The organism is Paenibacillus assamensis DSM 18201, assembly GCF_000422445.1.
GTDB lineage: Bacteria > Bacillota > Bacilli > Paenibacillales > Paenibacillaceae > Paenibacillus_B > Paenibacillus_B assamensis.
In genome coordinates this window covers 288,358-346,028 of sequence record NZ_KE383837.1, presented here as the reverse complement: position 1 = coordinate 346,028, position 57,671 = coordinate 288,358, and the positions used below count along the sequence as shown (strand labels likewise).

The following is a 57,671-nucleotide window of genomic DNA, read 5'->3' as shown; positions in this document are numbered from 1 at the left end:
AAGCGTTAGAGACATTATCTTTAATTAATACTGCATTACTTGAAAATAGTTCACGTTTCAACATTGAGATGATAAGAAAAACGAATGAGATGTATTACCAAATAATTAATAAATAAATCTTCATTAAGAGAGGATTGGTTGACGTGAAAAAGATAATGTCTAAATTGCCGATTCTTTTTAATATTGTTGTTGCATCCATCGTTATCGTTCCTGTAATTATAGCTTATACTTCTCCGTGGATTGGACCAAAGTAAATGTAGTATGTATGGTTTATCATTAAAAATATTAGTTTGAAACCTAAGTAGACACTGAAATTAGTGTCTACTTTTTTTGTTTTTGTTGCTAGTGATTTGCATTTAGTGAAATATCTAACAACAAAAGATATATTCTGTTTAGGGGAACTTGATTTATGGTGGACGGGCAATAGGGGAACCTCGTCCACCGTTATTACTCTGCAAGGACTGATGAGAATGCTTGAAGAGATCGAATTCTTACGGTTCCGAATGAACGAAGCCTATAAAAAAGGCTTAGAATTGACCGATGGTAGGATGGTTGAAATGAGTCAAGACTTAGATAAGTTATTGTTAAAGTATCAAAGGGAGAGTCTTCACAATGAAGTTAAGCATGAAGTATTTACGTAAAGATGCATTCGCGGAAGAATATAAACTTCTTGTACGTAAGTTGGTGGGAGAAGAGATTAATGACGTAGACACAACTAATAAAGCCCATTATTACACTAGGTGCGGCTGCATTTACAAAAAGTCTTATTACAAGCGTTTTGAATTTGAAAGAACATTTATTGATGTATTTGCTTGTTCTTGCGGTACTTGGACAGTCAATCAAATGAAATGTTGGTAGTAGATAAGTGTTTATATTTTGCATTTATGGAATGTGAAAAATTATTTTAAGGCTTATGAAAGGGGTGAGGCTAAATTTAAAATTGTATAGTTGTGTGCTTGTAAAATCTAACATCAGATTGAAAATTAATGATGATTGGAGGGTTTGCATGAAACTTAAAAAACTGTTAGTATCGCTTTAACAATCACTGTATGTATCACGTTATTTATTCCATCTTCGTTATCAACTGCACAAGAAGCAGAATACACTTACTCAAATGATAGTATCTCATTTCAGATTTTATCAAACTCTTTCAGTGAAACTCTTACTTCAAAAGTATCTTTTTCTACATCCTACTCCAACTGAATTTCTTACATTTTATATCACCAACATTGTTAACCATCATACTTAATGCTAATTCAAATGAATCGCAAGCACACTTTAAAGTCAAGGGAAAAGTTTGCGGAAATGCAACTCTAAAGCAAATAATGTCAGTTATTTCAAAGGATTACGAAATCAGCATTACTGGTCGAACAGTACGTTAGCTCTAATTAATATCGCCTTATTTTTGAAGTTAAATTTATATAATCGGAGGTAGAATATGAAGAATGTTTTCTTAAAAAAATCCTTGGCTACACTTCTCTTACTGTCTGTTGTATTACCGGCTACTGTATCTGCTACTCCAAATGAAATACGCGAGAACCGCCAATTAACTGAAAGATTTAATGCGACTATTCAATATGAAAAAGACCTGCCTCAATCTACTGAAAATAACAACAATTTGCCTAGCAAAAATAATAGCACATTATATGTGAATCCATTTGCTTCACTAGCCGTAGGTGAAAGTAAAGTTTCAAATGGTGTAGGAGCTGTAGTTGGTGCAGGAACTACAAAAGGTAAGTGGATTACAACTGTTACCTCAGCAACTGCTTCTTTATGGTATATAATGGTCTTTCAACAGCCGGTGTTAGTTTCTTCTGGAAATAAGGATATTTCAATAGGTTTTGGAACTGCAATTTCACATGTCAGCGACTTTCGCCCAAGTATTGGACGTCATGAGACAGTAACTATTCACACTGCAACTCATGATGGTGTTTTATATGAACAGAGAACGGCTGCTGCGGTATTTTACAATGGAAGACCTATTTAACTAGCACAATCAAAATAGAACATATGAATGGTGGTTCTATCATCCATATGTTCTATTTAAAAATAATTCAGAGGTATAATCGATGTCACTCAATAAGAGAAATACAATTATACTTGTATTAATCTCAATTGGATTAATTACAAGTATTATAATTCTAAATTTCAATACTATAAATCAGTATGATAACAAAATTATTTCTGTTTCAGAAGGAAAAGTACTGAAAAACCAACATGTTCTATTATCAAAGGCAGAAAAGGTGGTTCATAATCCAAAGATGTTCACATACTCTCATAAATTTCAAATAGATAAGAGCCTAGAAAAGAAAATAAATTTGCCCGGTGGAGATGCATACTCTTACTACGTAAATAATAAGGAAAGCAATATAATTAAGGGTGAGTTTATTGTTGATACGAGATTAGATGGAGGGGCAATTAACCTAATATTTCTTCAAGGGAACAAAACAGCTCTAGTGAGAACGCCTTCGGACAGTAATTGGTATTCTTCCGTCTCTATCAATTATAAAGATAAAGCCACAACAATTATTCCCTTAGAGTTAATGTGGGATAGTACAGGTGATGAGGATCTAACTGTAATACCCATTAGCTCAAATAAACATTATGACGGATCATATTTAGCTATATCAAGATTTGTGGTGTTAAATCCTAATGTACCTTATGATGAAAATAGTACTTTAAGCGATTTAGAAATAGAAGAGAGTCTTTTAAATGATAAAAAGATTAATGTTTATCCTTTCCCAAAATTTTATGACGAGAAGAAGCAAGAATTAGAGATTCAAAATGAAAACGGCCAATTTTTCATTAAGAGCTTACCTCACAAGTTATCACTAGGGGCAATATCTTATAATACTAAAATTGATATCGTGATTATAGATAAGAATGGAAAAATTGAAGAAACATTAAGAGATATTAATATTGTAAAAGGAAATACAACAGACATTAATCTAAGTGACTCTCTTTTGACTAAAATTAATGATTCAAATAATAAATACTATGCACTAATAACTAACAACAGAAATCGAAATATTTTGTATGATATGAATGGAATTAATAAACTTAATCAGCCATTCCCAACCTCATTTAACTTGATAATAGAGTTTTATAAGGTGAAATAAAATATTATAAATAGCTTTTATCGAAGGATAGTTTCGCCGTGAAAGGTAGGACATTAATGTAAAAGATATAAAAGGGAAGATGCTCGTTCATTGTATTGTGATTTTCAGACGGGTTGGATAGATTTGTTATGGCACAAGGAAATAAATATTGGACGTGACGTGTAGAAGATCGAAAGTTTAGATGCGTTAGAAATAAAGCCTGTTCTTGATTGGACTAAAGTATTTCCTGTTAAGTGGACAGAATAAAACATAAAAATCGTTTATTTTCCTCAGTGCTGTTCTGGTCAAGACCCCTTGTAGTGGACATTGAAAAAAAACACCTAGGCTATAAGCTGGCGTCGATACTCTATCGGCGACAGCTTATTTAGTTTACGTTGTGGTCGTCGTCGGTTATAAAATCGAATATATTTTTCGATTCTGCTTTGTGCCTCTGTAAGATTTCGGATATGATAAGGATAGAGTGCTTCCGTTTTGAGATGCGAGAAGAAACTCTCCATGGAGGCGTTGTCTAGACAATTGCCCCGACGAGACATGCTGATTTGGGCGCCAACCTTCGGCAGCATGTCGTGGTATGCATGAGACGTGTACTGGAATCCCTGGTCGCTATGTACGACTAGTCCGGTCACGTCTTTTCGTTTGGCTATGGCCTTGGCGAATGTCTTCAAAACCAGCTCATTGTCGTTACGTTCACTAAGTTGGTAAGCCACAATTTCATTGTTGAATAAGTCTTTTACAGCCGAAAGATATAGCCAGCGTTCGCCTACTCGGTATTGGGTCACGTCTGTCACCCATTTTTGGTTTGGTTTTTCTGCCTTAAAATCTCGCTTCAGTAAATTTTCAGCCACACGTTCTGCGACTTGGTAGGTCATATTAAATCGACGTTTCCGACGAATACTTGCTTGAAGACCGAGCTTTTGCATGAGGCGGAGTACCTTCTTGTGATTCATCCATACCCCTTCATCCTGCCACAAAAACAATTGGAGCTGTCGATAGCCGTATTTTCCTTCATAACGCTTGTATACGATACGGATTAGTCGCTTGGCATCAGCATCCCGGTCGTAATTTTTTCGCTTCAAATAAGCGTAGTAACCACTTCTTGAAACACCAAGGAGTTGGCACAGCTGAGTTACTTGTCCTAATTTCGCCGCTTTTTCGATGAGTTTGAAGCGCTCTTCTTTACCTCCTGCATCCAGATTTCCAAACACTTTTTTAGCATCGCATTCTCCCGTTTCAACTGCTGAACATATCGTTCCTGATCTAAATATTCCTTTCGCCTTCCGCGTTGATCTAATAGACCAAACTCACCTTGTTCACGGTATTTACGCATCCAACGCTTTATTCGATCTTTATCTTGTATACCTAAGTGAGCATTAATCTGCCGATACGTCCATTTTTCCTCTACATGCAGACGGACAGCCTTTATCTTTAGCTCCTCTGAATATGTCTTAAACTTTTGACCTTTCATTGCCATTAAAAATGCACCCCCTAGAATTCATCGGTTAAACCAAGGGGTTTTTCCAATGTCAATTCTAAGGGGTGCACATCATTCCGAGCTGAGGCTTTTTTCATTATACAGATCACATGGTTTTGAAATCTGGTATATATAAGCGTCCTCATTGTTATCGAATTGATGATCGGGGCGCTTTTTTATGGTTGTGCTTTATTGAAAGAATGTTGCATGTTATTTCAAAATCTCATTATTATGGGCAAACGCCCAGACCAAATCTAGGCAGGAGCATAGAATGACGGTATGAAATCAACAAAGACAATTGCCTAGGAGGAAAACAAATGTCTCAATCTAACATACCGAATATTACCCCGCAAATTACGTTAACTCGGGAAGATGCGGTTAACTTATTGCTCTCATCCATAGCCCTTGAAGAGCTCGGGCTTAGTCATATTATTAATGCTGAGGGAGAGAAGCTTCAATATATTCTTGGTACACTACCGGGAGTTACTGCACCTATTACAACAATCAGTGATATTCTTAATGTCAATGATAGTGTGCGGGAGACACTCCGTGAAGTTTCAAAGAAAAACTTTTTATTGGACAGTAAGCTTAGCAGTGTGTTGAATACACCGATTTCGGTTGGTCCAACAGGCCCTCCGGGACCGACAGGTCCGTCAGGTGGTCCTCCGGGACCAACGGGTCCAGCAGGAGCAACTGGCCCGGCGGGGCCGACAGGAGCTCAAGGGGTGGCAGGTCCAGCTGGGGCACAGGGTCCGACTGGCCCGCAAGGTCCTGCGGGTCCAGCAGGTGCAGTCGGTCCGCAAGGTCCAGCCGGTCCGGCGGGAGCACAAGGCCCAGCGGGTCCAGCAGGCCCGCAGGGTGACCCAGGTCCAGCCGGTCCGCAAGGGGTAGCGGGCCCAGCCGGTCCGCAAGGGGTAGCAGGCCCAGCAGGCCCGCAGGGTGATCCAGGCCCAGCAGGTCCGCAAGGTGCTCCAGGCCCAGCGGGAGCGCAAGGCGCACCGGGCCCAGCAGGAGCAACCGGCCCAGCGGGTCCAGCCGGAGCGCAAGGCCCAGCAGGCCCAGCAGGAGCAACCGGCCCAGCGGGTCCAGCCGGAGCGCAAGGCCCAGCAGGCCCAGCAGGAGCAACCGGCCCGGCAGGCCCAACTGGAGCAACTGGCCCAACAGGTGCAACAGGTATAGGTGTAACAGGGCCAACAGGAGCAACAGGTCCGGTTTTAACGTCCGTCATCGCACGAGCATCTAGAGCGGAAGAACAAGCGGTAGGAGCAGCACCTGTGTTAGCGGTATGGACAGGATTCGATTCAGATTCAGCGGAGATATCAGCTACACCACCAACGACCAATATTACATTCCAACCAGGAATTTATTGGGTAACATATGAAATTGCAATTGATAATCTTGTTGCGGCGGTACACATGTTTACTGCACAAGCGTTATTGAATGGCGTTCAAGCACCGCTTTCTTTTTATTCAACCGATATTGCACCTACGTTCACGGCGTTCGTTTCAAAAACGTTCACTCTCATTGTAACGCCAGGGGCAGGAGTATTGCAGATTCAAATGAATGGAGATGCAGGTTCAAGCTTTAACGCTCAACTTAACTTACACACATTTAAGTTAGCAGATCTTTAAAATGAAACAATATGTACTAGGCGTTCACGAATGATGTGAACGTCTTTTCTGATCCAATACTATTAGTCAGCAAGAGTAGACATTTCAGTAGTTCAACCACCAACGGAGATTATTACGGTTTCACCTGTACTTGATGGAAGTATACAAAAAAAACATTATTGAGCAGGCATATACCCAATCAATATTACATTATGCCCAATACTATAGTGTGAGAAATAAACAAGACGGTTGGTAGGGGAGGTTATTTAATGTCTCAATCGAATATTCCTAATATTACGCCACAAATAACAGTCACACGAGAAGATGCGGTAACACTTTTGCTCTCATCCATAGCGATGGAGGAATTAGGGTTAAGTCATATCATAAATGCAGAAGGTGAAAAGCTCCAATATATCCTAGGAACATTACCTGGTGTATCAGCGCCAACGGTATCTCTAACGGACATACTTGATGTAAATGAGAGTGTGCGCGATACGCTTCGTGAAATTACGAAGAAAAACTTTATTCTCGACAGCAAACTAAACAACATACTCAGCACACCAATAGCGATTGGCCCAACGGGTCCTGCCGGACCCACCGGACCATCTGGTGGTCCACCAGGCCCAACGGGGGCAACAGGCCCAGCAGGTCCAACGGGTCCAACAGGAGCGCAAGGTGTAGCAGGTCCAGCCGGTGCCCAAGGGCCGATCGGTCCACAAGGCCCAGCGGGTCCGGCAGGTCCAGCAGGCACACAAGGTCCAGCAGGTCCAGCGGGAGCGCAAGGTCCAGCAGGTCCGGCAGGTCCGCAAGGCGCAGCAGGTCCAGCAGGTCCACAAGGTGAGCCTGGTGTGCAAGGTGCGCAAGGCCCAGCGGGCCCAGCAGGTCCGGCAGGCCCAGCAGGCGCAGTCGGTCCACAAGGTCCAGCAGGCCCAGCCGGTCCGCAGGGTGTGGCAGGCCCAGCGGGAGCAACCGGTGCACAAGGTCCAGCAGGAGCAGCGGGCCCAGATGGGCCAATCGGTCCAACAGGAGCGACCGGAGCGACTGGCGGCACTGGTCCAGCAGGCCCGACAGGTGCGACGGGGCCAACTGGAACCATTGGATCTGTACCGTTTATAGATCTTCAAAATGGTGCACCACAAAATGTGGGGGCTGCTGCGGAATTAATAACTTTTACAACCTCTCTCACCAACAACCCGGCTGTTTTTGGATTTGTCGCCCCTAGTACGAACTGGACTATAAACCAGACGGGAAATTATTATATCAACTTCGAAATGGTAGCTGATAGTCTTGTAACAACGACTGAAAGAGTTACGGCGACTATACTAGGAGACGGTAATCCGATTTCTGGAATATTTATCGATGTTGCATCTGGGTTAGCGCAAGAGCTAACTCGGACCATAATCGTCCCTGTAACAGTCGTTCCAGCTACGATCCAATTGCAAGTGCAGGGAAGTGCCGGCTCCAGTTTCAATATTACTGCCGCAATGGTATCTTATAGAATTGGCGACCTTTAATGATAATAGCTATTTCCCAAAAGTAAATGATTAAGAGTGCTTGTAGAAAATAAGGAAATGGTGAGTCAACGTGAATTCTGTTGCTCTACTGCTTCCTTATTTTTTGTGTATGAAGCAAGTTATAATAGGATTTAGCTTTGACGGTATGCTTTATATGCAAGGAGGTAGGAACGGTCGATTGTGCTGTGTTTGCAGTAATGGTGCTTTCTTACTTCTTAAAAGGTGTAGGTTGAAGTAATGACGTTTTCTATAGTAATATATTCCACAATTCAAACATTTATAATTCTTGGTAAAGAGGAGTGTCTTTAACGATGACAAACATTATGCGTTAACGTATCGCTGTTAGGGTCGAATATCGAGCCCGTTCACCTCCATTTTTAGTAGTTGAATCTCATATGTACTCAAAATATCGATATGAAACTAATGGAGGGATGGAAGATGAGTAAACCGGTGATGAGTGTTGCATTAGTATGTGGGCCTGACAGTGATATGGAGGCAAATGCCATCCGAGCAACATTGGAATCATTTGATGCTCGTGTTATTACCTATTGGATTGGCAGACCATCTGACTTGATGGATATTTTGTCAGGCAAAGATCTTTATCCAGATGTGGATGTCATTATATTTAGTTTCCATGGGGATGAGGGCAAATTTGTGATGCCAGAGCTGGACGAATCTGTGTATGAAGAGTATGAACCAAGAGATGACTTTGGTCCTGATGAAGTAGCTCGATTTGTTAATTTGCCAGGCAAAGTTGTACTTGCAAACGGATGTTCACTGGGCGATCCGAAGTTGGCACAGGCTTTTTTGAACGGTGGTTGCCAAACGTATATCGGACCGGATGATTATCCATATGGAAGTTCTGCGCTTATGTTCGTTGTACGATACTTCTACGAGGTTTTGCATAACAAGAAGAGTGTGCAAGAAGCCTTTGCTATAACAACGGCGATGGACGAAGAGTTGGAGATGTATCGCATTTATGAGCGAGAGCCTGTTGTTCGATAACACCGTTTTTTCTGAAGACGTGGTTGATTTACGTAATAAGAAGGATAGAAAGAGAAGCTAATTTTATCCAAACTTTTATGCGGTATTTTCTAATAAGATGATATGATGTAAGAAGATACATAACCCGTTCGGATATCCGAGCGGGTTATTGTATACGTAATCATCGGAGGAGGAGACAGCAAGTGGGGAAACGTAAAATAACTTCTGAGGATTTGTATCAATTCAAATGGGTGAACAGCCCTGCCGTCTGTCCAGTCAGCAATCGTATTGCGTATGTATCGAAACAAGTTAACGATGACAAAAGTGGATATGATACCTCCATTCGAATCGTATCGAGTAACGGGGAGCAGGATCGTGCTTGGACCCAAGGCCCAAAAGATACATCTCCTGCATGGTCGCAGAATGGAACTTCATTTGCTTTTATCCGCAAAGATGGCGAGCATAATCAAGTATGGATGATGGATAGTTTCGGCGGTGAAGCTTATGCGGTTACAAAGGCTGAAACAGGCGTTATAAGCTTTGCTTTATCTCCTGATGGGCAGTATATCCTTTATTTGTCCAAAGTAGGCATCACTACGGCGTCTACACTAGATGGAGAAGAGGTTCGCAAGCCAGGCAAGCAAGCTCTTGTCATCGACAGACTCATGTATAAGTCGGATGGGGCAGGGCTGTGGGATGGCAAGCAAACACATTTGTTTGTACATGACTGTGCAGCAGGTGAAGCCACGGCGTTAACAAATGGGAATTTTGATGTCACAAGCTTTGCGTGGGCTCCAGATAGCCTAACAATTGTGTACACGGCAAAGGACTTGCAAGATGAGACTGTTAATCCTGATCTAGTACGGACGAATGATCTGTTCGTTGTTGAACGTACGGATGCTGAATCTCGTAGATTAACAGATTCTAGCCTTTCAATTAGCAAACCGGTCTTTTCGCATGATGGTCGGACAATCGCCTTCCATGCTTCCGATTTCTCACATGGATTTGCATCGCTCCAGCGCTTATATACAGTAACTTATCCAGAAGGCGTTCTTGCTTGTCATTCTCAATACTTGGATTGGCAGCTTGGCAACAATGCAATTACAGATATGAAGACTGGCGAATTTGAAGGCCCAATATTCAGTAAAGATGACCTATCGATCTATACGCTTGCGACAATCGAAGGAAGTGTACATATCATTAAGTTTGGTCTGGATGGTACACATGAGCTATTGACTGAGGGACCGCAAGAAATTATTCAGTTTGAATTGACAGCGGACGAATCAAGTATCGTCATGGTAAAGGCTGATTTCATGCAGCCTGGCGCATTGTTCTCACATAACCTAGATTCAAACACGACTATCCAATTGACTCATCATAATGAATCATTTTTAGATGAGTTGGAATTAAGCAAGCCAGAAATATTCTGGTTCGAGACATCTGACGGCTGGAAGGTTCAAGGCTGGATGGTTCCACCTATAGGTATGGAAAAAGGACGAAAGTACCCGACCATTTTAGAAATTCACGGTGGTCCACATGGCATGTACGCCAGCTCCTTTATGCATGAGTTCCAACTGCTAGCTGCACAAGGCTATGCTGTTATTTATACGAATCCGCGTGGTGGGCATGGCTATGGGCAGAGGTTTGTCAATGCATGCCGTGGTGACTACGGTGGTCGAGACTATCAAGATCTAATGGAAGCCGTCGATTATGCCATCGCGAACTTCGATTATACTGATGGTCAACGGTTGGGTGTGACGGGCGGAAGCTATGGCGGTTTTATGACGAACTGGATTGTCAGTCATACGGATCGTTTCGTAGCAGCTGTAACTCAGCGTTCCATAAGCAATTGGATTTCATTTTATGGTGTAAGTGATATTGGGTATTACTTTACAGAAGATCAAATCGACGGCAACGCATGGGCGGATATGGAGAAGCTGTGGAAGCACTCCCCGCTTGCTTATGTGGAACAGATCAACACGCCTCTATTAATATTGCATGGGGAACAAGATTTGCGCTGTCCAATCGAACAAGCGGAGCAATTGTTTATTGCATTGAAACGTCAAGGCAAAGAAACACAGTTCGTCCGTTTCCCAGATGCCAATCATAACTTGTCTCGCAGCGGGCACCCGGAACTGCGTGTGGAACGGTTAGATCGCATCGTCGGCTGGATGAATCAATTTATCCCTGGTGGGGCTGTGTAAATTCGAGTGTATCTACAACCATGTTGATGAGGAACACCATGTGCCTTGTTGGACTTGGTGTTCTTTTTACTAAATGACATTTGCGAGTAAGTGAGTAGATGATAAGAATATAATAGTGCGCTGGAGTAAGGGATGAAACGAGGTGGGAGAAGATGAACGTATTGAATAATAAGAGTAAGCAGAATTCTAGTGCTGACCCTGTACCTACAAAGAACGACATGTACAATAGTTACGCTCATAAACGGGGTATTATTTTCGACATGGACAATACACTGCTGCAATCGAAGATTAATTTCCAAGCTATGAAAGAAGAGACGTATGCGTTCCTTGTGGAACAATGCGTTCTACCTGAAGGACTTCCTTTGCAGCAATACACGACTTCTACCATTATAGAAGAAGCAATAGCAACCAATCGGATGACAGCAGGGCTGCTGCAAGCGATGTGGGAAATACCAGTTAAGCATGAGGTAGAAGGGATGCAGGGGGCAGTGCTGGAGCCAGGGGTAACAGAACTGCTAGACAAATTACATGGAAGCTATCACTTAGCTGTAGTTACGAACAATTCTGAGAAAGCTGCGAATGCAGCTTTGCGAGATAACGGTATCATTCACTATTTTGATCATGTAGCTGGAAGGGAACACATGCAATCCCTAAAGCCTTCTCCAGACGGATTTATATATATTCTTAATCGTTATCCAACTACTTCGGGTCGTGATTGGCTATCCATAGGGGACTCTTGGATTGATGGGAAAGCCTCCGAAAGAGCAGGGATCGAATTCATCGCTTACCAAGCAGACATCGAGACGATGAAAAATGCAGAAGTATTTCCGAGGAAATATTTTAGTCATATGAGTGAGTTAATGGAGCTGCTGACCTAAGTATTTTTATAGGAGAATTATTGTAGGTCATCAAGATAGAGGTGATAGAATGAAAATATGGAGATTGCTAAACGACGAAAAATCCAGAGTTATAGTAAGCAAAGATGAACAAAATGAAGATTTAATAGAATCTATTTTAGATGGCGAAAGAATCGATGGTTCTTGGGAATACATGGAGTTTGTTGTTGGTAGAAAAAAATCATACAAGGATTTCCCGAGATTTTTACCCGGTGTTCCTGTATTTCCTATGAAAACATTGAACATTTTACTTCCGTTGATTGAAGACTATGTTCAATTATTGCCCGGGGAGATCGAGGGAGAGGAAGTGCGGGTAGTTAATGTTCTAAGCGTGATAGAATGTGCAGATTATAAGTCAGAACAAGATGGTTTTCAAATGGTTCTATTATATCTAGCTAAAGATAAGATTTTAAACAGAGGTCCTATTTTCAAGCTAGCTGAAACACTAGAAGTGATTGTAACGGATGAATTCCGTAATTTAGTTCTAGAAAGCAAACTAAAGGGTTTTGAGTTTGAAGAAGTGTGGGATTTAGAAAGTGAGAGTTCAGAATAATTATTCACACTAATATATTGTAGGTAATTAAGCAAGTCATGGGATCTACTAGAATGAATCACAAATGCAGCTACATAGCCACAAAGATCGTGAAAAATCGCGCTGTATGGCAGTAAGCAATGAGAGGCCTCTTTGCTATTAAATTATATATACTATTGATTAATCAACAGGCGTGGTGTTGATGTTTAAAATACATAAAGTGCCCCTAATCAGCTAACTGGTTAGGGGCATTAGTTTATTAAGCAGGCAGTAATGGGTTATTCTTTACCGAGATTAGTTATGCTAATGTACCTGAAGGGCCAAAGAACTCATAATGGATACGTTCAGCTGTAACACCAAGCTGCTGTAATTGTGCATGGATCGATTTCATAAATGGAACAGGTCCGCAGAAGTAGAAATCTGCTTCTGTAAGCTGGTCTGTGGATAGCACAGAACTGAGCCAATCGGCATTGATGTAGCCTTCATGATCGCAGTCTGTACCAACCGTTCCTTCTTCGTAGCAAGTTAAAACATGAAGGTGAGCATGTTCTTCCGCTAATTTATCTACTTCATTTCGTAAAGCATGCTGCTGACGGTTCTTCGTTGCATGGATATAAATCGTATCTCGTGCTGGCTCTTGCTCAGCAAGTGTATGCAGCATACTAACCATTGGTGTTAATCCTACGCCGCCGCTGATAAGAACAACAGGATTGTTCTTATCTTGATTCAAGATGAAATCACCAGCAGGTGGAGTTAGCTCTAATGTATCTCCTACGTGGACAGCATCATGCAAGTAACAGGAAACAATTCCTCCAGGGTGATTATCGCCACAACCTTCGCGCTTGACAGTAATTCGATATAAATCACCGCATGGAGCTAGCGACAAACTGTAGTGGCGATGATGTGTATTTACCGAACCTTCTGGTTTCACACGAACCGTAATGTATTGTCCTGGTGCAAAGGTTGGGATAGGGCCGTTATCCTGTGGTTGTAAATAGAAGGAAGTAATGAATTCCGTTTCTTGAACTTTGCGCATAACCATGAAGGGACGATAGTCGCTCCAACCGCCTTGCTGCTGTTCTGCTTCCTTGTACATATCATCTTCTACTTGGATGAATACATTGGCGATAACACTATAAGCCTCACCCCAAGCCGCGAGGATTTCGTCTGTAGATGCGTCTCCGAGCACGTCTTTTATGGCCATCAGCAAATGTTTTCCTACGATAGGATAGTGCTCTGGCTTCACATTGAGCGCCCGGTGCTTGTGGGCAATTTGCTTAACGACAGGAAGCAAGGTTTCAAGTTTATCGATATTTGCAGCAGCTGCGTATACTACATTAGCGAGTGCTGTTGGCTGACGGTGCTGACTTTGGTTCGCATGATTGAAAATATTAAGCAGTTCAGGATGATTTTCGAACATGATGGTGTAAAAACGCTTTGTAATGGCAGTACCGTGCTCACCGAGCACGGGGACTGTAGATTTAACAATTTCAATCGTACGGGAAGATAACATAGTGGTGTCCTCCATCCATTTTCAAAAATAATTAGATTTGTAGTTTAGATGTCGATCATTAATGGTAAGTACTTAATAAGCTTGGTAGTCTCACATTTTCTTCACACGTTTATTTTAAATTTTTCTAAACTGTCACAGTGTGATTGAACGCACAAGGAATGTGATAGGTTAATGAACATCTTATGGACAAGTCGTTCCATTGATTGAAATTTAAGTCAATAGTGTCCCTTTAGTAGCATTTAAGAGCAAAACCAAGAGGAAGCAGAACTTGTGTGGTGATCTTCTTCATTTCTAACGGTTCATTCCGTTATACAGCGAACGGCGCCGATATTTAAGGAATGAGGGTGCTTTGGAGTGTCTGAATTATATGGTATAATATACGTAAGTGAGAGAACAATCTCTAACTCAAACCAAACAAAAGAAAGGATCAGGATACCAATGCGTCCCCGAAGGATGATGCCCCAAAGGACAATCTGGAAACGTTATGATCTTTCCTACATCTAGCTTCCCTTCGCAGAGTAAAGTTGCCACGACGGTATGACAGACTGCGAAAAAGGAAGCGAGAACTATGATGATTCGAAGGATGAAGTCCTCATCTCTTGCCCTCGCTGTCTGTCGAAGACAATGACAACAGAAGCGAGAGGGTACAATGATGAGGAGAAACGAACAATTACGTAAGATTGCATGGATGTTGCTAGGATCCGTATTACTAGCATTTAGTTATTATCACATTAACTTTCAGAACAATTTGGCTGAAGGTGGATTTGTAGGGTTGGCGTTGCTAGGCAAATATGCATTTGACTGGTCACCAGCGGTTACAGTACTTGTATTAGATATTCCGATTTTTATCGCGGCATGGTTTTTGAAAGGCCGTACCTTTATTATGAACACAGCGATTGCTGCAGGAGCGTTTTCGCTCACGTACTATTTGTGCGAGCAGTTTTCCCCGCTCGTGCTTGACTTCGGCCCTAATCTGTTCTGGGCAGCTGTCGTATCTGGTATATTAACTGGATTCGGGGCAGGACTGGTGCTGCGCTTTGGCGGAGCTACTGGCGGTGACGACATTATGGCTTTATTCGTAAGCCGTGTCGCCAAGTTAAGTGTAGGTACTGTATTTATTATATTTGACTTAGTCGTATTACTAATATCCTTGATGTATTTGCCACTGATGGATGTGTTGTACACGATTCTTGCGGTCGGCATTGCTGGTCAAGTTATTACATGGACGGTACAAGGTGGAATTACGGTACATCGTCCAGTAGTAGAGAAAGTTCAGTCTAAGGCTGCAGCTGTATCTGCTTCACCTACAGCAATACGTCACTCGTGATGAATAACATAAAGATCATAACGAAAATGAAGAAGAACCGTCTAGTTTTTTTCAATATCATTGAAGGAGACTGGGCGGTTTTTGTGCATACATACATGAATAGTAGGAGCTGAATTACATATGAGACGCATTCTAGTTATGGGTGGGACAAGGTTTTTTGGTAAAAGGCTCGTACAGCGGTTATTGGAAAATGGAGATCAAGTTACGATTGCTACGCGTGGAATGACGACAGATTCGTTCGGAGATCAGGTTCAGCGTATAATCTTGGATCGCGCAGATCGTCAATCTGTCCAAGCTGCTGCTCATACAGGTGAATGGGACATCGTCTACGATAACATCTGTTATTCCCCTGAGACGGCACAGTATGCAGTAGAGGCATTTGAGGGACGTGTCGGTCACTATGTATTTACTTCAACTTTATCGGTATACAATCCATCCGGTAAGCTGCATGTCGAGGCTGATTTTGATCCATACGGTGTAGATTTAAATGAACCGATAGGTGAGGGACAGCTTTCTTATCAAAAAGGGAAGCAGTTATGTGAAGCTGTGTTTCATCAAAAAGCTGCATTTCCTGTTGCTTCTGTAAGGTTTCCAATCGTGCTTGGGCCGGATGATTATACGAAACGGCTGGAATATCATCTTGAGCGAGTGAGCAACGAAACGCCTATCTATATGCCAAATGTGAATGCTCATATGAACTATATTCAATCGAGTGAAGCTGCGTCATTTTTAGAATGGGCAGGCACTCAGTTATGGAAAGGTCCGATCAATGCTTGTTCCAATGGAACGTTACAGTTAGCAGAGGTTATGAACATTGTAGAGCAGGCAGTTGGGAAAAAAGCAATTATGATGAATGCTGGATCTGACGAGGATCGTTCTCCATTTGGCGTACCAGATAGCTGGTTAATGGATAATAGCGCTGCTCGTCAAGCTGGATTTGTGTTTGATGAAGTTCAGGATTGGCTGCCGCCATTGGCGAAAGAGCTTGCTGCCAGGTTGTAAGTGTTGGATACAGCTAACTGAATTTAGGAAGTAACTGAATTAGAAAGTGAATTTCTTTATAGAGAGAGTCGAGGCGTAGGGACAGCGTTTGTTCCTGAACTCGGCTTTTTTAGTTATATTTATTCAGCAAGTAAGCACAGTGGTTAGTGGTAATTTTTAACGACGTGTCTAAGATAGGACAAATATGCAGTTATTTTTTCTATAAATACGCAAATTAGAGGAAAGATCCGCAAAAGTGCATTTATTTTTACATCTATAGCCTCTTTAAGGGGATTTTCGTTGAAATGAACTGCACATTTGTCCAAATTAACTACTTAATTGAGAATTTTAATAAAATAGATGCATTTTTGTCCAGCACACCTTTTCACATTGTTTAAAGTAGAGTATTTCTGGGGCTGCTGCCGTTGTTTGCTAATCGTCTTTAATCAGCCTAGTAGTACATCTAATTTATATTCCGAATAACAAGCAAGCTTATTTTTTGATAGAATGTGAATAATGTGTGAAAAAAGTATGGATTATTTGTGAATGATTGCGTTATACTATACATATACAGTTCCAACACGCACTCGGCAACATCATTCCTTTTTCTTTCATCTACAGGCCGCTGCTGCTCATACCTCATGTCAGTCGAACGATCATACTTGCAATTATGCGTGGATGATTACGGAACTGAGATCCCTCTCATTACAGCTTCAAATGTCTATTCTATATTTTCGCTTCCTATATTTATGGTGAAATGTAAATAAGCGTCCATTCAAGTTGAAAGCGTTACCAGGCATGTCCCATTTTGTGCATGGTCAATCCAGAACAGGTTTGAACTGGTTTCTTAATGATGGATATGGATAAATCGTATGTTTGATGGATAGACAGAAGACTGGGATAAAGGGAAGACCATAATTATAAATATGGATACCGGGAGGTAATGATGATGAAACGAAAAATGTTATGGTTGTTTGTCATTGTGTTTATAGCTGCTGGAGGATTTTTTCAGTATTTTATGTGGACCGATCAATTACAAGCTGCTGCACAGCAAACGGCTGAAGTTGCTCAAGCAGCACAATTGCAAGCTGTTGCAAATGGACCTGATTTCTCATGGCAGGATGGAACAACGATTACGTTAGGCAGAAAAATTCAATTTTTGATGTATTCAACTGGTTATGTTTTTGCTTGTGGCATTTTGTTAGTGATGATGCGGAGAATGCCTCGTTCCTAACAGGCATACGAAGGTGTATTTACGTAAATGTTTATGAGCACCCAATTACTATAGGACTATATTACTTCGCAGCCTATTCCGACAGCAACTCGCAGTAAGCTGAATGTAATTTAACAATTATTCCTTATTTTTTGTTCAAGAATGCATGTTCGCTTCACTTGCTGCATATGTTTGTACCATTACATGGTCGAGCGTTCGCGCAAGGAGGGGTGAAGATGGAAGCGGTTATCAAAGTATTATTGGATAAATTGCCGCCTTGGGGATATCATTTATTTGCTGTCGTATTGGCAGTGGGATTGTTGTTTTATTTTGTCCGTACCATGTACATTAATAAGAAATTTAGTGAAATGATTACGGATGTATTGAAGCGGGATGAACGATTGCAAGGCTATCAAGAGAAGATGGAACAAGTTCAAACGGATAAGCTGAATAGCGAGCAGGCTGCTCAGCAGACGATTTCCGCTTTGCGTAATATGAAACCTTTTCTTGAAACGTTGAACGATCTGCGCTCGACCCAGGATGACTATAGCGTGCTGACAGATACAGCATTCTTAATGCAAAGGATGCTCGACATGATTGCAATCGATATGAAGCGTAAGCCTGGTGGACATCATCGATGCGGCATATGGTTATATGCGGATCAGAAGTTGACACTTCGGTTTGCCTCAGCTGGATTCCCGAAACATTATGTCGGTGAACGGCAGCTGCATGTTGATCGTTCGGTTGCTGGTCGCAGCTACCGTAAGCAAGGCATTATCCAATGTGCTGATGTCACGAGGGACGAGGATTGGGAGCGCAATACGGATTCCAAAAGTCCATATCAAACCTTACTGTGCCTTCCGCTTGGTTCATATGGGGTTATGACCGTGGATGGGATAGAACCATTTAGTGAGGCAAGCCGATTGATTGGCGAACTTTATGCCGAGATTGCTACAGGTGTACTCGCTGAACATGTGCAGGCCTATCAACGTTGGTCAGATCAGATGAATCGGAGCATTCATGATGGAATGTCCTTGTCGGAAGAAGAAGCGGGGCAGAACTTAGGTATTTGACTCTAAATTGCAGTAGTATAGATACTTTCCCTGACGCTCTAATGATAATTTCTTACCCGTATTTCATTCAAATACCGTCTTTTCCAGCAGGTCTTGGTGTTGAGCCATAGACCTGCTTTTATGTATTTCTTGAAAGCGAACAGTTGTTTGTTTGTCGGACTGCTGGTATGATAGGAACATTAAAAATGAGGAAAATTATACATATGAAATGAGGTGGATAGTAAGTGTGGACAAACCGCAATGTATGGATTGTACTGGCAGGGGAATTTATTGCGAGTTTAGGCTTGTGGATGTCGATTATCGCCAACTTGGAATTTATGCAGAAGCATGTCCCTTCTGACTTTATGAAGTCGTTAATCCTGTTTACAGGCTTATTGGCAGGTGTATTGGTCGGTCCACTGGCAGGAAGAGTTATCGATGCAAATAAGAAGAAGACGATACTCATTTATTCAGGTATTGGACGATTAATTAGTGTGTGCTTCATGTTTGTCGCGCTCGCATTTGACTCCGTATTATGGATGATAATGTTCGCTGTCTTTTTACAAATCTCAGCCGCATTTACACTGCCTGCTCTACAAGCGTTGATCCCGCAAATTGTTGCGGAGAAAGACCTCATTACATTGAATGGGGTCAATATGAATGCTTCTACCGTGGCGAGAATATTAGGTACAGCAGCCGCAGGAAGCTTGTTAATGGTCGTTGACCTGTACACGTTGTATATGGCTTCATTTGTTGCGTATGTGCTGCTGCTAGTATCGACGATGCTGCTGCGTGTAGACGAAACGAAGAAAGAAGACAGCAACAAGCTTCATGGATCGAAAGGCAGCTTTAAAGAAGTCATTCCAATGCTGAAAAGTATGCCGGTAGCAACGATGGCCCTTATAATTTCTATTGTTCCCTTGTTATTCATTGGTGCATTCAACCTCATGGTCATTAATATTAGTGAAATGCACCAGAGCTCTGAAATTAAAGGTGCCCTATATGCCGTAGAAGGGGTATGCTTTATCGTAGCAGCTTTTCTTGTGCGTTACCTTTCAGGAAACGGGAATTTACTGAATCGATTATATTTGTTCTCCGTAATGATAGCCATATCTCAATTCATGTTGTTATTTGCAGACTATGCATGGGTTGCACTCGCATCATTCGGATTGTTTGGCTTTGCGGCAGGTTGTTATTTCCCACTGCTTTCTACTTACTTTCAGACGACGATTCCTAAAGAATATCATGGTCGTTTCTTCTCCTTCCGCAGCATGATCGATCGGGTTATGTTCCAAGTCGTGCTTCTGACGGTAGGGCTGCTGCTGGATACGATCGGGCTGCAGTATATGGCAGGCATCTTCGGGGCATTGTCTCTAGTGTTAATTTTATTATCCATGCTTCGCTTTACACAGGAGAAGCAAGTGCAGACAGCTGTATCTACGGAGCAAGCGCAATCGCAATAGAGTGTAAAAAGTTCATGAATCAAACATGTAGCTTAAACAGATAACTTAAATAATAATAATGAAAATGCCGCAATTCGCTGTACGCTAACTAAGCGTGGCGAATGCGGCATTTTCATGTAGGTTTATTATTATACAAGCAATGTGATGATAAGTAATTCATATAGAACGAGCGGTAAAATAACGCTGCTATAGTTTCTGTGATCCGAAACTGGTGATGCAGATTGATATCCCCTAGAGCTGGCTTGGGGAGCTTGAACAGCTTCGGTAGGCATCATAACTTCGAGTAATAGAAAACTCCCATCGACACCAACGATCTTACCTTCATAGGTATTTCCATTATCGAGCGTAATTCGCACGGTCTTATGAAGATGAGGCTGAAGTACCTCTTGCATGGTGTCGCGATAGGTCTTCCATTGGGCTAATACATTTGGGTGACCCTGATATAAAATGCCGGGTTTAGGTTGCTGGCAGGAGCAAGGCATGCTGTATTACCTCCATCTCACGGTACATATGTCATTAATGTATGTATGCGCCTAGGCAGCGGTTCCTCTTTACATGCAAATGCATTCCTGATTTAATGAATGGAAAGAGATGTAAATGAGGTGAGGGGATACAACATGGACAACATGGATGATACAGTGAATAGCGATCAGTTACATGACACTATCGCAGTAGCGGCATTGGTATACGGCGTAGATCCAAGTGAGATGATCGAAATCGGCGGATTTGAAAGCTATGTTTATGAATATACAAAAAATAATCAATCTTTTATTCTTAAAATCATTCACCGAGAACGTCGTACCAAGTTGATGCTGCTGGCAGAAGTTGATTACATCAATTATTTAGCTGAACATGGGATACCTGTATCGCGTTGTATTCCAACAATAGATGGGCAGTTAGTATATAAGGTAGCGCAGTTTTACTTTGTCAGCTACGAAAAAGCGAAGGGAGAAAAAGTATCGGAAGAGGATTGGGTACCTCCTTTATTTGTACAGCTAGGCGACATTGTAGGTCGGATGCATCGGCTAGCAGAGGCGTTTACACCTTCAAATCCTTCATTTGTTCGTATTCAATGGCATGAGGAACCTCGTTTACAGCATTTTTCGAAATTGCTGCAGGGACAACCCGCTGTTATTACATATGGGCAAGAAGTGCTGAAACAGCTGCATGCTTTTCCTGTGACATCTCAGAACTATGGGCTTATCCATTATGACTGTCATCGCGGCAATTATTTCGTTGCGGACGGCCAAATTACTTTATTTGATTTTGATGATATGCAGTACAACTGGTATGTAAACGACATTGCTGTCATTTTATATTATGTGATAAAGGGTAATCAGACTGCTCAAAACAGTCACGATATGGGGGAATTCTTCTCCTATTTTTTAGCGGGATATACACGGCATCGTACGTTGGAGCGTGAAGAGCTGGAGCGAATACCGACCTTTTTGAAGCTACGTCAATTCCTTTTGTATATTGCGATTAGTGAAAAGCAAGCAGAAGGGCAGCTCACGGAAAGAATGAAGTTGACGCTCGATCGTATTCGCAACGAGATTGAACGTGATGAAGAAATCATAGATATAAATCTTCTTTTTTGAATCGAATAAGCAACTGTCTGCAACAATATAAGTTGGAGGGTCGTCTAATGAACATAATGATGAGAAAGGAGCAAGGCTATGAAGAAAAAGATAGCTGTCGTTATGTTGGTCGTATTTGGCGTACTTGGATCGTCTGTCTATGCCGCTCCGCCTATGCCTGAGTTTAAGAAGCCTGTTAAATTAATTCATGATCGGTTGGATGAGAATTTGACACGGGCAGAATTGGCAACTGTTCTTGCTCGTTTATTTGAACTTCGTTCAACAGATATATCTCCATCCTTCGAGGATACGAAAGCGCACTGGGCAGTAAACAATGGGGCAATACCTGCTGTTATAGAGGCAAAGCTAATGAGCGGAGTTTCGAACCAACAATTCAAGCCCAATGATAAGGTTACATTGGAACAATTGCTAGTTGCTTTAATGAAAGGTTTTAAGATTCCGCTAGACGAGAAAGTCACGTTGGAAACGGGAGCAAAGGATCTGTTGGATAGCTCCGCATGGGCAGCTCCCTACGTATTTACAGCATTGAATAATGGGATATTGACGGATGCGACGTCATTCCGTACGGAAGTAAAGCGAAAAGATGTAACTACATTGGTTAGAATTTTGGCAAATATAGATAAGGCACAACGGACAGAAGATGCGTTAAAGACTGATGTTCAGATTAGTACAGACGCAGCGACAGGGAAGACCAATTTTCTATTTACCGTACGTAATACGGGATCTGAGACACTATTGTTGGAGTACAATACTTCGCAAAGATTTGACTTGATTATTAGGGATGCAACAGGGGCAGTTGTTGAACATTTATCTGCGGACCAAATGTTTATGCAGGTGCTTGGGGAGGACTCCTTGTCTCCAAATGAGACGGTGACGTATGATCATCAAGCGAAGTTGGAGCGGGGCAAGTCGTACTCGGTAGAATTTTGGATTACGGCCAAAGATAATGGTGCTCGTATCGTTAAGCAATTTACGGTTCAGTAATCGTTTAGCTAGAAATAAACCGATATTGGAGCACATGAAAGAAATGAATAGAAAGTAGCTACACTTCGTGTAGCAAAAATGTGGCGACATCTCCTCAGTTGATTATAGGGGATTGTCGCCACTGTTTCATTTTCTTTGGCGGCGCTAATCTAATGAAATGGATAGAGGAATGTTGTATTTCTTATCTTCTACTGAAAAGTTCGCCTTATCTATACGTTGATAACTAAACGGTAATGTATGTCTATTAAACACGGCCTGGCTAATGCCAGGCTCTTTTATTTTACGTGGTTAAACATTTATAAAAAAAGTAGTTGAAAACGCTAACATCCAAGATTATAATATGACCATCGAAACGTTTCGAATTATTGTTCATCTATTTTTATAAACAAAGTGTCTTTTACTTGTAAACAGCTGTTTCCTTATTAGATAAGTTGTTTACATAAGTAATAAGGAAAGTGTGGAAGTACTTAGCCAAATTAGTTAGCAAGTATTTTTGTGCGAAAAGTGGTCGTTATTTCGACAATTATCGAAACGTTTCGAATTTATAAGTTTTCATCATTAAGCTTCAAAGGTACGTACATTACAGACGAGGTGAATGGAAATGAAGAGAAAATCGTTATTGGCAGCGTTGACGGTATTACTCATGTTTTCGGTAGCTTTAGTTGGTTGTTCAGGTGGGTCTAAAGAAACAGCAGATGGAGAAAAGGTGTTAAAAGTTTGGGCGATGGGTGGAGAAGGTCAAAAGCTGCCCGAACTGGTAAAGCAGTATGAACAGCAAAATCCAGGCGTAAAAATCGATGTGCAAGCGATTCCTTGGGGAAATGCTCATGACAAGCTCATGACGGCAGTAGCTTCAAAAAGCGGCCCTGATGTCATCCAGATGGGAACTTCTTGGATTCCGGAATTCGCGAATGCCAACGCACTGCTTGATTTGACTTCTTACATGGAAAAGTATCCGAACCTAAAAGAAGAGAACTTCTTCAATGGGGCCGTTCAAACGATGAAACATGACGGTAAAGTGGTAGGCATTCCATGGTACGTAGAGACACGCGTGCTCTATTATCGCACAGACTTGCTAGCAGAGGCGGGTTATCCCGAAGGTCCAAAGACATGGGATGACTTGAAGGATGCTTCGAAGAAGCTGACAGCACGAGGAGAAGGCAAGTATGGTATTACGATTGATGGACGGGACCAAATTACTACCGCCTTGTTCGGTTGGCAGAACGGCAGTGATCTAATTAATGATCAGCGCGAGCCATTATTTAATCAGCCAGAATATGTGGAATCCATCGAATATTTAAAGAGTTTCTGGAAAGAAGGTTTGGTGCCGCAAGGTTTAGATTTGGATCTTACTGCGGCGTTCAAAGACGGAACGATCCCTATGTTCATTAGCGGTCCTTGGATGATTGGTACGGTAAAAGAAAAGGCACCAGAGATTGATGGGAAATGGTCGACTATCGTGATGCCTACAAAGAAAACGAATACGTCTTCCATTGGTGGATCGAATCTTTCTGTATTCAGTCATACGAAAATGGCGGATGAGGCAGTGAAATTCATTTCCTACATGTCAGAGAAAGAAACACAGTTGAAATGGTATGAGATGGCGAACACGCTTCCATCTGTAAAAGAAGCTTGGAATGATGAGAAGTTAAAAGAGCCGTTAGTCGCTTCATTCGGTAAACAGTTGGAAAATTCCCGTCCTGCACCATTCATTAAGGAATGGGAAACGATCGCTCAAGCGATTATTGCAAGTTTCGAGCAGATTACAGTCGGTGATGCGGATGTGAAGACAGAGCTGGATGCTTTGAACGAGAAGGCAAAAGAAATTTTAAGCAAGTAGAAATTTCATAGCTTCATTTCGCTTTAGTTTTGATAGATCGACACGAGCACATGTTGTCTGTTGGATGCGGCTTGCTCCTTCTGGGGCAGGCTGCAGCACTAATCCGAGGGGGTGAAAGACGATGCAGCATATTTGGAAGCAGTGGACCAAATACAGAGTCCCATACTTATTTATCGCACCTACGCTTCTGTTGCTAATCGTATTCTCCATCATTCCAATTGTTATTGCACTGGTCATTAGCTTTACAGATATCGATCTAGCAGGGCTTGCTGACTATTCGAATATTAGCGCAGTTGGCTTCGATAATTTTGTACAGTTGTTTAAAGACCCGGTATTTTTGAAATCGATCTATAATACGGCATTCTATGTCATTGTCGGGGTTCCGCTTGTTATCATTCTTTCTATGAGTGCTGCCCTGCTGCTTAATTACGGAACAGGGCGGCTGTTTAAGACGTTCCGAGTTATTTATTATATGCCTTCTATCACGAACATTGTCGCCGTTGCTGTCGTATGGGGCTATTTGTACAACAGTCAGTACGGCTTGTTTAATCACATGTTGTCTTGGTTTGATATCCCCGCACAGAAATGGCTTCAGGACCCAGTGTTGGCGAAACTCTCATTAATTTTAATGGCACTGTGGAAGTCAATGGGCGTGAATATGATCATTTTCCTAGCTGCCCTTCAGGGAATTCCGCGTACGTATTATGAGGCTGCTGAAATCGATGGAGCGAACAAACGGCAAAGACTATTCTACATTACCGTTCCGCTGCTTGGCTTCGCTACTTTCTTTGTCACGATTACGACGCTAATCGGCTGGATTCAGTTCTTCGAGGAACCACTCGTTATGACAAAAGGCGGGCCGCTTAATGAAACGATGTCTATGGCGCTCTTTATATACAACAACGGATTCCAGCTTAGTAATTTCGGTTATGCGGCTGCAGGTTCTTTTGTACTCTTCCTATTTATTATTGCAGCGACCATCATTCAGTTTATCGTAAGGAAAAAAGATGTGGAATATTAAGAAGCAGCTTTCTGAATCGTATGGAATGGGAAGGAGGAATAAAGGATGACCGCTAGACGACTTGAAAAGGTATTTATGACAACACTGCTCGTTGCGGGGGGCCTTATCATGATGATTCCGTTCATTTGGATGATCGGTTCATCATTCAAGCCAGCGAATGAATTTACAGCTGTACCGCCAACGATTTTCCCTGATCAGCCGACGCTTGATAATTATAAACGGCTATTTCTAGAAATGGACTTTCTCGTCTATTTCCAAAACACGATGACAATTGTATTTTGGTCCTTTATTGGGCTCTTGCTTAATGCGATGGCTGGATATGCGTTTGCCAAGTTCGAATTTCCTGGACGCAACAAAATGTTTTACTTGGTGTTGGCAACGATGATGATTCCGGGTCAGGTTACGATGATTCCGGTTTACTTGATCGTCAATGCGATGGGCTTAACGAATACGATGACCGGGATCGTGCTGCCAGGGCTCGTTGGCGCATTCGGTATTTTCTTGTTCCGTCAGTTTATGACGACGATACCGATGGATTTACTAGAAGCGGCACGTCTTGATGGCGCAGGGGAAATCAAAATCTTTTTCCGACTCATATTGCCTATCGCGAAGCCTGTGTTTGCCGTTCAAGGCATACTGACTTTCATTGGCGCGTGGAATAGCTTCCTATGGCCGCTCATTATGGCGAATGATGATTCTCTTTACACCTTGTCGGTAGGATTGTCGTTGTTAAAAGGTGAGCATGGTACGGACTTCGGCCTGCAAATGGCAGGGGCTGCGTTCATGGTAGTGCCGATTATAATCATTTTCTCATTTTTCCAAAAACATATTATTGAAGGTTACACGATCTCGGGGATGAAGTAATATAGACATAAAGAGATCGCTTGGTGGAAATTTACAAGCTTACAAGCCTGCGCTACACCTATAAATAACGGATTTATAAACGTAACGTATTGATTTTGATAGGTATATTCATGCTCAAGGAAAGAAAGGACGACGTTTAATGGCAACGATTAAAGATGTGGCAAAGCTGGCGGGGGTCGCGCTTTCAACGGCGTCATACGCGCTTAATGGAGACAGCAAGGTGAGCGCAAAGACAAGAACGAAAGTGTTGGAAGCCGCTAGTCAATTAAACTACCGCAAAAACGGCTTCGCCATGGATTTGAAAAGGAGCCGTACGAAGACGATCGCCCTTATTTTGACCGATTTATCTGGACCGTACTACTCCGAACTAATCCAGAGCATTCAAGATGTCGCGCTTGCGCGAGGTTATGACTTGATTGCATGCAGCTCTATGGGCGGTCGAGATTCTACGGCTGTGAAATTTTTGCGCGAGAATAGAGCGGATGGAGCTATCGTGCTGGCGTATAACATTAGTAATGAGACGTTGAAAGAATGTGCAAGTGAACGTTTTCCAATTGTCGTTATGGACCGTGAAATATCCAGTGACTATTTAATTAATGTGCTTGTGGATAGTGAGCTAGGGGGATACACGGCGACTCGCTATTTAATTGAAAAAGGGCACAAGTCGATTGCGTATGTTAGCGGTCCTACCAACTCCTATGACAATCAACGCCGCTATGAAGGCTATCTTCGTGCTTTGCAGGAAGCTGGTCTTGAAGAAAAGACGAAATGGCGGTTGAGCGGTAATTTCGTACGCGAAGGCGGCTACCGTGCTACGAAGATGATGATTATGCAGGGAGAACTGCCTTCAGCTGTTTTTTACGGCAACGATGAAATGGCGATCGGTGGATTGAAAGCATTTGAGGAGAGCTCGATTTCCATTCCTGATCATATTTCTGTCATTGGCTACGATGATATCCAGCTTGCTGAATATGTGAGTCCGGCGCTCACAACAATCCGCCAACCAAAGCGTGAAGCTGGATCATTGGCAGGTCATCTCTTGTTCCAGATGATAGATGGGGATGAAGTAAATCCTGCCTACAAGTTAGGAATTGAACTAATGGAACGCAAGTCGGTCATCGCTGCACAGAACTAAGGGAACGCGGGCAGGAGAGGGTACCTTTGGCGAATATTCAATGTCAGTTTTATGCGGAGACATTAGCCATGACCACGAATATTCAGGTTATGTTGCCTCAACATTCTGCCTTGCGTGCGAGTCGTGATGGCAACCTGCCTGTGCTGTATTTGCTGCATGGACTTGGAGCAGATCATACGGAATGGGGACGTCATTCGTCTATAGAAAGGCTGGCAGAGGATAAAGGGATTGCCCTCGTTATGCCCAGCGTAGGCCGCAGCTACTATACCGACATGAAGAAAGGTGCCCCATACTTTACTTACTTGAGTGAAGAGCTTCCTGCTGTAGCCCGTTCTTTATTTCCTTTGTCAGAACGAAGGGAAGATAACTTTGTAGCTGGCATATCGATGGGAGGCTATGGGGCTTTCAAGTTAGGTCTAAGCTTTCCTGAACGGTATGCGGCAGCTGCTAGTTTATCAGGGGGCTTGGATATTGTCAGTCGGGTAAATGGCCCCAATAGCTTCTTGCCATTTGAAGCAGAATGTATTTTCGGCAATCGTGAAGAGTTACAAGGCAGTGACAATGATTTATTTGCATTAGCTTCTCGACTTGCCACGAGTCAAGATCAACAGCTTCATTTGTATCAGTGCTGCGGCACGGAAGATGTTTTGTACCGAGACAATGTATCATTTCGTAATCATGCTATAGATGCAGGGCTAACGATAACGTATGAAGAAGAGCCAGGCGAACATGAATGGGGCTATTGGGATCGAAAAATAAAGCGAGTATTGGATTGGCTTCCTGTATGAGGGTACGAGGTTTTATTTCGTATGTCTGTTTGGTGAAACGTTTCGATAATGTGCAGCATGCTCAGTAAGGCATGTATGAACGGGAGGAAACAAGGATGGTTAATCAACAGCGAATGGTAGATTTACTGAAGCAAATGACATTAGAAGAAAAAATCGCACAGCTGCTCCAGCTAGCGGCTCCCTTCTATGACGGAACGGACAGCGATGGCGTTATTACCGGTCCGATGAAAGAGTTGGGGATTACCGAGGAGACGGTTAGCCAAGCTGGTTCGGCCTTAGGGCTTGCTGGTGCGGAAAAGATTAAGCATATTCAGCAAACGCATTTGAAGAACAATCGATTGGGTATCCCGCTCCTTTTTATGGCGGACATCATTCATGGCTTTAAGACGATATTCCCAATCCCACTTGCTATTGGCTGTTCATGGGACTTGGCGCTAGCGGAGAGAAGTGCGGAAGTTGCAGCTAAGGAAGCAGCCGTGTCGGGCGTTCATGTGACATTTGCGCCGATGGTAGACCTTGTTAGAGATCCTCGCTGGGGACGAGTCATGGAATCTACAGGTGAAGATCCGTATTTGAACAGTATGTTTGCACGAGCGTTTGTTCGAGGATTTCAGGGAGACGACCTCACGAATGATGTGCATCGTGTAGCTGCATGTGTGAAGCACTTTGCTGCATATGGTCTTGCTGAAGGCGGAAGAGATTACAACACCGTCGATTTGTCAGAACGCCAGCTGCGTGAATATTATTTGCCCGCGTACAAAGCTGCCTTAGATGAAGGCTGTGAAATGGTAATGACCTCTTTCAATACGGTAGATAGTATTCCGGCGACTGCCAACAGAAAGCTGATGCGCAGCTTATTGCGAGATGAATGGGGCTTTGACGGTGTGCTCATTTCCGACTGGGCTGCTATTAAGGAGCTTATCCCACACGGGGTCGCGGCCAACGAAGAAGAGGCGGCTTACAAAGCCATTCAAGCGGGCGTTGATATTGAAATGATGACGTCGACGTATGTTCATCATATGCCTGATCTCATCGCTAGCGGCAAAGTGGATGAAGCGCTTATTGATGAAGCTGTACTGCGTGTCCTTCAATTGAAGGATAGACTTGGTTTGTTTGATAACCCGCTGCGCGGTGCTAATCCTGAAGTTGAGCGTGAGGTTGTATGTTGTGCGGAGCATCGCGGCATTGCGAGGGAAATGGCTGCTAAGTCGTGTGTGCTGTTGAAAAATGAAGGAAGCGTGCTTCCGCTGCAACCAAGCAGCCGTATTGCCTTGATCGGACCATTTGCGAAGAACAATGATATTTTGGGCAACTGGTCTTGGACGGGAGTAAAGGAAGATGCAGTTCGCCTAGATCAGGCGTTACTGGCAAAAGTTCCAGACTCGCTCGTTGCAATTGCCGAAGGCTCCGGCATTGAGCTGATGACAGAGGAGCAGTACAGCGAAGCGTTATTGGCGGCTGAACAAGCAGATGTCATCGTGCTCGCATTAGGAGAGCACTCGGATATGAGCGGTGAAGGAGGCTGTCGAGCTGATATTAAGCTGCCGCAAGCACAGCTGGAACTGATCGCAAGATTGAAACTGCTGCATAAGCCTATCGTTGCAGTGCTGTTTAACGGACGCCCGCTCGATTTGCACGGTGTCTATGATCAAGTCGATGCGGTACTTGAAGCGTGGTACCCGGGAAGCGAAGGTGGGGCAGCAATTGCAGAGCTTTTATACGGCGATGTGAATCCGTCTGGTCGATTAACGATGTCCTTCCCTTATTCCGTAGGACAAGTGCCTGTTTATTATAATCAGTTCAATACAGGGCGTCCGCATGATCCGAAGGATGTAGATGCTCGATATGTATCCAGATACTTAGATGCTCCGAATGCACCGCTGCTTCCGTTCGGTTACGGTTTGAGCTATACCACGTTCGTTTATGGAGAGCTTGCTCTATTAGAAGATATTATGACGGTGGAGCGTCCGCTTCATGTTGAAGTAATGGTAACGAATACAGGCGAGCGGTCAGGTGAGGAAGTCGTCCAATTGTATGTGCGTGATATCGCAGGTGATGTCGTAAGGCCGCTTAAGGAGCTTAAGCATTTTGTGAAGCTATTACTTGAGCCGGGAGAAAGTTGCAGGGTGACATTTACAATTACAGAAGAAGATCTTCGTTATCATCATGCCGATTTGCAGTTTGCAAGCGATCCAGGGGAATTTGCTGTATTTGTAGGATCGAACAGTCGAGATGTAATGGAGCGTAGATTTCATTTTGTACGGTAATGCATAGAGACGATAAGGATTGGGAGTGAGGAGATGACAACGTTGACGAAAACACAAGTCCGTCTTGAAGCGGGACCTCTAGCTTTTACGTTCTTACCTAGTGGAGATTTATATCAGGCAACTTATCAGGGTGTAATGATTAACCAATGGCTGGCCAACTCCATCGATGGTTCGCTGAACAATTTGTATTTGCGCTTATACGAACCAGATGGAATTAAAGCCTATCCGCTCTTAGGCGTTCGTTCCACGAGCCGTGTATGGACGGAAGGAAACACGATGATGTGGGAAGGCGAGCTGCCTGGAGAGGAAGCATCGGTAAGTTATCGTGTCGTACTGACCTTGACGGAACAGGGAATTTGGTTCTGGGATGTAGCAGTTGAGGGACAAGGTGCAGACGTGGATGTAGATATGGATATTATCTATGGGCAAGACATCGGTATCGCTGATCCACGCACTGTTCGCAGTAACGAAGCGTATTTGTCCCATTATATCGATCATGCTGTATTTGAAGATGATAGCCGAGGTTATGTGATTTGTTCACGTCAGAACTTGCCGCAAGGCGGACAATTTCCATATATTCAGCAAGGAGCGTTGACAAGATCAATCGGGTATTCAACAGATGGTTTTCAATTTTTCGGCTTGTCCTATAAAGAGACGAACGAACCTGAGAGACTAAAGCAAGCGACACTAGCTAATGAAATCTACCAATATGAATTTGCGTACACGGCTATTCAGTCAGAACGAGTTCCATTGCGAGGCGAGTCTCGATTCGTCTTTTACGGACTGTATAAAGAGAATCATCCTGAAGCTATTTCTTCACTTGAATTTGGTAATGAGGTACAGTTGGCATGGGATGGCATCGAAAATGGTGTGATGAAAGCACAAGCGCTTGGTGAAGGTGGAACATGGTTTGAGCCTATACAGTTATCCACGCATTTTGGTGTTCCGCTGGAAACGCTGCCGATTACGGAAAAAGAATTGGAACAGCTGTTTCCGCAGCGTTATCAGGAGGAGCGGGAGAATGGCCAGCTTCTGTCCTTCTTTACAGAAAAATATGAGCATGTTGTCTTGAAAGAGAAAGAGCTGCGTGTAGAGCGTCCTCATGGACATATTTTGATGAGCGGCGACAATGCGCGTATGAAACATGATGTGATAACGACGACCTCGTACATGTATGGCATTTTCAATTCGCAGCTTGTTGTCGGCAATACAAGCTTCAATAAAATGATGACGAATGCTCGCAATGCGCTTAATATACCAAAAACGTCTGGGCAGCGCATTTATGTAGAGTTGGACGGCATCTATCGTTTGCTTGCTATGCCGTCGTTGTTCGAAATGGGGTTCAATTACGCGCGTTGGTACTACAAAACAGATAATGATTGGTTGATTATAACGAACTTTACAACAGTCAACACTCCAGAAGTGAGATTGAATGTCCGTTCGATGAATGGCTACAGCTATCGTTTCGTCGTAACCAGTCAAATATCGATGAATGTTGATGAGTATGAGCTTCCGTACCATGTGAGCCAAGAGGGGAATATGTTGGTGTTCCAAGCAGATGTGTCTTCGCTTAGTGCAGAGGTGCATCCGAATTTAGCATACCGAATGCAAATAGATGGAGCTCATATGTCTATATTGGATGAAAGGATGCTGGCTCCAAGGATACAACAAGGCAATGCATCTTTATCTGTATTAGAGCTAAGTGCGAGCAGTGCTTGGACATTGGGCGTGCAAGGGCTCATTGATGGTGAAATGCTACCTTTGCAGGAGATCGATATGTCATCGGAAATGGAACAATACCGAGCGTTTTTTGCTGATGTGATGAATGGGTTCCGTTTATCGCACCAAAATGGGCAGGAAGGTGACTTGTTCAAAGTAAATGCATTAGCTTGGTGGTACACACACAACATGCTTGTGCATTATTCCGTGCCACATGGCTTGGAGCAGTACGGCGGGGCGGCTTGGGGGACACGAGATGTGTGCCAAGGCCCGGTTGAATATTTTATGGCGACTCATAACTATGAGCAGGTTCGTGAAATATTGCTAACGGTATTCGCGCATCAGTACGAGGATGACGGGAACTGGCCGCAGTGGTTTATGTTTGATAAATATACGAAAATTCAACAAGAAGACAGTCACGGCGATATTATCGTATGGCCATTGAAAATACTTGGCGACTACTTGGCTGTTACACGCGACTTTAGCATTTTGGAGGAACTGGTGCCTTATACCCGCAAGCACAGCTTCGACTTTACGGAAGAACGTGCAACCGTGCTGGCACACGCGCAAAAGGAAATATCCTATATTCGAGATCACTTTCTGCATGATACGTATTTGTCTTCTTACGGGGATGGCGATTGGGATGATACGCTCCAACCGGCGAACGCGCAGTTAAAGCAATATTTAATTAGCAGTTGGACGGTTGCGTTAACGTATCAGACGATTCGTCAGTTCTCACAAGTCATTCATGAGTATGATAAGGAATTGGCTGCTGATCTCTGTGAAATGGCCGAGGGAATCGAGCGCGACTTCAACCAATATATGCTGCAAACGGACGTTATTCCGGGGTTCGTCTATATGGAGCAGCCTGACGAGGCGAAGCTTATGCTGCACCCAACAGATGAAGAAACGGGCATCCAGTATCGATTGCTGCCGATGACGCGCAGTATGATTAGCGAATTGCTGTCGCCAGAACAAGCGGAGTCCCATTACCGCATTATTCGTGAGCAATTGTACTGCCCAGACGGGGTAAGGTTGATGAACCGACCAGCCCAATACGCGGGTGGGGTAAGTACACATTTCAAGCGTGCAGAGCAAGCGGCGAATTTCGGCAGGGAGATCGGGCTGCAATATGTGCATGCTCACATTCGCTATGTAGAAGCGATGGCGAAGCTGGGCAAGGCAAGTGAAGTATGGAGCGGGCTTGCAATGATTAATCCGATAGGGCTTCGTGATGTGGTCTGCAATGCAGAACTACGACAAAGTAATGCGTACTTCAGCAGCTCAGATGGCAAATTCAATACCCGTTACGAGGCGCAGGAGGGCTTTGACAAGCTTCGTGCTGGTGAGGTAGCTGTGAAAGGCGGCTGGAGAATTTACTCCAGCGGACCTGGTATTTATATGAACCAACTGATATCCAATACACTTGGCATTCGACTGGAAAATGGGGATCTTATTATCGATCCTGTGCTGCCGCAATCACTAGATGGCATGCGATTCGAGTTCGAGTATGTAGGAGTACCTGTCACGTTCGTGTATCATATTACCGGATCAGCGGTCCGTAAGGTAATTGTAAACGGAGCAGAGGTAGCAGCAGATGAAATAGAGAATCGCTATCGTAATGGTGGTGTACGTATCAGTCAGCATGTATTTGAGAGTTTACGTACAGATGCAGGAACGATCGTCGATATTTATATGTAAGAAGAAATAGCCTTGATTTAGAAGAAATAACCCTGGTCTTCGGGAGAAAAGATCAGGGTTATTTTCTATTTTCTCTAGTGAGCTTTTTCACAGTAAGGGCAAGGGCAGCCCTCACTCAAAACGAACTACGGTCTTATCGTAACACGAGTACCAATAGGTACAAGAGAAGCTAGTGTTAACACATCTTCATTGTACATGCGAATACAGCCATGGGAAACTTGTCGGCCGATGGAAGAAGGATCATTTGTGCCGTGAATGCCATAATGCGGCTTGGAAAGGCCCATCCAAAAGGCTCCGAAAGGGCCTCCAGGATTAGGCTCTTTATTAATAATCGTATACTCTCCAGCAGGAGTCTGCGTTAACATTTTCCCGATTCCGACTGGAAATCCACGCACGACGATATCTCCATCTAATAAATATAAGGTCCGATCCGACAGATCGACGATAATACGATATTTAGGCATGCTTGTATTCTCCTTCAGCTACCCGGTATCCTTTATACATGATGAGCGATAGCGTGTTCATCTTGTTTATGTAACATATGCCCTTCGCTAAGAAGGAGTGTGCTAACAAGGATAACAGGTATCAAAGACATGCATACAAAGCTAAAATCAGCCCCCAGACCGAGAGTCTATTGGAGGCTGGTTCACGAATATCAGATGTATGCAACTTTATTTTCGCAAAATGGTTTGCATTCGTTCTTCTGCGTCTACCGAGTTCAAATATTGAAAGAAACCGATGCGATTACCCCAAGGATCAGTGAGTGTGCCCCATTTTACGGGTACTTCCGCTCTAGTATGGATGTCAAATCGTTCGATTTGTAACTGTTTCATCAGCCTATCTCGCTCAGCCTCTATATCCATTACCCCTAGACGGATGGGGCCGCTATCTTTGGCGGGTTGCCCTTCAGCAACTTGCAGCCAGCAGCCAGGTATAAGCTCCCATTCTGCAAATCCTTCGTGCGGCACACAATCCGGCTGTTTATTAAGCAAAGTTTGATACATATATTAGGGACAAGGATGTCTTGCAGTTCTTACGATATGCCTGTACCTCTTTGTATTAGATGTGACAGATGAATATATGATGAAGTGGTTTTTCTTAATCGTTTTTGTGGTTAGTGCAGGGTTTCACGCTAGTATGGAATGGTGGTATTTGAGAGGAAACAATCAATACGTTATTTCAATTCTTTTATTAGTGGTTGGTTTGATCTATTTTGGAATCGTAATATTTTAGAGGAATAAGAAAGATAAGTAGCACGTTGGATTCAGGATGATGTTAGCTTCGATAAAATTGGTTGGTGCTGATTGTAGACGTTGGTATTTGTTTTTCTACTGCGATGTAGCATGGGGGAGCTCTAACGAACGCTATCAACGCTATTTTAGCAAATTCGTGCGTTCTCTGATTTTAACGGTCTTGGGAGCGCTTATTTTTACGATTTTGGTGATTTTGATTGATTTTCCGATTAATAAGCTCTCTGGCAATCGTTACATTTTAAATGAAGGAAATTCAAGCTGAATAGCCTCTGTGGCAACCGTTACGGTCATTTCATGCAGTTAGCCTTTACGACGATCGACAGTTTGATTGATATCACTAATAAAATGAAGCGGGAGTGTTGCGGAATGGATGTTATTGAAATCGGTATGCTCGTAATTGTAGGGGGTGTAATCTCCTTACTCTTTTTTAGAATCATTTTTAGAATGATATGTGTTAGAAGGCAACATAGAGACGGGCAATATGTATTAACGAGTTACCTATCTAATTTTTACGGTGTATTCTCCAAGGGTATGAAGCAGGTAAGAGGAAATGGCTTGCTATATTTAGCAAGGACGGCCATTTGTTACGAGATGTACGTTCCCAAAAAACGTTTAGAACTACCGCTTAATAAAATCGTCCATATCGGTACTACGAATAGTCATTTAGGCAAGATTGGATATAAACTTTTGAAAATTACATTTAAGACAGAACAAGGGGAGGAAACAGCTGCTTGGTCAGTAAATGATGCAGAGCATTGGATTCAAGAAATTAACATGTTGAGGCAGCAACTTAGTTCAAAATAAAAGCGCAGATGTTCGCTGTTGGCGGGACTCTCTGTACAATATGAGTTACGCTCATAAAATGACTCAGCTTTATTTCAACGTTTAACTGTAGCGCCGTCACTTGTGAATAGGAACTCGCGTACATGTCTCAACTAGCACGCAGTCACCTATGCGTCAGCATATTTAGGACAATGAGGTCTAGCAGATTGCTAGGCCTTATTCTTCGTTGAAGAGAGCTCTGTTAGGGCCAGCCCTATATGTAATAAGGGGCGAATTACATAAAAGAGAAAGCTTTTTACAACAGTAAATGCTCTAATAAATTGAATATAAAAAACTAGGAGGGAAATCATATGAAAACAGGAAAATGGTTGTTGGCAGTAGTAGTAGCGACAGGGGTGTTACTTAGTCCTTATTCCGAGGTAACAGCCGCGCAGGGTGTATCCATACAAGGTGTTGCGATTAAGAAGAGTGAGACGAAAAAGCTAGCTGATCTGGATGCAAAAATCGTAGAGGCAGCGAAGAAGAGCTTGCGACAATTGGCGGGCAAAGATGTGGAATTAATTGATTCCGTATCGATTTATGATAATAAAATTTTTATTCGTACTAAGGAAAAAGAAGACAAAGGTAATGTTGTTTTAGACCAAAAAACAGGTAAAGTATTATCAGCGTATATCTATATAAGTAAAGATAAAGCAGACCCAAAGCTAATTGAGTTGGCACTGAACAGTTTGAAGGAAGTAGACCCTGCACAAACGTTTGAGATTGAGAAAGTAATGAAAATGACAAGCTATGATGACAAATCTGCCGAGATCGTATCTTCATCCGTACAAGGAAAAAACTTTGGGGTAACGATTTCTGGGGGAGAAGTAGAGTTTGCATCAGTAAGTTATCAAAAGTCCGAGTGGAATGCTGACATAAAGAAAAAAGGAGAGCGTGAATTTACAGCAGCGACGGGTCGAACAATGGAAGTATCAAGTATGGGGAGATATAAAGATAAGGGCAGGGACATGTGGTACGTTGTTGGTAAAAATGGTCAAAGCTCGATTGATATAGGTTTCAAAACAGGTAAAGTATGGAGTGTTTCTGATTATCAAGCAACTGGAAAAACAGACAAGGTGGCGTTAACGGAGAAGAACGCAGTATCCTATGCATCTGCGTTTGCAAAGAAGGTGTTCAACATTGACCTAAAAGGATACAAGGCCAAAAAAATACCGGATTTTCCTACATACGAAATGACGAAAAAAGGTGCTCCGACGGTTGTGGTTGATTTTAACTCCAATAAAATAGTTACATCGATGTCTATCAAGCCTGTAAATGGCATTCGCAATTAAATACTAAGGACATACATTGAGGTCTGGCATATTGCCAGACCTTTTCATAAAAAACTAGGAGGGAAATGCATATGAAAACAGGAAAATGGTTGTTGGCAGTAGTAGTAGCGACAGGGGTGTTACTTACTCCTTATTCCGAGGTAACAGCCGCGCCGGGTGCAGTCATACAAGGTGTTGCGATTATGAAGTCGATAAAGCTAGCTGATGTGGACAAAAAAATCGTAGAAGCAGCGAAAAAGAGCTTGAGCCAACTCGCAGGCAAAGATGTGGAACTCATTGATTCAGCATCTATTTATGATACTAGAGTATTTATTCGAACTAAGGAAAAAGAAGATGATGGTTATGCTGTGGTGGATAAAAAAACAGGAAAAGTATTATTTGTGTCTATCAATGTAAGTAAAAATAAAGCAGATCCTAAACAAGTTGAATTGGCGTTGAAAACTTTAAAGGAAGTAGACCCCGCACAAACGTTTGAGGTTGAGAAAGTAATGAAAATGATAAGTTATGAGGGCAAAAATGGTGAGATCGCATCTGCATCCATACAAGGAAAACACTTCAACGTATTGCTTCATGGTGACAAAGTAGAATTTGCATCGGTAAGTTATCCTAAGTCTGAGTGGAATGCTGACATAAAGAAAAAAGCAGAGCATGAGTTTAAAGCTGCGATGGGTCGAACAAAGGAAGTGGCAAGTATGATGAGATATAAAAGTAAAGATAGGGATGTATGGTCGGTTTTAGGTAAAAATGGACAAACCTCTATAGATATAGGTGCGGAAACGGGGAAAGTATGGAGAGTTTCTGATTATCAAGCAACTGGAAAAACAGACAAGAAGGCGTTAACAGAGAAGAACGCAGTATCCTATGCGTCAGCTTTTGCGAAGAAAGTGTTTAATCTCGATCTTAAAGGATATACGGCTAAAAAAGTACCTGATTTTCCAGTATACGAAATGACGAAAAAAGGTTCTCCCATGGTAGAGGTTGATTTCAATTCTAATAAAATAGTTACATCAATGTCCATCAAGCCTGTAAATGGAATTCAAAATTAGGCACTAAGGTAGTAGCATTGTTAGGCCGACCAAGAAAGGCATACGATTTAGAGGTATCGCTAGCAGAATACCTCTAGATCGTATGACCAATCATATGTGTGTTGCTATGGAGCATTACATTTTAGGTGTTAGCATCAGCGTAACGAGTAGCTTATTACACTTATTCATATAAACGAATTTCCGCAAGCTGAAGTATTCCGCCGCTGCTGTTAACTAGCGAAAATTTGTAGTATCGATAGGCGGTTGTATTGTTGATGTTATACGTCTTTGTTTGATGTCGACTAGTGAATGATTCATTTGATCTCGTATCAAGGGCCGTCCATGTAGTTCCGTCGTTCGAACCGGAAAGGGTCCAATTACGAGGATCTCTTTCAGGCACATCATTGGCAGACGTGACCGCATACGATTGTACTGCATGTGCGTTTGTCCCTTGGAATTGGTAGTGAATAGACGCTGTGCTGTCAACTACCAACCACTTCGAAGCTTCATTATGATCAAAGGCGTTTTCTTTTCCTTCACCTGCTGGGCTGTTCGGATTGCTGACCGTAACCGTTCCGCCTGCAGCTATGCCTCTAGGCTGCTGGCGTGCTTTAAAAAAAGGACTGTTGTTTAATGTAACTGCACTGACAGGGTCCCATTCTGGGAGTTCGTTGTCATTAAAGACGTAACCGTTCCCATCCTTCAACACAAAGAACCGATGCAGCCAATCGAATCCGCGCTGCATAATGGAGTTCGGTCCACCTTCGTGCGGCAATTCGAAGGCATGTCCAAGTTCATGCAGTCCGACTCCGTAACAGACCGACATTGCTTTCTGTATAGTAGTAGGTTCCCCTCCACTGAAAGCAGGGTCGAGTATGCTGAAATTAGAAAATTTGCTCTGCACCTCGGTCTCATCGTTCGGGAACAACCATGCGCATGAGCCGCCACTTACGCTGTAATCTCCTCCGCCTAGCGCAACGTTGGCATACATGTAGTTAGAAGCCGCGTCATACTTAGTAAAACCGACAAAGGCAAGATTTTTCGTGCCTGCCTGCGGATATTGTTGAGGAATGAGACCTGCAACTTCATAATATAAGTCGTCTCCCTTGTAAGTCTTGTTGTGATAGTAGGAGATTGGGTGATTGCTCTTTAGCACATGAACATTTACTTTCCCAGTGGTATTGTCCAGCTCCATATTAAACGTTTTGCGACCATATCCATTATTGTTCATAGACTCTGCAGTAAAGGATTGTATTACTTTCATAAAGGTACTGAGCTTTGCTGCATAGTTCTGTGGGTCGTTGGGGATATGGGTTTGGTAATGAGTATTTCCGTCGCTTGGGACATACCAGAAGATGCGGACAACTGCGTTGTTGGATTGCGGCACATAAGTCAATTTCAAAGTAGTCTGTTGTGTACCGTGCTGGATGAGTAAGCTGTTTTCACCAGGGACTAGATCTGCAAATACTTTAAATTGACCTTGATGGACCTGACCTTGCATCACTTTCGTGTTTCTATTGGAAGATGTATTCGTTACCGCGATGGAAGTTGCATTTGTATCAGCAAGTAATCCTCGGATTAAAGGCAGTGGATAGTCGATAGTTTGATTATCGCTAAAGTTCGTAACTTCTATATCGGGTGTAGGGGCAGGATACAACTGTGTATGTGGGATGATGCTCTTTGGGGTAGATGGGCTGCTCCAATACAATTTAGCTACTGCATTAGCGGAACGCTCATAATATTCCAGCTTGATCGCGTATTTTTGACCTGCGCTGAGTGCTATCGTACCACTATGTTCTGTCGTATCGTGATCATTCCACTGATCGATAAGCAATTGATTATTAACCCATAAGCGCACGCCGTCGTTCGATGCAGTCGTAAACGTATACGTTTCGCTAAATTGGGCTTGAACTTCTCCTGTCCAGCGAACCGAGAACGTATCAACATCGATTAATGGACTAGGGGAATTTGCGCCCCAATCGAAATGAAGGGTAGAATCAAAGCGCTTTAACTTAAAGTTTGAAAAATCAATATTGTTGTAATAGTATCCTGTCAGCCCTGTACCATTTCCGACAGGAGCAGGTGTCGTACTGCTGTTCGTGACAGTTACCGTAATAGGTTGGCTGGATGCATGTCCAAAGTTGTTAATAAGCTTGGCGGTATACTTATATGAGCCATTTGCCTTGCCACTGAAGATTTTCGTCGCTGTCTGAAGGTTGGGACTGTTGTCTATCAATGCTTGTGTGTCGATTAGAACATCATTTTCGTACCATTCCAATGCTGTTCCGTTATGTCCCCAATACATGTTCATCGTAATTGAATAGTTTCCATCACCATCCCAGTTGTCATGCGTTAGGGTTGGTGTTCCTGGCACTCCGTTGGCGGCAGATGCAGCTGTTAGCGGCATTAAGGTGAGGAGTAGCACGATTACGATACTTGCGGCTGTCCATTTTGTAGTCTTCATATTGCGTCCCTCTCTCTATTTATCTTTTGTGAGACCCTAACAGAACGTATTCCGCTTTTAACACTGACCTTAGTAAGATTTGTGGAGGATGGCTAGCACATGTCTTCACAAATGCTTGTCTGATCAAATGAATGGAAGTTTGTTCCTGTAAAGTCTAGTCTTATTTTTATGGTTATGCAATAGAATGTAGGGGTAATTATTTCGTCCTTCTGCGGTAATATATTCGTTGATTTGCGTGGTGATCTGGCTTCAGCAAGCTTACAAAACTTTTGTTGTGTGAGAATGGGAAGAACGAAAATTTTTTACTTACTGCTACATGAATATAAAATCAATTTGCACTTGTACGTATAATTTTGAGCGAATCGGCAATCCTTAAATTATCGACATCATCGAATGTCGTAGACAACCGCGGAGAAGACTTACGTTTCCCCATAAGCTCTTCGTCCGGTTTCTCCTCTCCCATGAAAAGGGGCTCTCGAAAGAGGGCCCCGATTTATTTTTTATAACCCTAATTTTACTTCTCAAACTATAGAGCAGGACTTGAATAAGGTAATAGAACTAGAAAGATTACGTCTAAAATTGATATGTGGACTGGATTAAGGAAAAAAATATAAAACACAATAGGAATGGATCATCCTTCATCGAAGCATCTTAATACGTAGGGAACTGACTAAGAAGGAGGTCGCACACATGACAAATGTGTTAGTCATTAGCGCACACCCCAATTCTGACAGCTTCAATCACGGTGTTTTGGATGAAGCAGTATCTGAATTGCAATCTCTCGGACATGAAATTCAGATCCGTGATCTATATAGCTTGCAGTTTGATCCAGTCATGACAGTTGAGGATTTGGCGAATTCAAAAGAAGGAACGGCACGAGGGGATGTACTGGCGGAACAGGAGTTGGTGCAATGGGCAGACATGTTAATTGTAATTTATCCATTATGGTGGGCAGGTCTTCCTGCGCTGTTAAAAGGATATATTGATCGTGTGTTTGCTTATGGATTTGCATATGCGATGAATGACAGTGGGCTGCAGAAGCTGTTAACAGGCAAGAAGGCACTGTTGATTACGACGATGGGCAATAGTGAAGCACATTACCGCCAAGTAGGCATGTTCGAAGCTTTGCAAAAGACGATTGATGAAGGAATATTTGACTTTGTAGGCATTCAGGTGCTTGAACATCGTTATTTTGAATCCGTGCCAACTGTAGATGATACCACGAGAGCAAATATGTTGGAACATGTGAAGGAATTGATTAGAACCCATTTATTCAAGAGCTGATTCAAGTGGTTATATATGAAGTGAATGCTGAAGTTTATCAAAGTACCTTTTCCTCAGGAGAAGGTACTTTGTTGTATGAAAGGGGAATGTTGAACCGGCGGCACTTCTTTCACTCTATCATTGAATATGTTACGATTAACGTCGAATACTGGAGGATAAACTCCTATTTCGCGATGCAACGAAGTGATAATACATGATAAACGTACAGGCAAGGTGATAAGATGAGAGTCATTTCAGGGACGGCAAGAGGTCGTTCGTTGAAAGCGGTGCCGGGCATGAACACACGCCCGACGACGGATAAAGTAAAAGAAGCATTATTTAGTATGATAGGGCCCTATTTTGATGGCGGTACAGCGCTTGACTTGTTTGCAGGTACGGGTGGGCTTGGAATTGAGGCACTTAGTCGGGGTGTAGACCACGCTGTATTTATTGATATGGATCCGAAAGCGATCGAGACGATCAAACATAATGTGAACGTTGCACGAGTAGCTGAGAAAGCAGAAATTTTCCGCAATGATGCGAAACGTGCCCTTAAAGCGCTGGCGAAGCGGGATATGAAGTTTGATCTCGTATTTATGGATCCTCCTTATCGCATGACAGATGCAGATATGCTGCTGACAACGATGTTGGAGCAAGAGATGTTGAGTGAGCAAGCCATTGTTGTGATCGAGCATGATTCCAACTACACGTATCCTGAACACATTGGAGCCATGGCCTGCTTCAGAAATGCAAAGTATGGTGAAATTGCTTTATCTTTATATACAAAGAAACAGGATGAGCTAGAGGATTGAGGAGAGGAGTTACCATCATGACGAACGAATGCAAACAACGAATAGCTGTTTATCCAGGCAGCTTTGATCCTGTCACATTAGGACATATTGATATCATTCGCCGTTCGGCGAAGCAATTTGATAAAGTAATCGTTGCCGTACTCAACAATTTGAGCAAAAATCCACTTTTTACAGTAGAAGAGAAAAAAGAACTTCTGCGAACAGCAACCGCTGACATTCCAAATGTAGAGGTCGATGGATTCCGAGATTTGCTCGTTAATTATATGGATAAAAAAGAAGCGCACGTTATTGTGCGCGGTATTCGTACAGTTACCGATTTTGAATATGAAATGCAATTGGCGAGTACGAACCAGAAGCTGAATGACCGCATCGAAACGATATTTATGATGACCAATCCTAAATATTCGTATTTGAGCTCCAGCATGGTCAAAGAGATTGCGCGATTTGGCGGTGCGGTAGGGGAGTTCGTAACACCAGACGTGGAACAAGCTCTTCGTCGCAAATACAGTGACATGAACTAATTTTATAATATTGAATTGACGCAAATTACCCGAATGTTATTGTTTCTTTGGTACCGTTATATATATCCAGCAGCTGAGTGCGGTCAGTATGAGCAAGCCCGCACCTGCAAAGAGCAGCAGTACAAATGGCTGAAGCCATACATAAAGGAATGAAAGATATTGTTCTGCTCCGATCATTCCGTTTATACTGTTCCAAATCATGATCCAAAGAGATTCGATATTTCCTTCAAAGAAGGATTGAAATAGAGTCACGGATGATTGATGACTGTGAGCTGTGATACCGATTCCAGATGGTAGAACAGATGCAGCATCTGCCCATACGGGAGCAACGGCAGCTGTGCTTCGAAACAGTGCAAGCAGCGGTTTCCAGCATACATACGTACAGATGAATGCGAGCAGCGCGTGAAGCAGTCTAGCGGCAAAGAAGCGCCAGTAACGCAAGTCCGTTTGCTTGATTAAGCTGTGGACTTGCAGGTGTGAGCTAATACCACTCCATGCTAATACAGCGCTGACAAGGGCGGCTTGGAACTCTGGGGAGCTAAAAGAAGTTGAGCTAATCGTGAATGCTCCAAGGTTGACTTCTAGCAGCCCATTCATAAGCAAATTGCCCAGTGTAGATGGGAGAGCAAGACGGGCGACTTGAATAAGGACTGAGAACATCATCATATAGCCGCCAATCATCATTAATGTCTGGACAGCTGATGAGACTGCTTCGCCAAGCAGCCTGCCAATGGGCCTGCCATCCATTTGGCGGGCTTGTTCCATACTATTAAAGATTCGTTGTGGAAAAGATTGTTTAGGTGATGGAGCAGCCGTACGTTCAGATGTAGAATGTTGATCCGCTTCTACTGTTGTTGAACGAGATACACATTTGAAACTAGTTATGGTGTAAACTTTGTTTCGTCCATCAACGATGCGAAGGAAGACAGCTGTTAGCAATGCCGTTATCCAATGTATGCAAGCAAGTAATAGTCCAACATCGGCCTGTTTCATAAAGCCTACACCTACGACAGCGACGAGGAAGACAGGATTACTCACATGTGCAAGAGCGAGCAGTCGCTCGCCTTCCCTGCGGCTAACACTCTGTTGTTGACGCAGGTTGGCAATGACTTCAGCTCCAGCTGGATATCCTGCTGTCCATCCTAGAGCCCATGCCCATCCTCCGACCCCGGGAACACGAATCAACAGCCGCATAATGGGTTCGAGCACAACACCTAACGCATGAACCCAGCCTAATGCTGACAGTAGATGAGACAAGACGAGAAATGGAAGCAGGGCTGGAAATATAATGGTCCACCAGACTTGCAGTCCTTGCAGTGAGGCTTGAAAAGCTGCTGTTGGGTACAGCATGATACTAACGACAAGCAGTACGACCGAGGCTCCGACAAAGAGCGTGTACAACGGGTGTTGAAAAGGAGAAGAGCGGAGTAAACGGACGGACCGCATTGAATTCACCTCTTTGTTAAAGATTAAAGGCAAGACGTAAGTCTGTACGCAGCTGCATATATTTTCATATGTACGTGAAATGGACGGGCTTTAGACCATACAGAAGGAAGGTGAGTCTAATGAATGAGAATGATGAGCAGTTTGCGAAGCAACAGCGCTATGGTGGGTGGCATTTTTCCTGGCGATGGCTAATCGCTATAGTAGCACTGGTGTATTTTTTAGTGTATATGCCAACCCCTTATGTGATTTATACACCGGGAAGTGCAGAATCGATTAAGCCGCTCGTTGACGTAAAGGGTGGAGATGATACAGAGCAAGGTGCATTCATGCTGACTACCGTTCGCAGAACGTATGCCAATATGGGACTCATTGTCTGGCACTCCTTCAATTCAGATGCCCAATTCGGGAAGAAGCAGGATGCGCTGCAAGGTCGTTCAGAGGCAGAGTATGAAACCGAGCTTGTATTTAGCATGAGCGGTTCTCAGAGCAATGCGATATTAGCTGCATATCATGCGGCAAACGTTCCGTACGACAAGGTCAATACAGGTCTGTATGTGATCTACAATTTGCCTAATGTATCGAGTAATGAATTTAAGACGCAAGATCGCCTGTTGAGTATAGAAGGGCAGAAGGTCAATACCGTCAAAGAGGTAAAAACGATTATTGCGAAGTATAAGGAAGGTCAGACGCTTACGGTTCAAATTGAACGCGAAGGCAAGAAGCAAGATGTTAAAGCTAAGTTGGTACGCTATAAGCCATATAAGCAAGCGGAAAATACAGTAGTTGGATTTGGCACGACGTTTGGTGAAAAAGTAGACATTGTACCTCGTAATCCAAAGGATAAGATTACGTTCCATGAAAGTGATATCGGTGGGCCTTCAGCAGGCCTTATGTTCACCTTGGAGTTAATTAACCGCTTGACGCCGGGAGATCTATCACGCGGCCATCTGATTGCCGGTACTGGTGAAATTACACCAGAGGGCAAGGTAGGTATGATAGGCGGTGTACAGCATAAAGTGGTGGCTGCCCATCAAGAAGGAGCCAGTTTATTCCTTGTGCCAGAAGGAAACTATGAGGAAGCTAAGGCAAAAGTAGATACGATGGACACGAAGATGAAGCTAGTGTCTGTACGTACGCTGCAAGATGCATTAACAGCGATTGAGCAGTTGGAAGTGAAGGCTGTTAAGCCGGATATGCCTAAATAAATCGTGATCTTTTCTAAATCAAAATCAAAAACAAGCATCTGAGTCCCATGGGGTCAGTCCCCATACGATGTGGGCAACTAGATGCTTGTTTTTTGATTGTAAAGATGAAAGGAAAGCCTGATGTGACTGATACGCTTAATAGATGGATGTTGCAGTTAGAACGGTCTTAATTGTTACTATTTCCGACTCCGTTCAGTCAGGTGGTTAATTGCTCGGACGGGATTGTCTTGGCGGCTCGTAAAAGTCGCGATAAGCAGTTCGTCCGTGTACACGGGAAATGCCAGCTGCATAGACAGCGGTTGCACGAATATCCGCGGCTAGGCCAGCAGTTCCTCCGAGCATGCTATTCTCTCTCGTTACGGTTTGTACAATAGGTAAGGAAGCTGACTTTTTCATTTTTTTCAGCAGTATCTGCCCTTTTTCACTGAATCCGAGGACACGAATGTAATGTGGGCCTCGCTGCAATGCTTCAGGACCAAAGTCGTCTTTCGTATGGTCGAGCAAAATGTGTGTAAGCATGCGCTGGAGCTTCGTAAGTGTATAGCGTTTGGTCTTTAATGCTTCAAGCAACGGTTGAACACGCCATTCTGTTAGTTGTGGTAGTGTGTGTAACAGTCGATGTTCCAAGCCTTCTGTAACTTCGAGTATGCTATGCAGCGCTTCTGGAGAAGCAGTAGATAGACGATAGAACAAAGCCACGGCATATGACTCCCAATGGCCAAATTGCTTGCCTGCTGCTGCCCATTGGTTGATTATATTCTGTGATACAGATGGCAAATATGGCTCAGCTGACTGCGCAGACTCGTGATGAATGAGGCGTCTTACCGCTGTGGCGCTTGCAATCGTGTCTGAATGGGCGATTGTGTCGTGATAACCTGCTGAGACTCGTCGAATCGTGTAAGGCTTCATCGCGGACGTGAGCCGCTCTGAAGCCATCATATAATGGAGGCCGAGCGAATTGTTCGGCTCAGCCAGCCAACTTGCGTCGGCAGCAGCATCGCCGCCTGCGGCAGCCGTCTCTGCTGCTGCCGCCTGTGCATATGCAGCAGGGTAGCTGACGCCCTGCTTCAATGCAGAGCGCAGCCTTGCAGCGAACGCGGAATCTTCCCGCGTCAGTCGCTGCGCGGCACGAGCAAGCGGCTCTAGCTCGCCCAGCTCGCTGCCGAAGCAAAAGGCGTCCACGACACCAGTGGCGGCAAGCGTCGCCACTGCTCCGTGGGCGAACCATTCTGCTGGCTGAACCGCATAAGCGGTCGGCAGCTCCAGCACAAGGTCAACCCCGTTCGCGAGCGCCATATCGGCTCGCGCCCATTTATCTAACAGAGCAGGCTCGCCACGCTGAAGGAAGTGGCCGCTCATAACAGCAACAACTGCATCGGCATCGGCTATTTGTTTCGATTGTTGGAGATGATACAAATGTCCATTGTGCATCGGATTGTATTCAACGATGAGACCAACCGTTTGCATATTTTTAATATTCCTTTCCTTCCGATAAGGATGTATAATTTTCTCATTATCGTTCCTAAGCAAGTGATGGCATAATCATATCATGGACAAGCATCGATGTCCTAGTCGCTCACAACGAGAGGAACGGTGCAATCGACTAGATAGCTGCCGGCAGGGAGACGAAGGAAGTCACCATACGCAATCTCGTAAACTGTCAAACATAATTGGTTGACAAAGCATGAGAAAAATCGCTATAATTAATTTTGTTTGTTTGGGGTGATAACATGAAATTTTCTTTACGGGACGCGATCAATGGTCAACAGGCGCACATACGAGAAACGTTTGAGATAGAAGATCCTATGTTCAACCGTAGCGATATTCGCCGTATTGCACCCGTTAACGTCGACTTAACAGCGGCTGCGGAAGACGACGACCTAGTTGGCGTTACAGGGAAATTGACAACAACGTTGGACGTTAACTGTTCACGTTGCTTAACGCCTCACACTGAGACAGTTGTCATTCCGTTTCATGAGCATTTTAAGCTGACGGACTCTACTACTGATCTTCCAGCAGATGACGAAGATGATGTCATATACGTGACGGATGAACGCGTTAATCTGATTCCATATGTGGAGGAAGCGGTGTTTGTTCATTTGCCATTTACAACCTTATGCCGTGAAGACTGCGAGGGGCTTTGCCCAACTTGTGGTACGAATCGCAATGATAAGGACTGTGGATGTTCCAATGAACGAATTGATCCGAGACTAGCAGGGTTGAAAGATTTCTTTAAGAACTAAAGAACTAACAACCGAGTTTTGCAAGATGTAATTTGGGTAAGGAGGTGTAAACATGGCAGTACCTCAGAGAAGAACTTCTAAAACACGTCGTGATAAGCGCCGTACGCACTTCAAACTGTCCGTACCGGGCATGGTTAAGTGTGATCAATGTGGTGAGTTGAAATTGGGCCACCATGTATGTAAAGTGTGCGGAACATACAAAACAAGAGAGATCATCAAACAATAATCGTATAACTAGCGACTGATGTTTACATTCGTGAATGAAGTCTCTAAATACGGGAAATGTAGCATTTCATCATTTGGTGGAATGCTACTTTTTTTATGCGTCATCGGTTCCATTTTCATCCAAATGAGAACTTGTGCTTTTCAGAAGTGAAAATATTATATATACTACAATTAGTACCTGGTTCTAATACGAGCCTAAACCTCATAAGTGAATGCGATCATTCCGCTTATGATTGGATGGAATAGAGCAGGTTAACCAGAACGGATAAGCAGCATGTTACTCATAGTGGTTAAAGGTGGTGTAACACATCGAAAAGCTACCTAAGCGCGAGAGACAACGGCAATTGGCCGGTATTATAGAAGAGAACCCATTCGTTACAGATCAGGAGCTAACACGCAAGCTGCGAGTCAGCATTCAGACGATACGGCTTGATCGAATGGAATTAGGCATACCAGAACTTAGAGAAAGATTGAAAGTGATGGCGGAACAAACGTATGATCAGGTTCGGTCACTACCAATTGACGAGGTTATCGGGGAAGTTATTGATTTGCAGCTTGATCGCAGCGGTATTTCTATTTTCGAGATCAAGCAAGAACATGTATTTTCTCGAAATCATGTTGCACGTGGACATCATTTGTTCGCGCAGGCGAACTCATTAGCCATCGCCGTTATCAACGAAGAAGTCGCTTTGACTGCAACAGCCGACATACGCTTTGTTCGGCAAGTGCATCTTGGTGAGAAAGTAGTGGCAAAAGCATATGTGCGCTCCGTATCAGGTGAGCGGAACAAAGCCAAAGTTGAAGTGTTTAGTTATGTCGGAGATGATTTGGTTGTCCATGGACACTTTATTATTTTCCGTTCTACATCAGAGGGGACAGTCAGCGAAGGAGGACATGAAGATGAGAATCGCCATTGATGCAATGGGAGGAGATCGTGCACCAGCCAGTATCGTAGAAGGTGCGTTGGAAGCGGCAAAAAATTGGAGTGAACTAGAAATCATTCTTGTTGGAGATGAACAAGCTATTAAGCCGCATTTATCCAACCAGCCTTCCAATATCCGTGTTGTTCATACAGAAGAACGTATTGAAGCTGACGATGAGCCTGTGCGCGCAGTGCGTCGCAAGAAGGGTGCTTCGATGGTCATGGCAGGACGAATGGTGCGTGAAGGTGAAGCGGACTGCATGATATCAGCGGGCAATACGGGCGCTTTAATGACAACAGGGCTATTGGTAGTCGGAAGGATGGAAGGGGTGGAGCGTCCAGCTCTTGCACCTATGATACCAACGATGGATGGCAAAGGAATGTTGGCGCTTGACCTTGGGGCCAATATGGATGCCAAGCCTGAGCATCTCGTACAATACGCAATAATGGGCAGCATATATAGAGAAAAAGTACACAGCATTAAGAAGCCACGCGTAGGATTGTTGAACGTTGGCAGCGAGGCGCAAAAGGGAAATGAATTAACGAAAGCGGTTTTCCCTTTGTTAGAACAAGCGCCTATTCATTTTATCGGGAATGTAGAATCACGAGATGTGCTGGAAGGCGCATGTGATGTTCTCGTATGCGATGGGTTCGCTGGTAACGTAATGTTGAAGACTTTAGAAGGTACGGCTGGTTCTTTATTTAATGTCTTGAAGCAGGAATTTACACGTTCTTGGCTTACGAAGCTGGGAGCAGCATTAGTCATGCCAGGATTGAAACGCCTCAAGCAAACGATGGATTACAAGGAACATGGCGGTGCTCCATTACTTGGATTGAATGGGCTCGTTATCAAAGCCCACGGCTCCTCTGATGGGCGTGCGGTATTTAACGCAATTAGACAAGCGCGTACAGCATTACAGCATAATCTAACGGAGACAATCTCCGCTGAAATTGTTCGTCAACCTAGCGGGAAGTGAGTGTGAGAGTTATGAATTTGCGTCCGGTTGGTATTATTGGAACGGGTAAATATGTACCTGAACGTATTCTTTCCAATGCAGATTTGGAAAAAATGGTAGATACGACTGACGAGTGGATTGTAACACGCACAGGGATGAAAGAGCGACGTATCGCTGCTGCTGATCAGATGACTTCTGATTTGGCATATGAGGCTTCTGTTCAAGCGCTCGCCGCAGCGGGAATTACGGCGGAGCAGCTAGATTTAATCGTAGTAACGACAGTAACGCCGGATATGCCTTTCCCATCAACGGCATGTATCGTACAAGAGCGGCTTGGAGCTAAACATGCAGCTGCATTTGACTTATCCGCAGCATGTGCAGGATTTATTTACGGATTAGCTACTGCGTCTAATTATATTGCTACGGGCATGTACAAATATGTATTGGTAATTGGTGCAGAAACACTTTCTCGTATAACGGACTATACGGATCGCAACACTTGTATTTTGTTTGGTGATGGAGCAGGGGCTGCAGTCTTGGGGCCTGTAGAAGAAGGGTATGGCATTCAGTCGTTCGAGCTAGGCGCGGATGGAACAGGTGCGGACTTGCTTAAAATAGAAGGTGGCGGTGCACGCTGTCTAACAGCAGTAGATTCTGCGGAAGAGAAGCGTCCTTTCATTTATATGAATGGTCGAGAAGTGTTCAAGTTTGCCGTTCGTATTATGGGCAGCGCTGCAGAGCAAGCATTGGCTAAGGCAGGCAAGACGAAGGAAGATATTGACTTGTTCATTCCTCATCAAGCGAATATGCGTATTATTCAATCTGCAATTGAACGCCTTAAGCTGCCAGAAGAGAAATGTGTCGTTAATCTTCCGAACTATGCAAATACGTCTGCGGCCTCTATTCCACTTGCGTTAGCAGAAGCTGTTGAGCAAGGTCGTTTAAAGCGCGGCGATACAGTTGTACTCGTTGGCTTCGGTGGTGGTTTGACTTGGGGGTCAACCGTTTTAACTTGGTCATAAACAAAGAAATAATAGATTTCATTGGATGCAAGGAGTGGAATTGATGAGTAAGATAGCGTTTGTGTTTCCTGGACAAGGAGCCCAGTCTATAGGAATGGGCAAAGATGTCTATGAAGCCAATCCAGCTTCGCGTGAAATTTTTGAACGTGCCAACCGTGTGCTTGGATATAACCTTACTGATATTATTTTTAATGGACCAGAAGAACTGTTGAAGCAAACGATCCATACGCAGCCTGCCCTCGTGACGGTTAGTTATGCACTATATACTGCATTTGCTGAACGTGGGATTCGTCCTGACTATTTAGCAGGGCACAGTCTTGGTGAGTATAGTGCATTAGCTGTGGCTGGTGTAATGAGCTTCGAAGATGCGGTCGCTACGGTACGCAAACGAGGCGAATACATGGAAGCTGCTGTTCCGAAGGGGCAGGGCGCCATGGCAGCTGTACTTGGAGCGGGACGCGAGCAGCTCGGTGCGCTTTGTGATGATATTTCTGCATTCAGAGCACCCGTTGAAATGGCGAATATCAATTGCCCAGGACAAATCGTAATCTCTGGTTCGGCTGATGGTGTTCAGGCGGTAGTCGAGCGCGGGAAAGAAGCTGGAGCTAAACGTGTCATTCCACTTGAGGTAAGTGGTCCATTCCACTCTTCTCTTATGCAACCTGCTGCTGATCAGCTAAGCGATGCTTTTGATCAGGTCAGCTTGCAGAATACGCAAATTCCGATTGTATCGAATGTTTCCGCTCAAGCGGAGCAAGAAGCAGGACGCATTCGTCAACTGCTAGTGGAACAAGTTTGCTCCCCTGTATTATGGGAAGACAGTATACGGTATATGATTGGACAAGGGGTAGATACATTTATCGAACTTGGTTCCGGTACAGTGCTAGCTGGACTTATTAAGAAAATTGATCGTTCGGTTAAAGTTGTTTCCATTAACAGTTTAGAGTCGCTTGAGGCATTCCAATTACAGGCGTAAGTGAACGTAGGTCATAATGGAATGCTGCTGTTTGAATCTTACAGATACGGCAGTACCAGCTCGAGTCGGTGTTGACTTGAACCTTGACAATGTATGAAGTTGTATGGGAACTGTCATCTTTTATTGTGTAGACGGGATCATTCTCTCGGTCTAATAGACCTAATCTTCGTCATTTGTGGCGATGCAGGGCATACCCCGATGCGGTGTATGCCCTAATAAAGGACAAGGAGGGTATTTGGATGTCCAATTTGGAAGGTAAAGTTGCGCTTGTTACTGGAGCTTCTAGGGGCATAGGCCGTTCTGTTGCGCTTAAGCTTGCATCTGAGGGCGCAGATGTTGTCGTTAATTACGCAGGTAGTGAAGCGGCTGCTGCTGAAACCGTTGCTGCGATTGAAGCACTGGGACGCCGTGCTGTTGCGATACGTGCGAACGTTGGCAAAACACAAGAGGCAGATCAGCTTATCCAATCCACCATGGAACAGTTTGGCCGTATTGACATTCTCGTGAATAATGCAGGCATTACAAGAGATAATTTAATTATGCGCATGAAGGAAGAAGAGTTTGATCAAGTCATTGAAACGAACCTTAAAGGCGTGTTCAATTGCTTGAAAGCTGTAACTCGTCCGATGATGAAGCAGCGCTCTGGCCGCATTATTAATATCTCGTCTGTTGTAGGTGTGCTTGGCAATCCAGGTCAGGCGAACTATGTTGCAGCTAAAGCTGGCGTTATCGGCTTGACGAAAGCTTCTGCACGTGAGCTCGCTTCACGTAACATTACGGTGAACTGTGTCGCACCTGGCTTTATCGAGACAGATATGACTGATGCATTGTCTTCCGAGATGCGTGAACAGCTGCTCCATGGCATTCCGCTTGCTCGACTTGGCCAGCCAGAGGATATTGCGAATGCCGTATTATTCTTGGCCTCTAACGACTCGTCTTATATGACGGGACAAACGATTCATGTCGATGGCGGCATGTATATGTAAGGCTTTTCCGTCTACTATAATAGTAGATGTTGAGCATTTTTTTTGTTAGTTGATTGATATGGCAATTTACAAGGAATTCTCGTATAATACCAAAGAGGAGGTGAACCGGATGTCTGCAGAAGTATTTGAGCGTGTTAAACGTATTATCGTTGAACGCTTAGGCGTAGACGAAGCGGAAGTAACACTCGAAGCATCTTTCAAAGATGATCTTGGTGCTGATTCCCTCGACGTTGTGGAATTAGTAATGGAACTAGAAGATGAGTTTGATATGGAAATCTCTGATGAAGACGCAGAGAAGATTACGAGTGTAGGTGAAGTAGTCAGCTACATACAATCTCATACCTAAGGTTGTTCAAGTCCCGTTCATAATTGACGGGACTTCTCCACATTTAGTACATGTTTTAATGATAAAGTCAACGGTACACAAATAGATGGTGTTGAAGTATAGAGCCGAAAGTGAATATAATGAGGTGATCTTGTTTGAAGCATAGGGTTGTCGTTACCGGAATGGGTGTCATTACCGCTCTTGGTTCAGATATACCGACGTTCTGGAATCATTTGACGGAAGGGAAATCAGGAATATCCAAGATTGAATCGTTTGACGTATCTGAATATTCCACTCAAATTGCAGCTTCGGTTAAAGATTTCAATCCAGAAGTGTATGTGGATAAGAAAGAAGTACGTCGCATGGATCGGTTTGTTCAATTTGCTGTAGCTGCTAGTAAACTGGCCGTTGAAGATGCAAAGTTGGACATGGAGTCTGAGGATCCTGAACGTGTCGGTGTTATCGTTGGCTCAGGCATCGGTGGACTTGGAACTTGGGAAGAGCAGCATACGACATTGATGCAAAAAGGTGTGAAGCGCGTAAGTCCATTTTTTATTCCGATGATGATTGCGAACATGGCTTCAGGTCAAGTGTCGATGACACTTGGGGCTAAAGGGCCTAACACAGCATCTGTATCCGCTTGCGCGACAGGTACTCACTCGATTGGCGATGCGTTCAAAATTATTCAACGCGGAGACGCAGATACGATGGTATGCGGTGGTGCAGAAGCAACGATTCGCCCTCTTGGCATGGCAGGTTTCTGCGCGATGCGTGCAATGTCCAATCGCAATGACGAGCCAGAAAAGGCAAGCCGTCCCTTCGATGTAGATCGCGATGGTTTCGTTATGGGTGAAGGTTCGGGTGTGCTTGTGCTTGAATCGTTGGAACATGCGCTTGCTCGTGGAGCACATATTTATGCTGAAGTCGTTGGCTACGGCATGAGCGCAGATGCGCATCATATTACAGAGCCAGATCCTAAAGGAGCTGCCAGCTGCATGCAGCGAGCGCTGAAGGATGCTGGTCTTGATACTACTGATGTTGATTATATTAACGCTCATGGTACGTCTACGCCAGCGGGAGACAAATCCGAGACAAATGCGATCAAGATCGCTTTTGGTGATCATGCCTACAAATTAGCTGTTAGTTCAACGAAGTCGATGACCGGACATATGTTAGGTGCTGCAGGCGGTGTTGAAGCAATTGTATGTGCAATGACATTGAAGGAAGGCGTTATCGCGCCAACGATTAATTTGGATAATCCAGATCCAGATTGTGATTTGGACTACGTACCTAACGTTGCGCGTCAAGCAGACGTGAAGGTGGCTATGTCCAATTCATTTGGCTTCGGGGGCCATAACGCAACAATTATTTTGAAGAAATTCGAAGCATAAGGGGTCAGGCAGTTGAGTGCAGATCTGAAGCAGTTGCAGCAGAAACTCAACATTACATTTCGTAATCGTCAGCTGTTGAAGCAGGCGTTCACTCATGCATCCTATGTGAATGAACACCGCTTCGGACAGCATCAAGATAACGAAAGATTGGAGTTTCTAGGTGATGCCGTGTTGGAACTGACCGTCTCGGAGTTTTTGTTCGAGCGGTGCCCGACACGGCCTGAAGGAGAATTAACGAAGATGCGAGCATCGATTGTCTGTGAGCCTTCACTGGTCAAATTTGCGAATCAACTGCAATTCGGTCAGTACGTTCTACTAGGTAAAGGTGAAGAGCTGACAGGTGGTCGTACGCGACCGGCATTGCTTGCCGATGTATTCGAATCTTTCATCGGTGCGTTGTATCTTGACCAAGGGCTTGAAGCGGTTTGTGACTTTTTGCGGCGCTTTATTTTCCCTCATCTTACGCTGGATGGGAAGCTGCAAACGAATGATTACAAAACACAGCTTCAAGAGCTTACTCAGCATCACAACTTAGGGGTGCTGGAATATCGAATCGTGGAAGAGCGCGGACCTGCGCATGAGCGTGAATTCGTATCCGAGGTTTACATGGGCGATCAATGTCTAGGCAGCGGCACAGGCCGTTCTAAGAAAGAAGCGGAACAGCAGGCGGCAGCCAAAGCATTGGAGCATGCAGTCATACCGAAATCATAACGTACTGTAAGCCGGCGCGTCGCTGCCGGCTTGTTTCGCAGAAAGAGCAAAGGGCAGCGTGCGAGACGGACGGAAGGTTACCGTCAGCGGCTGGTTTTTGCTCTTTCTTTATCCAGAAAGCAGTAGACGGATGCATAGGTACGGGGTGCATCGTATGAGTGGATAGCGATGTAGTACAAAGAAACGTTGAGGTGAATGGAGAACAATGTTCTTAAAGCGGTTGGAACTTGCAGGCTTCAAATCATTCGCCGATCGAACTGAATTGGAGTTTGTGCAAGGGATTACAGGTGTCGTTGGTCCGAACGGCAGTGGAAAGAGTAATATTTCGGACTCCATCCGCTGGGTACTCGGTGAGCAGAGTGCCAAGTCGCTGCGAGGCGGCAAGATGGAAGACATTATATTTGCAGGGAGTGATGCTCGCAAGGCAGTTAATTTTGGTGAAGTGTCGTTAACACTGGATAACAGTGATAGCGCGCTTTCTTTGGATTTTAATGAAGTTACCGTCACGCGTCGTGTTCATCGCAGCGGTGAAAGTGAATATTTTATCAATAAGCAGCCGTGTCGTCTTCGTGATATTACCGAATTATTTATGGATACAGGTATTGGTAAGGAAGCTTATTCGATTATTGGACAAGGCCGGATCGAAGAAATCTTAAGTACTCGATCTGAAGATCGTCGAGGTATTTTTGAAGAGGCATCAGGTATTGTTAAATACAAGTCGAGAAAGAAAGATGCAACGAAGAAGTTGGATGACACCGAACAGAACTTGCTCCGAATACATGACTTGGTTACCGAATTGGAAGATCAGATTGGTCCATTACGGGAGCAGTCGGAGAAAGCTCGTCATTATAAACAACTGCGTGATTGGCTGAAAACGAAAGAAATTGCTGTGTATGTCCATCAAATTCAACAGCTTCATGATCAGTGGCAGGCTGCAAATGAAAAGTTACAGACGCTGAAACATCGGGAACTAGAACTTGCGACGGTCGTAAGCGAGCATGATGCACAGTTGGAAGTGCATCGAATTGAGCTTCGTAAATTGGAAGAAGAGTTGGAAAAGTTCCAAGCATCGCTTCTTCACTATAGTGAAGAATATGAAAAATGCGAGGGACAAGGGGAAGTACTACGAGAACGTAGACGCAACCTTGAAACCAATGAAGCCCAGTTGAAGCAGTCGATCGCGATGACATCTGAGCGAATGCAGGCTAAAGAGATGGAAGTGCAGGGTGTTCGTGATAAGCTGCGAGCACTTGAAGTAGAGCGGAGTGAAGTTCAGCGTCTTATTCAAGATGAGCAATCTAAGCTTGTTGGTGTTGCTGGCAGTGCGAATTCAAATGCTGAGGAATCGTTAAAAGGCCAATTGCTCGATATTATGAACCAGATGGCGCAGCAGCGAAATGATATTCGGTATTATGACCAGCAGCAAGAGACGCTGCAAAAACGGATGGACAAAATGTCTGCCAATCGCAGTAAGCGGGAGGCGGAACGTGATGAACTGCTTCGTAAAATTGAAGAGACAAAGGGACGTACGGAAACGCTCGCAGAAGACCTGCTATATATCCGTAATCGATATATGCAGGAGAATGAGCAGCTTAAGCAAGATGACAAGCTGCTAGAGGAAAGTGAGCAAGCGCTGCGCAAATGGCAGCAGAAGTATGATTCGCTCATTTCTCGACGAGATACAATGAAAGAGCTTCAAGATGACTTCGATGGCTTTATGCTGGGTGTACGGGAAGTGTTGAAGGCTGCGCGTCGACCGAATGGCTTATCTGGTGTTCATGGCGCTGTTGCAGAGCTTATACGTGTTCCTGAATATTTAGAAACAGCTGTCGAAACCGCACTTGGTGCAGCTTTACAGCATGTTGTCATGGAGAACGAAGCGGTTTCCCGCCAAGCGATTGCATTCTTGAAGCAGCGTCAATTGGGACGAGCTACCTTCTTGCCATTGGATGTTGTACGCAGCCGCACGATGCATGATACGGATCGTAGAGTTGTTGATGGCCTTGATGGTTTTG

54 protein-coding genes (2 of these 54 only partly in view) are annotated in these 57,671 nt (G+C 43.7%); 44 read left to right on the top strand and 10 right to left on the bottom strand.

What is annotated here, in order from left to right; translation table 11 throughout:
* The 5 genes from H580_RS0115890 to H580_RS0115870 form a co-directional block, all read left to right on the top strand.
* On the top strand, nucleotides 1-116 hold the 3' portion of the coding sequence (locus H580_RS0115890) for a helix-turn-helix domain-containing protein (RefSeq protein WP_028595661.1). 1,156 nt of this gene lie to the left of the window's left edge; 116 of the gene's 1,272 nt are visible here — the last part of the coding sequence; its start codon lies beyond the left edge, outside the window; the stop codon is at nucleotides 114-116.
* A gap of 348 nt (nucleotides 117-464) precedes the next feature.
* Nucleotides 465-641 (top strand): aspartyl-phosphate phosphatase Spo0E family protein, encoded by a 177-nt coding sequence (locus H580_RS27055; protein WP_425414136.1) that lies wholly within the window; start codon nucleotides 465-467, stop codon nucleotides 639-641.
* Entirely contained in the window at nucleotides 613-858 is a 246-nt protein-coding gene (locus tag H580_RS0115880; RefSeq protein WP_028595659.1) for a hypothetical protein, read from the top strand. Before H580_RS27055 ends, H580_RS0115880 begins: the two co-directional genes overlap by 29 nt.
* Nucleotides 859-1,438: 580 nt before the next feature.
* Nucleotides 1,439-1,987: a hypothetical protein gene (locus H580_RS0115875; protein ID WP_028595658.1), complete on the top strand. Its 549-nt coding sequence runs from the start codon at nucleotides 1,439-1,441 to the stop codon at nucleotides 1,985-1,987.
* Between the two features lie 82 nt (nucleotides 1,988-2,069).
* Nucleotides 2,070-3,119 carry a hypothetical protein gene (locus H580_RS0115870; RefSeq protein WP_028595657.1) on the top strand — a complete coding sequence of 350 codons (1,050 nt, stop codon included), beginning with the start codon at nucleotides 2,070-2,072 and terminating at the stop codon, nucleotides 3,117-3,119.
* Between the two features lie 320 nt (nucleotides 3,120-3,439).
* On the opposite strand, the gene H580_RS0115865 is transcribed toward H580_RS0115870, so the two are convergent.
* Both H580_RS0115865 and H580_RS0115860 read right to left on the bottom strand, forming a co-directional pair.
* Nucleotides 3,440-4,324 (bottom strand): IS3 family transposase, encoded by an 885-nt coding sequence (locus tag H580_RS0115865; protein WP_169449376.1) that lies wholly within the window; start codon nucleotides 4,322-4,324, stop codon nucleotides 3,440-3,442.
* On the bottom strand, nucleotides 4,255-4,590 hold the full coding sequence (locus H580_RS0115860) for a helix-turn-helix domain-containing protein (RefSeq protein WP_028595655.1): 336 nt from the start codon (nucleotides 4,588-4,590) through the stop codon (nucleotides 4,255-4,257). The genes H580_RS0115865 and H580_RS0115860 overlap by 70 nt, the downstream gene beginning before the upstream one ends.
* 317 nt (nucleotides 4,591-4,907) lie before the next feature.
* Between H580_RS0115860 and H580_RS26235 the strand changes: the two genes are divergently transcribed.
* The 6 genes from H580_RS26235 to H580_RS0115830 all read left to right on the top strand — a co-directional run bounded on the left by H580_RS26235 (nucleotide 4,908) and on the right by H580_RS0115830 (nucleotide 12,351).
* A complete protein-coding gene (locus H580_RS26235) occupies nucleotides 4,908-6,221 on the top strand; it encodes a collagen-like protein (protein ID WP_051217493.1) in 1,314 nt (437 codons plus the stop codon).
* A gap of 248 nt (nucleotides 6,222-6,469) precedes the next feature.
* A complete protein-coding gene (locus H580_RS0115850; protein WP_028595654.1) occupies nucleotides 6,470-7,714 on the top strand; it encodes an alpha-helical endospore appendage domain-containing protein in 1,245 nt (414 codons plus the stop codon).
* 438 nt (nucleotides 7,715-8,152) lie between these two features.
* Nucleotides 8,153-8,719, top strand: a complete 567-nt coding sequence (locus tag H580_RS0115845) for a hypothetical protein (RefSeq protein ID WP_028595653.1) — start codon at nucleotides 8,153-8,155, stop codon at nucleotides 8,717-8,719.
* A 182-nt stretch (nucleotides 8,720-8,901) separates the two neighbouring features.
* A complete protein-coding gene (locus tag H580_RS0115840) occupies nucleotides 8,902-10,902 on the top strand; it encodes a S9 family peptidase (RefSeq protein WP_028595652.1) in 2,001 nt (666 codons plus the stop codon).
* A gap of 152 nt (nucleotides 10,903-11,054) precedes the next feature.
* Nucleotides 11,055-11,780 carry an HAD family hydrolase gene (locus H580_RS0115835; protein ID WP_245583578.1) on the top strand — a complete coding sequence of 242 codons (726 nt, stop codon included), beginning with the start codon at nucleotides 11,055-11,057 and terminating at the stop codon, nucleotides 11,778-11,780.
* Nucleotides 11,781-11,829: 49 nt separating this feature from the next.
* Entirely contained in the window at nucleotides 11,830-12,351 is a 522-nt protein-coding gene (locus H580_RS0115830; protein WP_028595650.1) for a hypothetical protein, read from the top strand.
* Nucleotides 12,352-12,628: 277 nt separating this feature from the next.
* Here H580_RS0115830 and hmpA read toward each other — a convergent pair whose 3' ends face one another.
* The gene (hmpA, locus tag H580_RS0115825; RefSeq protein ID WP_028595649.1) at nucleotides 12,629-13,843 is read right to left on the bottom strand and encodes an NO-inducible flavohemoprotein; all 1,215 of its coding nucleotides are present in this window, start codon (nucleotides 13,841-13,843) and stop codon (nucleotides 12,629-12,631) included.
* A 649-nt stretch (nucleotides 13,844-14,492) separates the two neighbouring features.
* On the opposite strand from hmpA, the gene H580_RS0115820 reads away from it, so the two are divergent.
* The 5 genes from H580_RS0115820 (at nucleotide 14,493) to H580_RS0115800 (ending at nucleotide 19,879) form a co-directional block, all read left to right on the top strand.
* Nucleotides 14,493-15,170 (top strand): YitT family protein, encoded by a 678-nt coding sequence (locus tag H580_RS0115820; RefSeq protein WP_028595648.1) that lies wholly within the window; start codon nucleotides 14,493-14,495, stop codon nucleotides 15,168-15,170.
* A gap of 120 nt (nucleotides 15,171-15,290) precedes the next feature.
* Complete coding sequence (locus H580_RS0115815) at nucleotides 15,291-16,172, top strand: NAD-dependent epimerase/dehydratase family protein (protein ID WP_028595647.1); 882 nt, start codon at nucleotides 15,291-15,293, stop codon at nucleotides 16,170-16,172.
* Between the two features lie 928 nt (nucleotides 16,173-17,100).
* The gene (locus tag H580_RS0115810) at nucleotides 17,101-17,385 is read left to right on the top strand and encodes a hypothetical protein (protein ID WP_028595646.1); all 285 of its coding nucleotides are present in this window, start codon (nucleotides 17,101-17,103) and stop codon (nucleotides 17,383-17,385) included.
* A gap of 215 nt (nucleotides 17,386-17,600) precedes the next feature.
* Complete coding sequence (locus tag H580_RS24485; RefSeq protein ID WP_245583577.1) at nucleotides 17,601-18,437, top strand: GAF domain-containing protein; 837 nt, start codon at nucleotides 17,601-17,603, stop codon at nucleotides 18,435-18,437.
* A gap of 224 nt (nucleotides 18,438-18,661) precedes the next feature.
* Nucleotides 18,662-19,879: an MFS transporter gene (locus H580_RS0115800; RefSeq protein ID WP_028595645.1), complete on the top strand. Its 1,218-nt coding sequence runs from the start codon at nucleotides 18,662-18,664 to the stop codon at nucleotides 19,877-19,879.
* 128 nt (nucleotides 19,880-20,007) lie between these two features.
* On the opposite strand, the gene H580_RS24480 is transcribed toward H580_RS0115800, so the two are convergent.
* Nucleotides 20,008-20,361, bottom strand: a complete 354-nt coding sequence (locus tag H580_RS24480) for an LSm family protein (RefSeq protein WP_051217492.1) — start codon at nucleotides 20,359-20,361, stop codon at nucleotides 20,008-20,010.
* A gap of 135 nt (nucleotides 20,362-20,496) precedes the next feature.
* Between H580_RS24480 and H580_RS0115790 the strand changes: the two genes are divergently transcribed.
* From H580_RS0115790 to H580_RS0115750, 9 genes are all read left to right on the top strand, one after another.
* Nucleotides 20,497-21,477, top strand: coding sequence for a phosphotransferase enzyme family protein (locus H580_RS0115790; protein WP_028595644.1), 981 nt, complete (start codon nucleotides 20,497-20,499; stop codon nucleotides 21,475-21,477).
* A 78-nt stretch (nucleotides 21,478-21,555) separates the two neighbouring features.
* The gene (locus H580_RS0115785; RefSeq protein ID WP_028595643.1) at nucleotides 21,556-22,461 is read left to right on the top strand and encodes a BsuPI-related putative proteinase inhibitor; all 906 of its coding nucleotides are present in this window, start codon (nucleotides 21,556-21,558) and stop codon (nucleotides 22,459-22,461) included.
* Nucleotides 22,462-23,062: 601 nt separating this feature from the next.
* Nucleotides 23,063-24,301 carry a sugar ABC transporter substrate-binding protein gene (locus H580_RS0115780; RefSeq protein ID WP_028595642.1) on the top strand — a complete coding sequence of 413 codons (1,239 nt, stop codon included), beginning with the start codon at nucleotides 23,063-23,065 and terminating at the stop codon, nucleotides 24,299-24,301.
* A gap of 121 nt (nucleotides 24,302-24,422) precedes the next feature.
* Nucleotides 24,423-25,322 (top strand): carbohydrate ABC transporter permease, encoded by a 900-nt coding sequence (locus tag H580_RS0115775; protein WP_036605361.1) that lies wholly within the window; start codon nucleotides 24,423-24,425, stop codon nucleotides 25,320-25,322.
* A gap of 45 nt (nucleotides 25,323-25,367) precedes the next feature.
* Entirely contained in the window at nucleotides 25,368-26,186 is an 819-nt protein-coding gene (locus H580_RS0115770) for a carbohydrate ABC transporter permease (RefSeq protein ID WP_028595640.1), read from the top strand.
* A 139-nt stretch (nucleotides 26,187-26,325) separates the two neighbouring features.
* Nucleotides 26,326-27,321, top strand: coding sequence for a LacI family DNA-binding transcriptional regulator (locus H580_RS0115765; protein WP_028595639.1), 996 nt, complete (start codon nucleotides 26,326-26,328; stop codon nucleotides 27,319-27,321).
* Nucleotides 27,322-27,347: 26 nt separating this feature from the next.
* The gene (locus H580_RS0115760; RefSeq protein WP_028595638.1) at nucleotides 27,348-28,109 is read left to right on the top strand and encodes an alpha/beta hydrolase; all 762 of its coding nucleotides are present in this window, start codon (nucleotides 27,348-27,350) and stop codon (nucleotides 28,107-28,109) included.
* A 95-nt stretch (nucleotides 28,110-28,204) separates the two neighbouring features.
* The gene (locus H580_RS0115755; RefSeq protein WP_028595637.1) at nucleotides 28,205-30,376 is read left to right on the top strand and encodes a glycoside hydrolase family 3 N-terminal domain-containing protein; all 2,172 of its coding nucleotides are present in this window, start codon (nucleotides 28,205-28,207) and stop codon (nucleotides 30,374-30,376) included.
* 33 nt (nucleotides 30,377-30,409) lie between these two features.
* The gene (locus H580_RS0115750; protein WP_028595636.1) at nucleotides 30,410-33,796 is read left to right on the top strand and encodes a GH36-type glycosyl hydrolase domain-containing protein; all 3,387 of its coding nucleotides are present in this window, start codon (nucleotides 30,410-30,412) and stop codon (nucleotides 33,794-33,796) included.
* 125 nt (nucleotides 33,797-33,921) lie between these two features.
* Here the strand turns inward: H580_RS0115750 and H580_RS0115745 are convergent, their stop codons facing one another.
* Nucleotides 33,922-34,260: a L,D-transpeptidase gene (locus tag H580_RS0115745; protein WP_028595635.1), complete on the bottom strand. Its 339-nt coding sequence runs from the start codon at nucleotides 34,258-34,260 to the stop codon at nucleotides 33,922-33,924.
* Between the two features lie 207 nt (nucleotides 34,261-34,467).
* On the bottom strand, nucleotides 34,468-34,800 hold the full coding sequence (locus tag H580_RS24475) for a VOC family protein (protein WP_051217491.1): 333 nt from the start codon (nucleotides 34,798-34,800) through the stop codon (nucleotides 34,468-34,470).
* Between the two features lie 34 nt (nucleotides 34,801-34,834).
* Here H580_RS24475 and H580_RS27050 point away from each other — a divergent pair, with 34 nt between their 5' ends.
* The 4 genes from H580_RS27050 (at nucleotide 34,835) to H580_RS0115720 (ending at nucleotide 38,209) form a co-directional block, all read left to right on the top strand.
* Entirely contained in the window at nucleotides 34,835-35,029 is a 195-nt protein-coding gene (locus H580_RS27050; RefSeq protein WP_084509278.1) for a DUF4181 domain-containing protein, read from the top strand.
* A 386-nt stretch (nucleotides 35,030-35,415) separates the two neighbouring features.
* Nucleotides 35,416-35,853 carry a hypothetical protein gene (locus H580_RS0115730; RefSeq protein WP_028595633.1) on the top strand — a complete coding sequence of 146 codons (438 nt, stop codon included), beginning with the start codon at nucleotides 35,416-35,418 and terminating at the stop codon, nucleotides 35,851-35,853.
* Nucleotides 35,854-36,182: 329 nt separating this feature from the next.
* A complete protein-coding gene (locus H580_RS0115725) occupies nucleotides 36,183-37,163 on the top strand; it encodes a hypothetical protein (RefSeq protein ID WP_028595632.1) in 981 nt (326 codons plus the stop codon).
* A 71-nt stretch (nucleotides 37,164-37,234) separates the two neighbouring features.
* A complete protein-coding gene (locus H580_RS0115720) occupies nucleotides 37,235-38,209 on the top strand; it encodes a hypothetical protein (RefSeq protein WP_028595631.1) in 975 nt (324 codons plus the stop codon).
* A gap of 160 nt (nucleotides 38,210-38,369) precedes the next feature.
* Here the strand turns inward: H580_RS0115720 and H580_RS0115715 are convergent, their stop codons facing one another.
* The gene (locus tag H580_RS0115715; RefSeq protein WP_028595630.1) at nucleotides 38,370-40,652 is read right to left on the bottom strand and encodes a PA14 domain-containing protein; all 2,283 of its coding nucleotides are present in this window, start codon (nucleotides 40,650-40,652) and stop codon (nucleotides 38,370-38,372) included.
* A 328-nt stretch (nucleotides 40,653-40,980) separates the two neighbouring features.
* Nucleotides 40,981-41,115, bottom strand: coding sequence for a hypothetical protein (locus tag H580_RS26830; RefSeq protein WP_281167981.1), 135 nt, complete (start codon nucleotides 41,113-41,115; stop codon nucleotides 40,981-40,983).
* A 227-nt stretch (nucleotides 41,116-41,342) separates the two neighbouring features.
* On the opposite strand from H580_RS26830, the gene H580_RS0115710 reads away from it, so the two are divergent.
* The 3 genes from H580_RS0115710 (at nucleotide 41,343) to coaD (ending at nucleotide 43,248) form a co-directional block, all read left to right on the top strand.
* Nucleotides 41,343-41,936, top strand: coding sequence for an NAD(P)H-dependent oxidoreductase (locus H580_RS0115710; RefSeq protein ID WP_028595629.1), 594 nt, complete (start codon nucleotides 41,343-41,345; stop codon nucleotides 41,934-41,936).
* A gap of 221 nt (nucleotides 41,937-42,157) precedes the next feature.
* Nucleotides 42,158-42,727: a 16S rRNA (guanine(966)-N(2))-methyltransferase RsmD gene (gene rsmD, locus H580_RS0115705; RefSeq protein WP_028595628.1), complete on the top strand. Its 570-nt coding sequence runs from the start codon at nucleotides 42,158-42,160 to the stop codon at nucleotides 42,725-42,727.
* 17 nt (nucleotides 42,728-42,744) lie between these two features.
* Nucleotides 42,745-43,248 (top strand): pantetheine-phosphate adenylyltransferase, encoded by a 504-nt coding sequence (gene coaD / locus H580_RS0115700; protein WP_028595627.1) that lies wholly within the window; start codon nucleotides 42,745-42,747, stop codon nucleotides 43,246-43,248.
* A gap of 36 nt (nucleotides 43,249-43,284) precedes the next feature.
* On the opposite strand, the gene H580_RS24470 is transcribed toward coaD, so the two are convergent.
* Entirely contained in the window at nucleotides 43,285-44,694 is a 1,410-nt protein-coding gene (locus tag H580_RS24470) for a nucleoside recognition domain-containing protein (protein WP_051217490.1), read from the bottom strand.
* A gap of 119 nt (nucleotides 44,695-44,813) precedes the next feature.
* Here H580_RS24470 and H580_RS0115690 point away from each other — a divergent pair, with 119 nt between their 5' ends.
* Nucleotides 44,814-45,899: a YlbL family protein gene (locus H580_RS0115690; protein WP_028595626.1), complete on the top strand. Its 1,086-nt coding sequence runs from the start codon at nucleotides 44,814-44,816 to the stop codon at nucleotides 45,897-45,899.
* A 204-nt stretch (nucleotides 45,900-46,103) separates the two neighbouring features.
* Here the strand turns inward: H580_RS0115690 and H580_RS0115685 are convergent, their stop codons facing one another.
* Nucleotides 46,104-47,366, bottom strand: coding sequence for a nucleotidyltransferase (locus H580_RS0115685; protein WP_028595625.1), 1,263 nt, complete (start codon nucleotides 47,364-47,366; stop codon nucleotides 46,104-46,106).
* Between the two features lie 263 nt (nucleotides 47,367-47,629).
* Between H580_RS0115685 and H580_RS0115680 the strand changes: the two genes are divergently transcribed.
* The 11 genes from H580_RS0115680 to smc all read left to right on the top strand — a co-directional run.
* Entirely contained in the window at nucleotides 47,630-48,142 is a 513-nt protein-coding gene (locus tag H580_RS0115680; protein WP_028595624.1) for a YceD family protein, read from the top strand.
* Nucleotides 48,143-48,194: 52 nt separating this feature from the next.
* Entirely contained in the window at nucleotides 48,195-48,368 is a 174-nt protein-coding gene (gene rpmF / locus H580_RS0115675) for a 50S ribosomal protein L32 (protein WP_028595623.1), read from the top strand.
* 307 nt (nucleotides 48,369-48,675) lie between these two features.
* Nucleotides 48,676-49,284 carry a transcription factor FapR gene (gene fapR, locus H580_RS0115670; protein WP_028595622.1) on the top strand — a complete coding sequence of 203 codons (609 nt, stop codon included), beginning with the start codon at nucleotides 48,676-48,678 and terminating at the stop codon, nucleotides 49,282-49,284.
* Nucleotides 49,268-50,266: a phosphate acyltransferase PlsX gene (gene plsX, locus H580_RS0115665; protein WP_028595621.1), complete on the top strand. Its 999-nt coding sequence runs from the start codon at nucleotides 49,268-49,270 to the stop codon at nucleotides 50,264-50,266. Before fapR ends, plsX begins: the two co-directional genes overlap by 17 nt.
* Before the next feature lie 11 nt (nucleotides 50,267-50,277).
* Nucleotides 50,278-51,267 (top strand): beta-ketoacyl-ACP synthase III, encoded by a 990-nt coding sequence (locus H580_RS0115660; protein ID WP_028595620.1) that lies wholly within the window; start codon nucleotides 50,278-50,280, stop codon nucleotides 51,265-51,267.
* Nucleotides 51,268-51,310: 43 nt separating this feature from the next.
* Nucleotides 51,311-52,243, top strand: coding sequence for an ACP S-malonyltransferase (gene fabD / locus H580_RS0115655; protein ID WP_028595619.1), 933 nt, complete (start codon nucleotides 51,311-51,313; stop codon nucleotides 52,241-52,243).
* Nucleotides 52,244-52,482: 239 nt separating this feature from the next.
* Nucleotides 52,483-53,229: a 3-oxoacyl-[acyl-carrier-protein] reductase gene (gene fabG / locus H580_RS0115650; protein ID WP_028595618.1), complete on the top strand. Its 747-nt coding sequence runs from the start codon at nucleotides 52,483-52,485 to the stop codon at nucleotides 53,227-53,229.
* Nucleotides 53,230-53,338: 109 nt separating this feature from the next.
* Complete coding sequence (gene acpP, locus H580_RS0115645) at nucleotides 53,339-53,575, top strand: acyl carrier protein (RefSeq protein WP_028595617.1); 237 nt, start codon at nucleotides 53,339-53,341, stop codon at nucleotides 53,573-53,575.
* Between the two features lie 134 nt (nucleotides 53,576-53,709).
* On the top strand, nucleotides 53,710-54,945 hold the full coding sequence (fabF, locus tag H580_RS0115640; RefSeq protein ID WP_028595616.1) for a beta-ketoacyl-ACP synthase II: 1,236 nt from the start codon (nucleotides 53,710-53,712) through the stop codon (nucleotides 54,943-54,945).
* 12 nt (nucleotides 54,946-54,957) lie between these two features.
* Entirely contained in the window at nucleotides 54,958-55,656 is a 699-nt protein-coding gene (gene rnc / locus H580_RS0115635; RefSeq protein ID WP_028595615.1) for a ribonuclease III, read from the top strand.
* A 205-nt stretch (nucleotides 55,657-55,861) separates the two neighbouring features.
* Nucleotides 55,862-57,671, top strand: the 5' portion of a protein-coding gene (gene smc / locus H580_RS0115630) for a chromosome segregation protein SMC (protein ID WP_028595614.1). Its footprint extends 1,763 nt past the window's final position; the window shows 1,810 of its 3,573 coding nt (coding positions 1-1,810); its start codon is at nucleotides 55,862-55,864; its stop codon lies beyond the right edge, outside the window.

Coding starts and splice junctions, on each gene's coding strand:
- H580_RS27055 (WP_425414136.1), top strand. CDS start 465: ATGAGAATGCTTGAAGAGATCGAATTCTTACGGTTCCGAATGAACGAA.
- H580_RS0115880 (WP_028595659.1), top strand. CDS start 613: ATGAAGTTAAGCATGAAGTATTTACGTAAAGATGCATTCGCGGAAGAA.
- H580_RS0115875 (WP_028595658.1), top strand. CDS start 1,439: ATGAAGAATGTTTTCTTAAAAAAATCCTTGGCTACACTTCTCTTACTG.
- H580_RS0115870 (WP_028595657.1), top strand. CDS start 2,070: ATGTCACTCAATAAGAGAAATACAATTATACTTGTATTAATCTCAATT.
- H580_RS0115860 (WP_028595655.1), bottom strand. CDS start 4,590: ATGGCAATGAAAGGTCAAAAGTTTAAGACATATTCAGAGGAGCTAAAG.
- H580_RS26235 (WP_051217493.1), top strand. CDS start 4,908: ATGTCTCAATCTAACATACCGAATATTACCCCGCAAATTACGTTAACT.
- H580_RS0115850 (WP_028595654.1), top strand. CDS start 6,470: ATGTCTCAATCGAATATTCCTAATATTACGCCACAAATAACAGTCACA.
- H580_RS0115845 (WP_028595653.1), top strand. CDS start 8,153: ATGAGTAAACCGGTGATGAGTGTTGCATTAGTATGTGGGCCTGACAGT.
- H580_RS0115835 (WP_245583578.1), top strand. CDS start 11,055: ATGAACGTATTGAATAATAAGAGTAAGCAGAATTCTAGTGCTGACCCT.
- H580_RS0115830 (WP_028595650.1), top strand. CDS start 11,830: ATGAAAATATGGAGATTGCTAAACGACGAAAAATCCAGAGTTATAGTA.
- hmpA (WP_028595649.1), bottom strand. CDS start 13,843: ATGTTATCTTCCCGTACGATTGAAATTGTTAAATCTACAGTCCCCGTG.
- H580_RS0115820 (WP_028595648.1), top strand. CDS start 14,493: ATGATGAGGAGAAACGAACAATTACGTAAGATTGCATGGATGTTGCTA.
- H580_RS0115815 (WP_028595647.1), top strand. CDS start 15,291: ATGAGACGCATTCTAGTTATGGGTGGGACAAGGTTTTTTGGTAAAAGG.
- H580_RS0115810 (WP_028595646.1), top strand. CDS start 17,101: ATGAAACGAAAAATGTTATGGTTGTTTGTCATTGTGTTTATAGCTGCT.
- H580_RS24485 (WP_245583577.1), top strand. CDS start 17,601: ATGGAAGCGGTTATCAAAGTATTATTGGATAAATTGCCGCCTTGGGGA.
- H580_RS24480 (WP_051217492.1), bottom strand. CDS start 20,361: ATGCCTTGCTCCTGCCAGCAACCTAAACCCGGCATTTTATATCAGGGT.
- H580_RS0115790 (WP_028595644.1), top strand. CDS start 20,497: ATGGACAACATGGATGATACAGTGAATAGCGATCAGTTACATGACACT.
- H580_RS0115785 (WP_028595643.1), top strand. CDS start 21,556: ATGAAGAAAAAGATAGCTGTCGTTATGTTGGTCGTATTTGGCGTACTT.
- H580_RS0115780 (WP_028595642.1), top strand. CDS start 23,063: ATGAAGAGAAAATCGTTATTGGCAGCGTTGACGGTATTACTCATGTTT.
- H580_RS0115775 (WP_036605361.1), top strand. CDS start 24,423: ATGCAGCATATTTGGAAGCAGTGGACCAAATACAGAGTCCCATACTTA.
- H580_RS0115770 (WP_028595640.1), top strand. CDS start 25,368: ATGACCGCTAGACGACTTGAAAAGGTATTTATGACAACACTGCTCGTT.
- H580_RS0115765 (WP_028595639.1), top strand. CDS start 26,326: ATGGCAACGATTAAAGATGTGGCAAAGCTGGCGGGGGTCGCGCTTTCA.
- H580_RS0115755 (WP_028595637.1), top strand. CDS start 28,205: ATGGTTAATCAACAGCGAATGGTAGATTTACTGAAGCAAATGACATTA.
- H580_RS0115750 (WP_028595636.1), top strand. CDS start 30,410: ATGACAACGTTGACGAAAACACAAGTCCGTCTTGAAGCGGGACCTCTA.
- H580_RS0115745 (WP_028595635.1), bottom strand. CDS start 34,260: ATGCCTAAATATCGTATTATCGTCGATCTGTCGGATCGGACCTTATAT.
- H580_RS24475 (WP_051217491.1), bottom strand. CDS start 34,800: ATGTATCAAACTTTGCTTAATAAACAGCCGGATTGTGTGCCGCACGAA.
- H580_RS0115730 (WP_028595633.1), top strand. CDS start 35,416: ATGGATGTTATTGAAATCGGTATGCTCGTAATTGTAGGGGGTGTAATC.
- H580_RS0115725 (WP_028595632.1), top strand. CDS start 36,183: ATGAAAACAGGAAAATGGTTGTTGGCAGTAGTAGTAGCGACAGGGGTG.
- H580_RS0115720 (WP_028595631.1), top strand. CDS start 37,235: ATGAAAACAGGAAAATGGTTGTTGGCAGTAGTAGTAGCGACAGGGGTG.
- H580_RS0115715 (WP_028595630.1), bottom strand. CDS start 40,652: ATGAAGACTACAAAATGGACAGCCGCAAGTATCGTAATCGTGCTACTC.
- H580_RS26830 (WP_281167981.1), bottom strand. CDS start 41,115: ATGGGAGAGGAGAAACCGGACGAAGAGCTTATGGGGAAACGTAAGTCT.
- H580_RS0115710 (WP_028595629.1), top strand. CDS start 41,343: ATGACAAATGTGTTAGTCATTAGCGCACACCCCAATTCTGACAGCTTC.
- rsmD (WP_028595628.1), top strand. CDS start 42,158: ATGAGAGTCATTTCAGGGACGGCAAGAGGTCGTTCGTTGAAAGCGGTG.
- coaD (WP_028595627.1), top strand. CDS start 42,745: ATGACGAACGAATGCAAACAACGAATAGCTGTTTATCCAGGCAGCTTT.
- H580_RS24470 (WP_051217490.1), bottom strand. CDS start 44,694: ATGCGGTCCGTCCGTTTACTCCGCTCTTCTCCTTTTCAACACCCGTTG.
- H580_RS0115690 (WP_028595626.1), top strand. CDS start 44,814: ATGAATGAGAATGATGAGCAGTTTGCGAAGCAACAGCGCTATGGTGGG.
- H580_RS0115685 (WP_028595625.1), bottom strand. CDS start 47,366: ATGCAAACGGTTGGTCTCATCGTTGAATACAATCCGATGCACAATGGA.
- H580_RS0115680 (WP_028595624.1), top strand. CDS start 47,630: ATGAAATTTTCTTTACGGGACGCGATCAATGGTCAACAGGCGCACATA.
- rpmF (WP_028595623.1), top strand. CDS start 48,195: ATGGCAGTACCTCAGAGAAGAACTTCTAAAACACGTCGTGATAAGCGC.
- plsX (WP_028595621.1), top strand. CDS start 49,268: ATGAGAATCGCCATTGATGCAATGGGAGGAGATCGTGCACCAGCCAGT.
- H580_RS0115660 (WP_028595620.1), top strand. CDS start 50,278: ATGAATTTGCGTCCGGTTGGTATTATTGGAACGGGTAAATATGTACCT.
- fabD (WP_028595619.1), top strand. CDS start 51,311: ATGAGTAAGATAGCGTTTGTGTTTCCTGGACAAGGAGCCCAGTCTATA.
- fabG (WP_028595618.1), top strand. CDS start 52,483: ATGTCCAATTTGGAAGGTAAAGTTGCGCTTGTTACTGGAGCTTCTAGG.
- acpP (WP_028595617.1), top strand. CDS start 53,339: ATGTCTGCAGAAGTATTTGAGCGTGTTAAACGTATTATCGTTGAACGC.